The following is a 56,397-nucleotide window of genomic DNA, read 5'->3' as shown; positions in this document are numbered from 1 at the left end:
CACTGAAGGACGCGGAGACCTTGACCCAGAAGCAATAGGCTATGGAGCCCGCGCAAGTGCAGATCACTCAGCGACGGGCGGAGGGTGCCCCATAGCAATAGCCATGCGACGCTGAGTGGATGTAAGCGCCTTCCATATCGCGTGAACTTGACTCGCCGGCATGGCTTTCAGGTCTTCCTTGTACTTCGACTTCTTCAGGCTGACCTTGAAGAACGAGGGGCTGTGGTCAATTCCATTTTTTTGCAGGCGCCACATCACGACGAAGGCGAACTTCGGAGTTAGATACTTGTTCTTCCGATAGTAGGCTAGTGCATTCCGGAGGATGCTGTTGTCCTCAGCGGCTGCCAGTCGCTCGAGTGCTTTGATGCACGATTCAAGTCGCATCTGCTGCATCAGGCGATCAAGCTTCTTCTTCGCCCCGGCTGGCGACAGGCGCAGTCCACTTTCGAAGACTGACAATCCAAACTTGAGAATGCACTGCGAGCCGACCCATAAGGTCTTTCCCGTCAGCGCATTCCTGATTTCAAAGTGGTAGCGCAAATCCTCTTGCTCGCAGAGCTGGCAAGTCTCGACTGGCTCTTCGTGATCCTCAGTCCGCTCAGTGAACGACCATTCTTCAAATGCCTCTGGCAATGTTGAGCCAACTGACAACGGGAGAATGTTGTCGCGCACTCTCTGTGGGTAGCTCTTCATGCGCCAACCTCAAGTACCAACGCCTCGGCTGCGGCAAGCACCATTAACTGCGCTGTGATCGCACAGCATCGAAACAGGTACTCCGCGTAGCTAAGCGTTCGGACCGCACCATCACCCCCTTCGCGGTATGTAATTACCGAACGATCGTGACTGAGGCGCAACCATCTATGATGCGATGCATTTCTAAGACGATTGTCATATTCCGCCACAAGCCATGCCAGCTCAGGATTTGCGCCTAGAGTCTCGTTGCGCCGACCCTTATCGCTACCACGGTAGTCCCGCAAAGAAATTCGACTTAGTTGGTCAAATTGCCTCCCGGAAACAATATTGTTCGCGGCAGCTAGCAGATCGATGTGAGACCCAAGAACTTCAAACGCCTCACCGTAGTACATGCGAGTTCGCTCAAAGTCAGTTGATGGCGCGTACGGGTCATCTGGCAGATTGGTAGCGCGCCTAACGTACATGAAAGTTTGATTGAACTCGTCATAAGCGCGAAAGAAGTGATCGAATACGTCAACGTACTCATCCATTCGATCCCAGCGAGACTGCCGGAACTCAGCCTGAAATCGCTCAAACTCTTGCTCGTTTAACTCGCGTGCCCGTGCAAACTCTGTCGTCAACCTGTGTAAGCCTCCTTCCCCGTACGGCTCTAGTACTCGCACAAAGAAGCCAACCAAGGCTCGTTCGATAGTCAGCTCGTCGTCTGGAACTTCATCGCCAGCCAACTGACGCAGATGCGCACGCATAAGATCTTGCTGCCCGGTTCGGCTAAAGCGGTACGCATTTCTTAGCAGGCGCCAGTACTCCGTCGCATTTGGTAAACCTCCCAACAAAACTGTGAGGTCAACCATGATTGGACCGTCGACGCCCTCGGGACGCGAGTTCTGGATAGCCCGCAGCGTGGCTTCATCAGGCTCAGGCAGGTCATGGACAGGGAAGTACTGGTCCTCATGCACGCGCGCACGGGGAATAACAAAACCAGCACTAATGTTTAGCACTCGCCCCTCTTCATCCGTGCGTTCACAGTTCTCGTCGAACTCGACCCCAACATTTGGCGGATGGTCAAGGATCAGCCGAAGTCGAAAGGGGGTGTGGCACTCAGGGCAGACAGAAGCAACTCGTTGAACGCTTTCATGTCCAACTTGTACGCGCGCAGTTACTGCACACTGGCACGCAAGGCAACGAAGACGAAGCCGAGTGATCATGAAGAATACGCCTCAATACGAGGGCATTCACATGCCCCAGATTGCCCCTAACTACCCGTCCGAAATCACAGAAACTTCCGTGAGCCGCACGACCCGTTCTCTCTTCTCGCACTGCAACTTCTGACTCCACTTCCGGTAGATCGAGTACACAAGCGCCGGATAGAAGGGCTTGCCCCGAGGACTCAACTGTCCCGACGAGTTCAGCTCGTCCGCGATCCGGGCAAACTCCAAGCCCCCTTGGTCACGGAGCCGCTGGACTTGCTCCGCGAGCGCCCGATGCCCCTCAGAGTGGCTAGGCTGCCACAGCTGAGGGGTGGTCACTATGACCGTATAGTTCAGGCTACCCCCGTTGGAAACTATTCCACCGTCACGCTCTTGGCCAGGTTGCGCGGCTTGTCCACGTCGGTGCCGCGCGCCAGCGCGGTGTGGTAGGCCAGCAGCTGCACCGGGATGGTGTGCACGATCGGGCTGAGCACGCCCGCATGACGCGGCGTGCGGATCACATGTACGCCTTCGGACTCATTGAAGTTGCTGTCCTGGTCGGCGAACACGAACAGCTCGCCACCACGCGCACGCACTTCCTGCATGTTCGACTTCACCTTCTCCAGCAGGCTGTCGTTCGGCGCGATCACCACCACCGGCATGTCCTCGTCCACCAGCGCCAGCGGACCATGCTTCAGCTCACCGGCCGGGTAGGCCTCGGCGTGGATGTAGGAGATTTCCTTGAGCTTGAGCGCGCCCTCCAGCGCGATCGGGTAATGCAGGCCGCGGCCCAGGAACAATGCGCTGCTCTTGCGCGCGAAACGCTCGGCCCAGGCGGCGATCTGTGGCTCCATGTTCAGGGCGTGCTGCACGCTGCCCGGCAGGAAGCGCAGCTGTTCCAGGTAGTCCGCTTCCTGCGCCGCGTCGATGCGGCCATGCAGCTTGCCCAGCACCACGGTCAGCTGGAACAGTGCGGCCAGCTGGGTGGTGAAGGCCTTGGTCGAGGCCACGCCGATCTCGGCACCGGCGCGGGTGTAGCAGACCAGTTCGCTGGCACGCGGAATCGCACTTTCCGGCACGTTGCAGATCGACAGCGTGTGCTGGTGGCCCAACGATTTGGCGTACTTCAGCGCTTCCATCGTATCCAGCGTTTCGCCGGACTGCGAGATGGTCACGATCAGATGCTTGGGGTTCGCGTAGGCCGCGCGATAGCGGTACTCGCTGGCAATCTCCACGCTGCACGGCAGGCCGGCGATGGCCTCGATCCAGTAGCGCGCGGTCAGGCCGGCGTAGTAGCTGGTGCCGCAGGCGATGATCTGCACGCCTTCGATGCCCGACAGCACCGCCTCGGCGTTCTTGCCGAACAGCTCGGCCGGGAAGCCACCGGCGTCGATCGCCGCTTCGATGGTGTCGCCCAGCGCACGCGGCTGTTCGTGGATTTCCTTCTGCATGAAATGGCGGTACGGACCCAGCTCCAGCGAGGCCAGCGACACGTCGGACAGGTGCACATCGCGCTCGACCGGCTGGTCATGCTCGTCGAAGATGCGCACGCCATCGCGACGGATCTCGGCGGTGTCGCCCTCTTCCAGGAAGATCACCTTGCGGGTGGCCGAGATCACCGCCGAGACGTCGGAGGCGACGAAATTCTCGCCCTCGCCCAGGCCGACCAGCAGCGGGCAGCCCATGCGCGCGCAGACGAAGCGCTCCGGCTCGGCGCGGCTGACCACGGCCAGCGCATAGGCACCGGTCAGTTCCTTCACCGTGTGCTGCAGTGCCACCAGCAGATCGTCGCCATCCTTCAGATGATGATGGATCAGGTGCGCGATGACTTCGGTATCGGTCTGCGATTCAAACGTGTAGCCCAGCGCGCGCAGCTTCTCGCGCTGCTCTTCGTGGTTCTCGATGATGCCGTTGTGCACCAGGGCCACACCGTGGCTGATGTGCGGATGTGCATTGGCCTCGGTGACACCGCCGTGGGTGGCCCAGCGGGTGTGGCCGATGCCCAGCACCGCATTGAAGCCCTCGGCCTCGGCCGCCATGGCCATTTCCGACACGCGGCCGGTACGACGCACCCGGCGGACTTCCGGACGCTCGCTCTGGTCGATCACGGCGATGCCCGAGGAATCGTAGCCACGGTATTCAAGGCGCTTCAGACCCTCGATCAGTACCGGTACTACGTCGCGATCGGCGATCGCACCCACGATTCCACACATGTCACGCGTTTCCTTGAAGACGATTGCCGCATTCTAGCCTGCGTGTCCGGCTTCCCCCTCCTGTCCGCTTAATGAAAGTGTCCGGAAAGGTGTCCGCGGACACCCGGACACTTCCCCGAAACTCCCAACCCATTGACCTGAAAGGAAATAAAGTTGGCACGCTACGTGCTTGGTACTGGCTACCACCGTCAGGCACGCACCCGATGATCCGCGACACTTCCGCACAGGACCAGATCGTTTCCTCCGCCCCGGCCGGCACCACCCGCGCAAGCTGGCACCGCTACCGCTGGCCGGCACTGGGCGCCATCGTGCTACTCGCCGGCATCGGCTGGGCCGTGCACGCCTGGTCCAACGCCAGTCGCTCCTTCGACAGCAGCCGCGTGCGCATCGCCGAGGTGAAGCGGGGCGACCTGGTCCGTGACATCGCTGCCGACGGCCGCGTGATCGCCGCCAACAGCCCGATCCTGTACGCGATCTCGGCCGGTACCGTGGACCTGAAGGTCGTCGCCGGTGACGTGGTCAAGAAGGGCCAGGAGCTTGCGATCATCGACAGCCCGGAACTGCGCAGCAAGCTGGCCCAGGAACAGGCAACGCTGGCCGGCCTGGAAGCCGAGGCCAGCCGCGCCGCGCTGGACGCGACCCTGGCCCGTGCCAAGTCACGCAAGGAAACCGACCAGGCCACCATCGAGCGGCAGGCCGCCGACCGTGACCTGCAGCGCTACCAGCGCGGCTACGACGGCGGCGCGGTACCGCAGATCGACCTGGCCAAGGCCAAGGATTCGCTGAAGAAAGCCGACATCGCCCTGGCCAATGCCACCACCGATGCGCGCCTGCAGAGCCAGGGCGCCGACCTGGATGCCCGCAACAAGCGCCTGCTGGCCGACCGCCAGAAAGCGGTGGTGGCCGAAGTGCAGCGCCAGGTCGATGCGCTGACCCTGCGCGCGCCCTTCGATGGCCAGGTCGGCCAGGTGCAGGCCGTGCAGTCCACCAACCTGGCCGCCAACGCGCCGGTGCTGGGCGTAGTCGACCTGTCCAAGTTCGAGGTCGAGATCAAGGTGCCGGAGAGCTTCGCCCGCGACCTGGCGATCGGCATGCCCGCCCAGCTGACCGGTGGCAACGGCCAGCCGTTCCCGGGCGAGATCAGCGCGGTGTCGCCGGAAGTGGTCAATGGCGAGGTCAATGCCCGCGTGCGCTTCGCCAGCGCGCAGCCGGAAGGCCTGCGCCAGAGCCAGCGGATGTCGGTACGCGTGCTGCTCGATACCCGCAAGAACGTGCTGAAGGTCGAGCGCGGTCCGTTTGTCGAACAGGGCAACGGCGTGGCCTACGTGATGGATGGCCGCACCGCCGTGCGCCGCCCGGTGGAACTGGGCGTCAGCAGCCTGGGCGAAGTGGAAATCAAGTCGGGTGTGCAACCGGGCGACCGCATCGTGGTCTCCGGCAGCGACCTGTTCAAGGACGCCGAACGCGTCTCCGTCAACTGATACCTGAATCCTGGAGAGAGGACACCCCATGTACATGCTCGAAATGCGTTCGGTCGCCAAGGTCTTCCGCACCGAACAGGTGGAAACCCACGCGTTGCGCTCACTGGAACTGCAGGTCAAGGAAGGCGAGTTCGTCGCGGTCACCGGCCCGTCAGGCTCCGGCAAGACCACCTTCCTCAACATCGCCGGCCTGCTGGAAACCTTCACCAGCGGTACCTACATGCTGGACGGGCAGGATGTGAGCACGCTGGGCGATGACGCCCGCAGCCGCCTGCGCAACCAGAAGATCGGCTTCATCTTCCAGGGCTTCAACCTGATCCCCGACCTGAACCTGTTCGACAATGTCGACGTGCCGCTGCGCTACCGCAAGATGAGCGCCAATGAGCGCCGCGAACGCATCGAGAAGGCGCTGACCCAGGTCGGCCTCGGCTCGCGCATGAAGCACTACCCGAACGAGCTGTCCGGCGGCCAGCAGCAGCGCGCGGCGATCGCACGTGCCCTGGCAGGCAGCCCGCGCCTGCTGCTGGCCGACGAACCGACCGGCAACCTGGACACGCAGATGGCCCGCGGCGTGATGGAGCTGCTGGAGGAGATCAACGCTGCCGGCACCACCATCGTGATGGTCACCCACGATCCGGAACTGGCCGCGCGCGCGCAGCGCAACGTGCATATCGTCGATGGCCAGGTGACCGACCTGGTGCGCGAGCCGGTGCTGGCCACGCCGCCGCGCCACATCGTCGCCGTCAACGAGTGAGGGCCCCACCATGTTCGCCTACTACGCCCGACTGGCGGTGCGCAGCTTCCGCCGCAACAAGGTCCTGACCGCGCTGATGGTGGTTGCCATCGCGCTCGGCATCGGCGCCTCGATGACCACCCTGACCGTGTTCCACGTGCTGTCCGGTGACCCGATTCCCGGCAAGAGCGACCGCCTGTTCTACGTCCAGCTCGACGCCGCGACCGGCGCCTACGTCGCCGGCGAGGAACCGGAAACCCAGCTGACCCGCTTCGACGGTGAAGCCCTGCTGCGCGAAGCCAAGGGCGAGCGCCAGGCGCTGATGAGCGGCGGCGGCGGCACCATCGAACCGGACAACAGCACCCTCAAGCCCTTCAGCATCGACACCCGCTGGACCTCGGCCGACTTCTTTCCGATGTTCGAGGTGCCCATGCAGTACGGCCGCCCTTGGACGCGCGAGGACGATGAAGGCCGTGCGCGCGTGGTGGTCATCTCCAAGGCGCTCAATGACAAGCTGTACCAGGGCGCCAACAGCGTGGGCCGCGACCTGCGCATGGAAGGCCAGAGCTACCGCATCGTCGGCGTGATGAAGGAATGGAGCCCGGAGCCGCACTTCTACGACCTGACCACTGGCAGCTACGGCAAGAACGAAGACCTGCTGCTGCCGATCTCCACCTCCTTCGACCTGAAGCTGGGCAACAACGGCAACATGAACTGCTTCGGCGAGAATCCGGACGGCAACAGCTACTCGCTCAACGCACCGTGCGCGTGGCTGCAGTACTGGGTGGAGATGGACCCGGCCAAGGCTGGCGACTACCGTCGTTACCTGGAGAACTACTCGACCCAGCAGCGCGAGGCCGGCCGCTTCAAGCATCCGCCGAACGTGCGCCTGCGCACCGTGATGGAATGGCTGGACTTCAACGGCGCGGTGCCCAGCGACGTGCGCCTGCAGCTGTGGCTGGCGTTGGGCTTCCTGGGTGTCTGCCTGGTCAACACGGTGGGCCTGCTGCTGGCCAAGTTCCTGCGTCGCAGCGGTGAGATCGGTGTGCGCCGCGCGCTCGGTGCCAGCCGCGGCCAGATCTTCCTGCAATGCCTGGTGGAAGCAGGTGCGGTCGGCGTGGTCGGTGGCGTGCTGGGTATCGGCCTGGCCCTGCTCGGCCTGTTCGCGGTGCGCCAGCAACCGGTGGAGTACGCAAAGCTGGCCCACCTGGACGGCAACATGCTGCTGCTTGCGCTGGGCTTGACCCTGTTCGCCAGCCTTGCCGCCGGTTTCCTGCCTGCCTGGCGCGCCATGCAGGTCACTCCGGCCATCCAGCTCAAGTCGCAGTAAGCACCCGAACGAGGACTCCCATGGACATCCGCCCCATCATCAGCACGCTGCGCCGGCACAAGACTGCCGCTGCCCTGATCGTGCTGGAAGTCGCACTGACCTGCGCCATCGTCTGCAACGCGCTGTTCCTGGTCAGCCAGCGCGTGGAGAAGATCAGCATGCCCAGCGGCATCGCCGAGAACGAACTGGTGATGCTCCGCGTCAGCGGCATCGGCAAGCAGACCGATGCCATGGCCCGCACCCGCGAGGACCTGGCATCGCTGCGCGCAATTCCTGGCGTCAGCAACGTCACCATCATCAACCAGGTTCCCTTCCGCAACGGCTCGTCCAGCAGCAGCATCTCGCGCGAGGTCGACCAGGAACGGCCGACCACCAACGCCTCGATGTACACCCTGTCCGAGAACGGGCTGGCCACGATGGGCATCAACCTGATCGCAGGCCGCGATTTCCTGCCCGACGAATACCAGAACTTCGAAGACGCCAGCAAGGGCGGCGCCAAGGAAAAGGCGATTCCGGTGATCTTCACCCAGGCCACCGCCGCCAAGATGGAACCCAGCGGCAGTGCGCTGGGCAAGACCTACTACATGGGCAAGCAGCCGCTGCATGTGGTCGGCATCGTCGACACGCTCAGCACACCCAATGGCTGGAATGACAACTGGACCAACTCGATGCTGCTGCCCATGCGGCGCACCTTCGATGAAGGTGGCACCTATGTGCTGCGCACTTCGCCAGAGCGCCGCCAGGAGGTCCTCGATGCCGGTGCCGCCGCGCTGGAACGCAACGATCCCAACCGGCTGATGCGCGACAAGCTGACCTATGAAGACCAGCGCAAGGACTTCTTCAAGAACGACCGCGCGATGGTCGGCCTGCTGATCACCGTCAGCATCTCGCTGCTGGTGGTCACTGCGCTGGGCATCATCGGCCTGGCCAGCTTCTGGGTGCAGCAGCGCAGCAAGCAGATCGGCATCCGCCGCGCACTCGGTGCCACCCGCGGGCAGATCCTGCGCTACTTCCAGACCGAGAACTTCCTGCTGGCCTCGCTGGGGATCGTGCTGGGCATGCTGGCAGCCTACGCGATCAATCTGGCACTGATGAACCTGTACGAGCTGCCGCGCATGCCGCTGTACTACCTGCCGCTGGGTGCGCTGCTGCTGTGGGTGCTGGGCCAGATCGCGGTGTTCGGGCCGGCCCGGCGCGCGGCAGCGGTCCCACCCGCAGTTGCCACGCGGGGCGCGTAAGATGCGTGCCTGCCGGGTGCTGTTGATGGCACTGCTGCCACTGCCGGCGCTGGCCGGCGGTGGCAGCTCGCAGACGCTGGAATGGCGCCAGGATGATGCCCGCCTGGCGCTGCGCTCGACCGAGGGCCAGGTACGGGTGGAAGCCGCGCGTCCGGAAGCCCGCTTCGGCGTGCGCAGCGGCGACCGCATCCTGCGCCTGGACGATACGGCTGTGCGGCGGATCGAGCATCTTGCCGATGCGCTGCGGCATTCCAGTGCCCCGACTGCGTACCTGTTGCTGCGCCGCGACAAACGCGAGCTCACCGTCCCGGTGGACGCCGCCTCATGGCGGCTGGCGCTGGTCGCTCCGCCACCGCCGGCACCACCGCCTCCACCAGCGCGGCGCTGAAACCAGCCCGCCCTCGTCGCCACGGCTTTGGCTATGCTTGATGGGTGGCGCCGGGCTCTCCCGGCGTATGGATACGAACACGGCTCCATCGGCGCCGCCCATCCCTTTCTGCAGAACTGCTTGATGCCTTCGATCCTGATCATCGACGACAACGCCAGCGTGGGCACCGCGCTGGACGTGCTGTTCTCCCTGCATGACATCGACACCCTGCAGGCGCAGAGCCCGGCCGAAGGGCTGGCCCTGCTCGAGTCGCAGCCGGTCGACCTGGTGATCCAGGACATGAATTTCAGCGAGGACACCACCTCCGGCGAAGAAGGCGAAGACCTGTTCGCACAGATCCGCGCGCGCCACCCGGACCTGCCGGTGATCCTGCTCACCGCCTGGACCCACCTGAGCAGTGCGGTGGACCTGGTCAAGGCCGGCGCCGCCGACTACCTGGCCAAGCCCTGGGACGACCGCAAGCTGCTGACCACGGTCAACAACCTGCTCGAGCTGTCCGAGGCGCGGCGCGAGCTGGACCGCCGCCGCAGCCGTGAGCTGCGCCAGCGCAATGCGCTGGAAGAAAAGTACGAGCTGTGTGGTGCGGTCTTCGCCGATCCGGCCAGCGAGCGCATCATCGCGCTGGCCTGCCAGGTCGCGCGCTCCGAACTGCCGGTGCTGATCACCGGCCCCAACGGGGCTGGCAAGGAGAAGATCGCGCAGATCATCCAGGCCAATTCACTGGTGGCCAAGGGCCCGTTCATCACGGTCAACTGCGGCGCCCTGCCCTCGGAACTGATCGAGGCCGAACTGTTCGGTGCCGAGGCCGGCGCATATACCGGCGCCAACAAGGCACGCGAGGGCAAGTTCGAAGCCGCCGACGGCGGAACGCTGTTCCTGGACGAGATCGGCAACCTGTCGCTGGGCGGCCAGATGAAGCTCCTGCGCGTGCTGGAAACCGGCCGCTTCGAGCGCCTGGGCTCCAACCGCGAGCGCCAGGTCAAAGTCCGCGTGGTCAGCGCGACCAATGCCGACCTGCCGGCGATGATCCGCGACGGCACCTTCCGCGAAGACCTGTACTACCGCCTCAATACGGTGGAACTGGTACTGCCACCATTGGCCGAGCGCCCGGGCGACATCGTGCCCCTGGCCGAGCGCTTCCTGACCGCCGGCAAGCCACTTTCCAGCGCCGCCACCGCGGCCCTGCAACGGCACCCCTGGCCCGGCAACGTGCGCGAACTGCGCAACGTGATCCAGCGGGCCGAGCTGCTGGCGACCGGCAACCGCATCGAAGTGGCCGACCTGAACCTGCCGCGTGCCGCACCTGCGCCGCGACCGGCAGCCAGTGCCGGCACTGATCCTGACCGTGCGCGCATCGAGGATGTGCTGGCGCGCAACCACGGCGTCATCGCCCAGGCCGCCGCCGAACTCGGCCTGAGCCGCCAGGCACTGTACCGGCGCATGGACCGGCACGGCATCCCACGCGAATGAAACGGCGCTCGTTCACCTTCCGCCTGTTCCTGCGCCTGCTGCCGGTGCTGGCGCTGGCCGCCGCGTTGCCGTGGCTGCTGGCCTACTGGATGGACCACGGCTGGGTGGTGACCACGGTGTCGGCGCTGATCCTGCTGTCGCTGATGTGGTGGACCCTGCGCCGTGCCACCGCGCCGGTACGTTCATTGATGCGCGCCTTGGCCGGCACCACCAGCAGCTACCGCGACGGTGAGTACAACTTCGGTGTGTACTGGCCGGGCAACGACGAACTGGGTGACCTGGTGCAGGCGCACCGCGAACTGGGCGACGTGCTGCGCGAGCAGCGGCAGGGCCTGGTGCAGCGCGAACTGCTGCTGGACACCATGGTGCAGAACACCCCGGTGGCGATGTTGCTGATTGCTTCCGGCGGCGATGGCATCGCCCGCGTGGTGTTCTCCAACCTGGCCGCGCGCAAGCTGCTGCATGGCGGCTGGAAGCTGGAAGGCCAGCGCCTGGAAGAGGTGCTGGAACAGGTGCCGGTGGAGCTGCGCGATGCCATCGCCCGTGGCGGCGACAGCCTGTTCGCGGTGCATGCGGAAGGCGAAGACGGCGATGAGGACGACGAACAGGTCTATCACCTCTCACGCCGATCTTTCCAGCTCAACGGCCGCCCGCACGACCTGCTGCTGGTACGCCTGCTCACCGCCGAACTGCGCCGCCAGGAAGTGCAGACGTGGAAGAAGGTGATCCGGGTGATCAGCCACGAGCTCAACAACTCACTGGCACCGATCGCCTCGCTGGCCCACTCCGGTGGCGTGCTGGTGCAGCGCGAGCGCTTCGATCGGCTGCCGGAGATCTTCACCACCATCGAAGACCGCGCGCGCCACCTGGAAGGATTCATCCGTGGCTATGCGCGCTTCGCCAAGCTGCCGCAACCGCAACTGCAGACCGTGCACTGGGCGCCCTTCCTGTCCAGCCTGCGCCAGCAGATTCCGTTCAGCATGGAACGTGAACCGGAGGAGGAACTGAGCAGCCGGATCGACATCGCGCAGTTCGGGCAGGCGCTGTTGAACCTGCTGAAGAACGCGCATGAAGCCTGTGCCGAAGCCGATCCGCCCAATGATGACGTGCAGGTGCAGCTGACGCGGTTGCCGCAATGGCTGCGCCTGGATGTGCTGGACCGTGGCAAGGGCATGAACGAGCAGGTGCTGCAGAACGCACTGATGCCGTTCTATTCGACCAAGCGCAACGGTACCGGGTTGGGACTGGCACTGACCCGCGAGATCGTGGAGGCGCACGGTGGGCGGGTGTCGCTGCAGAACCGCGGTGATGGCGGGCTGTGCGTGTCGATCCTGTTGCCGGTGGGGTGAGCGGGCCGATCGGGTAGATCCACGCCATGCGTGGATGTGCCGACCAGGGTCGGCACCTACCAGACCCGCCGCATCGCCACCCGCAGGTGCATCGGAAACCCGAGCGCAGCCTCTTCGGCCATGACGGCGCGCAGGCCATCATTCCACTCCGCCTCCGGCACTTCAACGAATCCTTCGCTGGCATAGAAGGCTGCATTCCACGGCACATCGCTCAAGGTGGTCAGCACCGCTGCAGCAAAGCCGGTGGCCCTGGCCTGCGCCAAGGCATGCCGCAGCAATGCACGGCCATGGCCACGACGCGCGTGCGCTGGATCCACATCCATCTGCAGGACATGGAACTCGCCTGCCAGGTCGCCGGCCAGCAGGTAGCCGGCAATGCCGCCGCCGGCGCCATCCACCACCCAGAGCTGTCCACGCTCACGACCTTCCTGCAGCGTCGGCAGGTCCAGGCCGTGGCCGGCAAACACCGGATAGGCCTCGTGGCCCCTCAGCAGTTCACCGGCACGCTGTTCGATCGCCGGCAGCACACCCAGCTCATCGGTGCGCGGCACCCGTGGCTCAGGACTTCTTGACCGGGCGCTTCCAGCCATCGATGGTTTCCTGTCGTGCACGTGCCAGCGTCAGCTTGCCGTCCGGTGCGGTGCGGGTGATGACCGACCCGGCAGCGATGGTCGCGCCCTCGCCGATGGTGATCGGCGCCACCAGCGAGCTGTTGGAGCCGATGAAAGCGTTGTCGCCGATGGTGGTGGTCGACTTGTTCACGCCATCGTAGTTGCACGTGATGGTGCCGGCACCGATGTTCACCCTGCTGCCGATCACCGCGTCACCCAGGTAGGTGAGATGGTTCGCCTTGCTGCCGACGCCGAGGGTGACCTTCTTGGTTTCGACGAAGTTGCCGACGTGTACGCCATCGGCCAGCACGGTACCCGGCCGCAAGCGTGCGAACGGGCCGACCTGCGCGGCACCGTCGGTGACCACGCCTTCCAGGTCGCAATGCGCGCGCACTTCGGTGCCGGGCCCCAGGTTGACGTCCTTCAGCCGGTTGAACGGGCCTACGGTAACGCCGTCACCGAGCACGACGTTGCCTTCAAGAACAACGTCGACATCGATCAGCACGTCGCTGCCCACGGTGACGGTGCCACGGATATCCAGGCGTGCCGGGTCGCGCACGCGCGCGCCCTGAGCGCACAGCGCACGCACCGCACGGCGCTGCCAGGCGCGTTCCAGCTGCGACAGCTGCCACGGATCATTCGCGCCCTCAGCCTCCTGTGCATCGGCGACCAGGGCCATCTCGGCCGGGGTGTACTCATGCGCGGCAAACGCGAACACATCGGTAAGGTAGTACTCGCCCTGCGCATTGCTGTTGGACAGCTGCGACAACCAGCGGCGCAGCGCGGTCGACTCTGCGGCGATGATGCCGGTGTTGATCGTGCGCACGCGCAGCTGGTCGTCGGTGGCGTCCTTCTGCTCGACGATGGCGCCCACCTTGCCCTCTGCATCGCGCAGCACCCGGCCGTAACCGCTCGGGTCATCGACATCGGCCACCAGCACTGCCAGCCGGCCCGGCTGCGCCAGCAGGTCGCGCAGGGTCTGCGCGCGGATCAGCGGCACATCGCCGTACAACACCAGCACCTGCGCAGCGTCGGGAACCTGCGGCATTGCCTGCGTTACTGCGTGGCCGGTACCGAGCTGCTGGGCCTGTTCGGCCCACTGCAGGTCGGGCTGGCCGGCGAAGTACTGACGCACCGCCTCGCCACCATGGCCGTAAACCACGTGGATGGCCGCCGGCTGCAGCTCGCGGGCCGTATCGATCACGTGCGCCAGCATCGGCTGGCCGGCGATCGGCTGCAGCACCTTCGGCAGCACCGACTTCATGCGCTTGCCGGCGCCGGCGGCGAGGATGATGACGTGCAGGGCTTGGGTCATGGGAGCAGCAGTCCGTAGTTCGTTGCCGGTGATTCTAGAGCGTGGGCCGTTAACATGGGCATCCCTCCTCCTTCATCATGCCGATGAGCCTGCTCCGCCAGGGAAGCACCTACCTCGTGATCGGGCTCGTGCAGCTGCTGGTCGATTGGCTGGTGTTCGTGGTCGCCACCGCGCTGGGCATGCCGGTTGCGCCGGCCAACATCGCCGGTCGCCTGGCCGGCATGCTGCTGGGCTTCTGGCTCAACGGCCGCTACACCTTTGCCGAGGCCGGCACCCGCAAGCTGGGATGGAAGCGCTTTGCACGCTTCTTCGGGCTGTGGCTGCTGCTGACGGCAGCGAGCACGCTGCTGGTCAGCCTGGTCGACCAGGCGCTGGGCCTGCAGTACACGTGGCTGGCCAAGCCGCTGGTGGAAGGCGGGCTGGCGTGCGTGTCGTTCCTGTTGATGCGCCATGTGGTGTATCGCTGATACCACCGACACACGCCCCGGCGCTGCCAGCAGAAACAAAAACGCCGGCACAGGGCCGGCGTTCTCGTGGGTGCAGCGCGAACCTCAGTGCTTGAGATTCTTGCGCAGGCGTTCCAGTGCCTGCAGCTGGACGACGGCTTCAGCCAGCTTCTGCTGGGCTTCGGCCACTTCCATCGCTTCGCCGCGGTTGGCCAGGATGCGCTCGGCTTCTTCCTTGGCCTTGCGGACCGAGGCTTCGTCGATGTCCTGCGCGCGGATCGCGGTGTCGGCCAGCACGGTCACCACCTGCGGCTGCACTTCCAGGATGCCGCCGGAAATGGCGAAATCCAGCTGCTCGCCGTTCGGCGTGGTCACCACCACCTTGCCCGGCTTCAGGCGGGTGATCAGCGGCGCGTGCTTGGGCGCGATGCCCAGTTCGCCCAGCTCACCGGTGGCCACGACCAGGGTCGCTTCGCCACGGAAGATTTCCTGCTCGGCGCTGACGATGTCGCAACGGATCGTGCTCATGCAAATCTCTTCGCTGTTCGCGGCGGCGCAATGCCACCGTGGGGGTCCACCGGCGCGGGCGGTTGCCCGGCGCCGGCGTCAGGTCGGCCAGGATCGCTCCTGCCCGTCCCGGATCAGGCCTTCTCGGCCATCTTCTTGGCCTTCTCGACCGCTTCTTCGATGCCGCCGACCATGTAGAACGCCTGCTCCGGCAGGTGGTCGTACTCGCCATCGACGATGGCCTTGAAGCCACGGATGGTGTCCTTCAGCGGCACGTACTTGCCCGGCGAACCGGTGAACACTTCGGCCACGTGGAACGGCTGGCTGAAGAAGCGCTCGATCTTGCGGGCGCGCGACACGGCCTGCTTGTCCTCTTCGGACAGTTCGTCCATGCCCAGGATCGCGATGATGTCCTTCAGTTCCTTGTACTTCTGCAGGGTCTGCTGGACGCGCTGGGCGGTGTCGTAGTGCTCGTGGCCGATGACCAGCGGGTCCATCTGGCGGCTGGTGGAGTCCAGCGGATCGACGGCCGGGTAGATACCCAGCGAGGCGATCGAACGCGACAGGGTGACGGTCGAGTCCAGGTGGGCGAAGGTGGTCGCCGGCGACGGGTCGGTCAGGTCGTCCGCGGGAACGTAGACGGCCTGGATCGAGGTGATCGAGCCGTTCTTGGTCGAGGTGATGCGCTCCTGCAGGACGCCCATTTCCTCGGCCAGGGTCGGCTGGTAACCCACTGCGGACGGCATACGGCCCAGCAGTGCCGACACTTCGGTACCGGCCAGGGTGTAGCGGTAGATGTTGTCGACGAACAACAGGACGTCCTTGCCCTTGCCGTTTTCGTCCTTCTCGTCGCGGAAGTACTCGGCCATGGTCAGGCCGGTCAGCGCGACGCGCAGGCGGTTGCCCGGCGGCTCGTTCATCTGGCCGTACACCATCGCCACCTTGTCCAGGACGTTGGAGTCCTTCATTTCGTGGTAGAAGTCGTTGCCCTCACGGGTACGCTCACCCACGCCGGCGAACACGGACAGGCCGCTGTGCGCCTTGGCGATGTTGTTGATCAGCTCCATCATGTTGACGGTCTTGCCGACGCCGGCGCCGCCGAACAGGCCGACCTTGCCGCCCTTGGCGAACGGGCACATCAGGTCGATGACCTTGATGCCGGTTTCCAGCAGCTCGGTGGCCGGGGACTGGTCTTCATACGACGGCGCAGCGCGGTGGATTTCCCAGTTGTCGCTGGCAGCGACCGGGCCGGCTTCGTCGATCGGACGGCCCAGCACGTCCATGATGCGGCCCAGGGTGCCGGCGCCGACCGGCACCGAAATGCCGCGGCCGGTGTTGACGGCAACCAGGTTGCGCTTCAGGCCGTCGGTGGAACCGAGGGCGATGGTACGCACCACGCCGTCGCCCAGCTGCTGCTGGACTTCGAGGGTGATCTCGGTGTTTTCGACCTTCAGTGCGTCGTACACCTTCGGCACCGATTCACGCGGGAATTCGACGTCGACGACCGCGCCGATGATCTGAACGATCTTGCCCTGACTCATTGCTGCATCCTCTAATGTGTGCTTTGAACGAACGCGGTCAGACTGCTGCCGCGCCGCCGACGATTTCGGAGATTTCCTGGGTGATCGCTGCCTGGCGCGCCTTGTTGTAGACGAGCTGCAGGGTGCCGATCAGCTTGTTGGCGTTGTCGCTCGCCGCCTTCATCGCAACCATGCGTGCGGCATGCTCGGAGGCGACGTTTTCCAGCAGTGCCTGGTACACCAGCGACTCGATGTAACGCGTCATCACGTGCTCCAGCACGGTCGCGGCATCGGGTTCGTACAGGTAGTCCCAGTCGTGGTGAGCGACCTGCTTCTCGGCCGGCGGCAGCGGCAGCAGCTGATCGAAGCTGGCCTTCTGCACCATGGTGTTCACGAAGCGGTTGTAGACCAGGTACACGCGGTCGATCTTGCCTTCGGTGAAGGCGTCGAGCATGACCTTGATCACACCGATCAGCGATTCCAGCTTCGGCACGTCGCCGATGTGGGTCACGCTGCCGACCATGTTGACCTTCACGCGGCGGAAGAAGGTCGATGCCTTCTGGCCGATGGTCACCAGGTCCACTTCGGCACCCTTGTCCTGCCATGCCTTGGCTTCGCCCAGCATCTTGCGGAACAGGTTGTTGTTCAGGCCGCCGGCCAGACCGCGATCGGAGGAGATCACGATGAAACCGACCCGCTTTACCTGCTCACGCTCGACCAGGAACGGATGCTGGTAGTCGGTGCTGGCCTGGGCCAGGTGACCGATCACCTGCTTCATCGCCTGCGCGTACGGACGCGAGGTCTTCATCCGATCCTGCGCCTTGCGGATCTTGGAGGCCGAGACCATTTCCAGGGCGCGCGTCACCTTGCGGGTGTTCTGCACGCTCTTGATCTTGGTTTTGATTTCGCGTCCGCTTGCCATCTCTTGTTTCCCGTGGCGCGGGGCTGATGCCCCGCGTTGTTCAACCGTTTGTCATCTGGTCCAGCGGAGCCGCTGGCTCCGCTCTACAGGACCGCGATTACCAGCTGCCGGTGGTCTTGAACTCGGCGATGCCCTTCTTGAAGGCACCTTCGATGTCGTTGTCCCAACCGCCGGTAGCGTTGACCTTGCTGATCAGCTCGCCCTGGGTATTGGCGAAGTGGGCGTGCAGGCCTTCTTCGAACGCCAGCAGCTTGTTGACCGGCACGTCGTCGAGGTACCCCTCGTTGACGGCGTAGATCGACAGCGCCTGGTTGGCGATCGACATCGGCGCGTACTGCTTCTGCTTCATCAGCTCGGTGACGCGCTGGCCACGCTCCAGCTGCTTGCGGGTCGCTTCGTCCAGGTCCGAGGCGAACTGCGCGAAGGCAGCCAGTTCACGGTACTGGGCCAGCGAGATACGGATGCCGCCCGACAGCTTCTTGATGATCTTGGTCTGGGCCGAGCCACCGACGCGCGACACCGAGATACCGGCGTTCACGGCCGGGCGGATGCCGGCGTTGAACAGGTCGGTTTCCAGGAAGATCTGGCCGTCGGTGATCGAGATCACGTTGGTCGGAACGAACGCGGACACGTCGCCAGCCTGGGTTTCGATGATCGGCAGCGCGGTCAGCGAACCGGTCTTGCCGGTGACCTTGCCTTCGGTGAACTTCTCGACATATTCCTCGGACACGCGGGCAGCGCGTTCCAGCAGGCGAGAGTGCAGGTAGAACACGTCACCCGGGTAGGCTTCGCGGCCCGGCGGGCGCTTCAGCAGCAGCGAGATCTGGCGGTAGGCGACAGCCTGCTTGGACAGATCGTCGTACACGATCAGCGCGTCTTCGCCGCGGTCCATGAAGTACTCACCCATGGTGCAGCCCGAGTAGGCGCTGATGTACTGCATGGCAGCCGATTCGGAAGCGGTCGCGGCCACCACGATGGTGTGGGCCAGCGCGCCGTTCTCTTCCAGCTTGCGCACGATGTTGGCGATGGTCGAAGCCTTCTGGCCGATCGCAACGTACACGCACTTGATGCCGGTGCCCTTCTGGTTGATCACCGCATCGATCGCCATGGCGGTCTTGCCGGTCTGGCGGTCACCGATGATCAGCTCGCGCTGGCCACGGCCGATCGGGATCATCGAGTCGACCGACTTGTAACCGGTCTGCACCGGCTGGTCGACCGACTTGCGCCAGATCACGCCCGGAGCAACGCGCTCCACCGGAGCGGTCAGGTCGGTGCCCAGCGGGCCCTTGCCGTCGATCGGCTCGCCCAGCGCGTTCACGACGCGACCCAGCAGTTCCGGACCGACCGGCACTTCCAGGATGCGGCCGGTGGTCTTGGCGACATCGCCTTCGCGCAGGTGCTCGTAGTCACCCAGGACCACGGCGCCGACCGAGTCGCGCTCCAGGTTCAGGGCCAGTGCGAAGGTGTTGTTCGGCAGTTCGATCATTTCGCCCTGCATCACGTCGGCCAGACCGAAGATGCGCACGATGCCGTCGGACACGCTGGTCACGGTGCCTTCGTTGCGCGATTCCGCGGCCAGCTTGACCTTCTCGATGCGGTTCTTGATCAGTTCGCTGATTTCGGAGGGGTTGAGCGTGGTTGCCATCGTCAAGTCCTAGTGCCGGCAGCGGGGCCGGACGTTAAATGAATTCAGTTAGCGAGCGCGGTCTGCAGACGGGCCAGCTTGCCCTTCAGCGAACCATCGATGACCACGTCGCCGGCGTCGATCACGGCGCCGCCGATCAGCGAGGCATCGACCGCGGTGGTCACGTCGACCTCGCGGTTGAAGCGCTTGCGCAGCGCGACCTTGATCGCGTCCAGTTCACCGGCCGACAGTTCGGCAGCCGAGGTGACGGTGGCCTTGACCACGTGCTCGGCTTCGGCGCGCAGGGCGTCGAACATGCCGGAGATTTCCGGCAGCAGCGGCAGGCGATGCGATTCGGCCAGGATGGCCAGGAAGCGCGAGTAGGTCTCGCCGTGGGACACCGGCGCCAGCAGGGCGACGGCGTCGTCACGACCCAGCTCCGGGTTGGCGAGCAGGGCCGCCACGCGCGGATCGGCGGCGACGTGGGCGGAGAACGCCAGGGCGTCCGACCACGGCGCGAACGCGCCTTCGTCGCGCGCGGTCGCGAACGCGGCGCGGGCGTACGGGCGGGCAAGCGTGAGGGCCTGGCTCATCCTTAGATCTCCGAGGCCAGCTCGTCGAGCAGCGCCTTGTGGGCGTTGGCGTCGATTTCGCGCTTGAGCAGCTTTTCGGCACCGGTCACGGCCAGCGCGGACACCTGCTTGCGCAGATCTTCACGGGCACGGTTGGCGGCGGCGTCGATTTCAGCCTGGGCCAGTTCCTTCTGACGGGTGGCTTCGGTGATCGCTTCGTTGCGGGCAGCATCAACGATCTGGTTGGCACGCGCATGGGCCTGATCGATGATCTCGTTGGCCTTGGTGCGGGCTTCCTTCAGCGCTTCGTTGACCTTCTCCTGCGCCTGGGCCAGATCTTTCTGGCTGCGGTCGGCAGCAGCGAGGCCTTCAGCAATCTTCTGCTGGCGCTCTTCGATCGCGTTCATCAGCGGCGGCCAGATCTTGGTCGCGATGATCCAGATCAGACCAGCGAAGGCCAGCGCCTGCGCAAGAAGGGTGAAATTGATATTCATGGTTAGCTCGATCGCTGGTTTCGGGGTGGACGCGCCGCCGAAGCGGCACATCCGGCCTTCATCCGAAACCGGGTGCATCAGCACCCGGTCGTCTCAAACCGCTGTATCAGCCGGCCAGAGCCTTGGTGACGGCGCCAGCGAAGGCAGCCGACAGCGGGTTGGCGAAGGCCAGCAGCAGGCCAACGGCGACCGAGATGATGAACGCGGCGTCGATCAGGCCGGCGGTGATGAACATGCGGACCTGCAGGACCGGGATCAGTTCCGGCTGGCGGGCGGCCGACTCCAGGAACTTACCAGCCATGATGGCCAGACCCAGACCGGCGCCCAGCGCGGCCAGGCCGATCATGATGCCGACGGCAAGGGCGGTGGAGCTCTGAATCTGCGCGAAGTTGGTCAGGACGGCGAAGTACATGGTTATCTCCAGGAACTTAAGTTGCTAAGGGTGATGAAACGGATGAAGGTTGAAACGCGTTGAAGCTTGAAACTCAGTGAGCGTCTTCCGACAGGCTCAGGTACACGATCGACAGCATCATGAAGATGAAGGCCTGCAGCGGGATCACCAGCAGGTGGAACAGCATCCAGCCGAGGCCGAACACACCACCGGCAATGGCACCGAAGAAACCGGCACCACCCAGCACCCAGATCAGCAGGAACACGATTTCGCCGCCGAACATGTTGCCGAACAGTCGCATCGCCAGCGAGATCGGCTTGCTCAGCCACTCGACGATGTTGAGGATCAGGTTGAACGGCATCATCCACTTGCCGAACGGCGCCGTCAGGAATTCCTTGATGAAGCCGCCCAGGCCCTTGGACTTGAGCGCGAAGAACAGCATCAGGAAGAACACGCTGATGGCCATGCCCAGGGTGGCGTTGACGTCAGCGGTCGGGACCGGCTTCCAGTAGTGCACGCCCGCCCATTCCAGCGGCTTGGCGATGAAATCGGCCGGGATCATCTTCAGCAGATTCATCAGCAGAATCCAGAAGAAGATGGTGATGGCGATCGGCGTGACCAGCTTGCTCTTGCCGTGGTAGGTGTCCTTGGCCTGGCGGTCGACGAACTCCAGGCAGATCTCGACGAAGGCCTGCCACTTGCCCGGCACGCCGGCGGTGGCCTTGCGGGTGCCCAGCCAGAACGCGACAACGATCACCAGGCCCATCAGGACCGCAGTGAGGAAGGTATCGACGTGGATATGCCAGAACATACCCTCACCCTTGCCGACCGGCGCGGTCAGGTTGTGCAGGTGATGCTGGATGTAGCTGGTAGGGGTTAGAGCCTCGCCCGCCATGTGTCCGGAACCTTCAGTTAATTGAATTCTGTCAACGCCTGGCCATGGCCAGGACCTGGAACATCAAGCCGACGGCGATACCGGCCAACAGCGCCAATGCAGGCAGCTTGAAGACCAGGAACCCCACCAGCAGGACGCCGAAAACCACGACCCACTTGGCCACGATCGCAATGATCAGGCGAGCCATCGCCGATCCTGCGGCCACCGCACCGCCCCCCAGCGCCATCCTTGCCGCCACCCAGCCACCGGCCGAAATGGCCACACCGGACGCCAGCGCGCCGAGGGCGTATTTCGGACCGACCAGCAGGAAGGCCAGGGCCAGGACAGCGACCGCGGCCAGCGGGTAGACCGCGGCGCGCAGCATCAGTCGCCGACCCGCATCAACGGAGTTCAGCACAGGACGTCCCGCGTGGTTGCAAGTGGAAGGCTGAGGCGGCTACAGCAGGGGGGCCTCATCGAGCCGCCAAATTATAGCAATGGGACAATTTGCGAGACAACCGCTGCCTGTTCATCCCTGGAAGCCGCAAGTTGCGGTAACGGTTACATTTTTGCGTACCACCCGGGGGACAATGACGTCCGCATGATGCTGCACCGCAGTATTGAACTTTGGTCGCAGGCGAGGAACTTTCGCCGGATGCGCAGGTCCGATCTTTCGACCTGCCTGCAGCATCCTCGTCGGCTCCACCCCGCAGGTCCCACGATGGCCCCGAAGCCCGTCTCCGGGGCCATCTTTTTGCATCGTCGCGACAGCACTGAACCGTGCACATGCCGTGGACCATACGTTCACGGATGGTGGACGGGCCTGTCCGGCACAGTGGTCTTCATTCTGATGAACCACTGCAAGGACTCTTCGATGCGCCCCGTACCCACCCTGCTCGCTCTCTCCCTGCTCGCCGTCGGCGCCTCGTTCGCCACCGCCGCCCACGCCGCCGAAGGCGACGACCGCTTTGCCCTGCGCCTGGGTGCGATGAACATCGACTCGGACAACACGCTCCGCGGCAAGACCAATGTCGCCGGCCAGGACATCGGCTTCTCCGAGGACTTCAAGCTGGGTGGCAAGGAGTGGGAGCCGCGCATTGACGGCATGTTCCGCATCAGCAACCGCCAGCGCCTGCTGTTCAACTATTTCAAGTACGACAAGGATCGCCGCGAGACCCTCGGCCAGGACATCTCCTTCGGTGACGTCAACGTGCCGTCCGGCAGCTTCGTCAAGGGCGAACTGAAGTACCAGGTGGCCAGCCTGGTCTATGACTACTCGGTGGTGGACACCGATACGTTCGACCTGGGCCTGCAGCTGGGTGCCGAGTACGCCAAGGTCAGCACCAAGGCCTACGCCGATCTGGGCACCGTGTACGAAGGCCAGTTCCTCAACGAGAAGACCGACGGCGTGGCGCCGGTGGTCGGTGCGCGATTGAGCTTCACCCCGTCCGAGAAGTGGATGATCACCCTGCAGGGCCAGTACCTCAACACGCGCTGGGGCAGCTTCGATGACTACAAGGGCGATCTGAGCCGCGCCAACGCCATCGTCGATTACCGCTTCACCAGGAACTTCGGTGTGTTCGCCGGCTACGACTGGTTCAAGCTCGATGCGGACAAGAAGGGCAGCGACGGCACCATCGGCCTGAAGCAGGAATTCAAGGGCCCGGTGGCCGGCGTCAGCTTCGTGTTCTGACACCCGCCCCTTCCACGGCATTCTCTCTCCTGGCGCGGCCTCCGGAACATCGGGGCCGCGCTTTTTTGTTTGCACGGTCAAGCAGAAGCGGGTTGGTCGAGCGCGGGGGGAGAGGGGCTTGCGTGCGAATGTCCTCCGGCGCCGGCCTGCGGCCGACGCCTCCTCCTTTACTTCGCACACAAGCCCCTCTCCCCCCGCGTATCAGGCATCCACGCGGCCTTTGCAGTGGCAGTGGCTCTACTTTCAGCAAGCCGAACCGCTGCGAGCGGTGGCAGTTGCCGCAGATGCAAGCTGGGTCGAGCGCTGGAGGGAGCGGGGGCTGCGTGCGAATGTCCCCCGGCGCCGGCCTGAGGCCGACGCCTCCTCCTTTACTTCGCACACAGCCCCCGCTCCCTCCGCGTGTCATGCATCCAGGCGGCCTGAGCACCGACTCTCGACTTTCCGCAAGCCGAGCCGCTGCGCGGGTGGCAGGCATTTGGACAAAGTAAAGGAGGAGGCGACCGCCGCAGGCGGGCGACGGGGGACATTTGTCCAAATGCCTGCCACCCGCGCAGCGGCCCGAACGCTCGCAACGGCGTCGAACGAAGAAACAAAAAGCCCCGGCAACTGCCAGGGCTTTTCGTTCGGAACGGCGCGGGCGCCTTACTTCTTCTTCGGCATATACAGATCGGTGATCGTGCCGTCGTAGATTTCCGAGGCCATCGCCACCGACTCGCTCAGTGTCGGGTGCGCATGAATGGTGTGGCCGATGTCCTCGGCTTCCGCGCCCATCTCGATGGCCAGGCCGATCTCGGCCAGCAGGTCACCGGCATGCACGCCGACGATCGCGCCGCCGATGATGCGGTGGGTCTCTTCGTCGAAGATCAGCTTGGTGAAGCCCTCGGTGCGACCGATGCCGATCGCGCGGCCGCTGGCGGCCCACGGGAACTTGGCCACGCCGACCTTCAGGCCCTTGGCCTTGGCTTCGGTCTCGGTGACGCCGACCCAGGCGATTTCCGGGTTGGTGTAGGCCACCGACGGAATCACCCGCGCCACCCACTCCTTCTTGTGGCCAGCGGCCACTTCAGCCGCCAGCTTGCCCTCGTGCGTGGCCTTGTGGGCCAGCATCGGGTTGCCAACGATGTCGCCGATGGCAAAGATGTGCGGCACGTTGGTGCGCATCTGGCGATCGACCGGGATGAAGCCACGGTCGGTGACCTGCACGCCGGCCTTCTCGGCATCGATCTTCTTGCCGTTCGGCGAGCGGCCCACGGCCACCAGCACGCGGTCGAACGTGCCCTGCGCCAGCGCCGGCGCCTGGCCTTCCTCGGCCGCCTCGAAGGTCACGGTGATGCCCTTGGCATCGGCAGTGACGCCCGAGGCCTTGGTCTTCAGGTGCACTTCGATGCCCTGCTTCTTCAGGCGGTCGGCCAGCGGCTTGACCAGGTCCTTGTCGGCGCCCGGCATCAGCTGGTCCATGAACTCGACCACGGTGACCTTGCTGCCCAGTGCGCTGTACACAGTGGCCATTTCCAGGCCGATGATGCCGCCGCCGACGACCAGCAGCGAGCCCGGCACTTCGGCCAGCTCCAGCGCGTCGGTGGAATCCATCACGCGCTTGTCGTCCCACGGGAAGTTCGGCAGCTTCACCGCCTGCGAACCCGCGGCGATGATGCACTTCTGGAAGCGCAGCAGCTGGGTGCTGCCGTCTGCGGCGGTGATCTCCAGTTCGTTGGCCGAGATGAACCTGCCGACGCCCTGCACGTTGCGGACCTTGCGCTGCTTGGCCATGCCGGCCAGGCCCTTGGTCAGCTGGTTGACGACCTTTTCCTTGTACTGGCGCAGCTTGTCCAGGGTGATGGTCGGCTTGCCGAACTCGACGCCGAAATCGCCGGCGTGGGCCACTTCGTCGATCACCGCGGCGGCGTGCAGCAGCGCCTTGGACGGAATGCAACCGACGTTGAGGCAGACGCCGCCGAGGCTGGCGTAGCGCTCGACCAGCACCGTATCCAGGCCAACGTCGGCGGCGCGGAAGGCGGCGGTGTAGCCGCCCGGGCCGGAGCCCAGCACGACCATTTCGCATTCGATGTCGGCCGGCTTGCCACTGGACAGCGCCGGCTTCGGTGCCACCGGCTCGGCCGGGGCGCGGTGCGAGGGGGTCACCGGCGGCTTGCTGGCCGGAGCGGCCGCAGCCGGAGCCGGCGCAGCGGCCTTGGCCGGGGCATCGGCGGCGCCTTCAGCGTCCAGCACCACGACCACGGCGCCTTCGGACAAGGTGTCGCCCAGCTTGACCTTGATCTCCTTGACCACGCCGGCCGCCGAGGACGGCACTTCCAGGGTGGCCTTGTCCGACTCCAGGGTCACCAGGCCCTGGTCCTTCTTCACCGTGTCGCCGACGGCGACCAACACTTCGATCACCGGAACATCGCTGTAATCGCCGATGTCGGGAACCTTGACTTCAATCGTGGCCATGGTGGTTTTCCTTGTGCCCGGCCGGCAGGGCCGGCGGGCTGTCACTGCATCTGTTCACGCGGCCGCGCCAGGGGCAGCGGCCGCACGGTGGGGGCGAAGCGATGCCTTACAGCAGCACGCGGCGCATGTCGGCCAGCACCTGCGACAGGTACGTGGTGAAGCGTGCGGCCAGGGCGCCGTCGATGACGCGGTGGTCGTAGCTCAGCGACAGCGGCAGCATCAGCTTCGGCGCGAACTCCTTGCCATTCCAGACCGGCTGGATGGAGGACTTGGACACGCCCAGGATGGCCACTTCCGGTGCATTGACGATCGGAGTGAACGCGGTGCCGCCAATGCCGCCCAGCGAGCTGATCGAGAAGCAGCCGCCGCTCATGTCGGCCGGGCCCAGCTTGCCGTCGCGCGCCTTCTTGGCCAGCTCGCCGGTTTCCTGCGCGATCTGCACCACGCCCTTCTTGTCCACGTCGCGGATGACCGGCACGACCAGGCCGTTCGGCGTATCGGCGGCAAAGCCGATGTGGAAGTACTTCTTCAGGGTCAGGTTTTCGCCGCTGGCATCGAGCGAGGCGTTGAATTCCGGGAACTTCTTCAGCGCCGCGGCGCTGGCCTTGATCAGGAAGGCGAGCATGGTCAGCTTGATGCCGGCCTTCTCGTTCTCCTTGTTCAGCGCCACGCGCAGGGCTTCCAGGTCGGTGATGTCGGCCTGTTCGAACTGGGTGACGTGCGGGATCATCGCCCAGTTGCGGGCCAGGTTCGCGCCGGAGATCTTCTTGATGCGCGACAGCGGCTGGACTTCGGTCTCGCCGAACTTGCTGAAGTCGACCTTCGGCCACGGCAGCAGGTTCAGGCCACCGCCGGCAGCGCCGGCAGCACCGCCGGCAGCCGGCACACCACCGCTGAGCGCGGCCTTGACGAACTTCTGCACGTCACCCTTGGTGATGCGGCCGCCCTTCTCGGTGCCGTTGATCTGCAGCAGGTCCACGCCCAGCTCGCGGGCGAACACGCGCACCGCCGGGGTGGCGTACGGCACCTTGGCCGGCAGCACGCCATCGGCGTTGAACTGCACCGGCGGGCTGGACGGGGTGCCGGCCGAGGCGATCTCGCGCGCCGCCAGCTTGTCCGGCTGTGCCGGCACAGCGACCGGCTCGACCTTGGTGGCGGTTTCGGCGGCGGCCGGGGCAGCGGCAGCCGCCGCCTTGGTCGGTGCCGGCGCGGCAGCGCCTTCGGCCTCGATGATGGCAACCACGTCGCCCTGCGACAGGTTGTCGCCCACCTTGACCTTGATCTCCTTGACCACACCGGCCACAGACGACGGCACCTCCATCGTGGCCTTGTCGCTTTCCAACGTGACCAGGCCCTGGTCCTTCTTGACCGTGTCGCCGACGGCGACCAGCACTTCGATGACCGGGATGCCGGCGTAGTCGCCGATGTCCGGCACCAGCGCTTCCACTGCGCCACCGCTGGTGGCCGGAGTGGCCGGAGCGGCCGGCGCAGCAGCGGCCGGGGCCGGCGCGCTCTGGGTGGCGGCAGCCGGGGCAGCGGACTTGGCCGGTGCCGGTGCGGCGGCGGCCGGCGCGGCGGCTTCGCCTTCGGCCACTTCGATCAGCGCCACGACCTTGCCTTCGGACAGGCTGTCGCCCACCTTGACCTTCAGTTCCTTGACCACGCCTGCCACCGAGGACGGCACTTCCATGGTCGCCTTGTCGCTTTCCAGCGTCACCAGGCCCTGGTCCTTCTTGACCGTGTCGCCGACGGCGACAAGCACCTCGATTACCGGGATATCGCTGTAGTCACCGATATCGGGGACAAGTGCTTCCTTGATTTCGGCCATGGGGATAACTCCGGCAATCTGGTGTAGGGAAACGTCTATTGTGCGGCCAGCGGGGTCCAGCGCCAACCGTTACAGGTGTTTTCAGTACGCACGCAGCCGGGACAGGCTGTTGCCCACGGGTCCCGGCCGCGACCAGTCGGTAGCGTATTGTCCGGACGATGTCCGCTTCATGTCGCCAGTGCGTCTGCAACCGGCTGCCAGGCCTGGCGCAGGCGCGACAACGACCACGCCGCATTGGCCGGGCTGGTCGAGGGCAACGCAACCACCTGTGGCGGGGCCTCCAGCTGCGGCAGCACCCAGCGCTGGAACGCCTGCCATGATGCACCGCCATTGCAGCCGATCAGCGTCAGCTCAGGCAACGTGGCGATCAGTTCCGGCAGTGCATTGGCCACTTCCGTGCCACGCACGATGTCCGCATCCAGGCTGCCTCGGCGCTCGCAGCGACCGATCACATCCCACAGACCGATGCCCGCGGCATTCAATGCCTGCAGCCGCGCGGCGTAGGCCAGATCCGCGTCGAAACCACAGATGTCGGCCATCAGCGGCCAGAAGCGGTTGCGCGGATGGGCGTAATAGCGCTGCTCCTGCAGGGACGCCACGCCCGGCATCGAACCCAGCAGCAGCACCCTGCACTCCACGTTCACCTGCGCTTGCAGGCCGATGCACAACGTTGCTGTGCTCACATCTTCTCCAACTGCATGAATGTCATCGAGCGCCTAAAACCCCATGGATACAGGCGTTCCGTACCCGTCGCTGAACAAGGAAAACTATTTTTTAACGTGCGTCGGATTCGATTCATGTTGGGGCGACTACGGTGTGCTCGCCCCGCAACCGGGGGCCCAAAACAAGAAACATTAGGAGATACCCCCATGCGCTCCATCCGTATCCTGAGTCTCGCCCTGCTGACCTCCGCCGCCTTCGCGCCGGCCGCTTTCGCCCAGGACAGCAGCAGCACCGACACCGCGTCGGGCAAGCATTTTGCCGTTGTTGGCGGCATCTCGCTGCTGGAACCGAAGAACGACCCGATCTCCGGCGTGAAGAAGACCGATGGTGGCCCGGCGCCGACCGTCAGCTTCAGCTACTACATCAACGACAACTGGGCCGTTGAACTGTGGGGCGCCGCTGACAAGTTCGACAACAAGTTCAAGGGCCCGAACAACGCGCGCCTGGGCTCGGTCGAGCAGCAGCCGGTCGCGCTGAGCGGCCAGTACCACTTCGGCCAGGCTGACAACGTGTTCCGTCCGTTCGTGGGCGTCGGCTACTACCAGTCGAGCTTCAGCAACGAGAAGCTGGGCAACGGCGCTGACACCGACATCCGCTTCAAGGATGCCAAGGGCGTGATCGGCACCGTCGGCGTCGACATGAACATCAACTCCACCTGGTTCGCCCGTGCTGACGCCCGCTACATGCGCGCCCGCCCGGACATCAAGGTTGGCGGCGAGAAGATCGGCGAAGCCAAGATGGATCCGTGGACCGTCGGCTTCGGCATCGGCGCCCGCTTCTGATCCAGGCTGCACCTGCTTCACTGATGCAACGCGACGGGCCCTTCGGGGCCCGTCGTCGTTTCCGTCACCGGCGTTCTGTAGAGTCGAGCCCATGCTCGACTGCCTTTTTTGTAGAGTCGAGCCAAGCCCCCTATCCCGAGTCGAGCGGCGGGCTCCGCGCGCATTGCGATGCGTTACGTTCAATGGCGCCCACGGTCAATGGTGGCGCGGCTCAGCTCTACACAAACAGGGTGCGGAGACACGATGGACGACGTCGACCTGCTGGTGATCGGTGGCGGCATCAACGGTGCCGGCATCGCCCGTGACGCCAGCGGCCGCGGCCTGCGCGTGCTGCTGTGCGAGCAGCACGACCTGGCCGCGCATACCTCCAGCGCCAGCAGCAAGCTGATCCACGGCGGCCTGCGCTACCTGGAACAGGGCGAGCTCGGGCTGGTGCGCAAGGCGCTGGGCGAACGCGAGGTGGTACGCCGGCAGGCGCCCCATCTGGTCCATCCATTGCGCTTTGTGCTGCCGTGGGAACCCCATCTGCGCCCACGCTGGATGCTACGCGCGGGACTGTGGCTGTATGACCACCTGGGCCGTCGCAGCCCGGCATTTCCCGCCTCGCGCGCCCTGGACCTTCAGCGCGATCCGCTCGGCCCCTGGCTTTCCCCGGATCTGCGGCAGGCCTTCAGCTACGCCGACGCGCAGGTCGATGACGCGCGACTGGTGCTGCTCAACGCCCTGGATGCCGCGCAGCGGGGCGCACAGGTGCGTGTGCGCACCCGCTGCATCGACCTGCAGCCCTTGCAGGGCCGGTGGCAGGCCGTGCTGGAATCCGCTGATGGCCAGCAGCAGGTGACCGCGCGCGCCGTCGCCAATGCGGCGGGGCCGTGGGCCGGCGACCTGCTGGAACGGATGGAGGCACGCAGCGGCGGCTCCGCGCTGCGGCTGGTACAAGGCAGCCACATCGTCCTGCGCCGGCCCTGGCCCGATGACAGCGCGTGCCTGCTGCAGCAACCCGATGGACGCGTGGTGTTCCTGTTGCCCTTCGCCCACGACCACCTGCTGGTTGGCACCACCGACACCGACTATCGCGGCGACCCGGCGCGCTGCAGCGTGCTGCCTTCAGAGGTGGCGTACCTGTGCGAAGCGGCCAATCGCTACCTGCATGAACCCATCGCGCCGGAAGATGTGGTCTGGCAGTTCGCCGGCGTCCGTCCGCTGCTGGCTGATCCCGATCCGCGCGCGGCAAGACTCAGCCGCGATTACCGCCTGCAGCTGCAGGTGGACCCGGCACCGGCACTGCATGTGCTGGGCGGCAAGCTGACCACCTACCGGGTGCTGGCCGAGGAAGCGCTGGAGCTGCTGCGGCCCGCCCTGCCGCAGATGGGAGCGGCGTGGACAGCAAACGGAGACCCGCTGCCAGGCAGCGACTGGGGCGACGCCGCGCAGGCGGGCGCGCATCTGCAGGTATCGGCACCCTGGTTGCCCGCAGGTATCGCGCGACGCTGGGCCGGGGCCTATGGCAGTCGCAGTGCGGAACTGCTGCAGGGGGTACGGGGCCTGCGCGATCTTGGCGAGGGGTTTGGCGGCGGTCTGCATGCCCGGGAAGTGGCCTTTCTGCGCGAGCATGAGTGGGCGCGCACTGCCGAGGACGTGCTGTGGCGAAGGAGCAAGCTGGGGTTGCGGCTGGACGCTGCGCAGGTGACACGGCTGCAGGCGTGGATCGAACACTCCACTCTGTAGGGCCGAGCCATGCTCGGCTGCGTTGTGCAAATGCAGCCGAGCATGGCTCGGCTCTACAGAGAGAAAGGTAAGTTACCCTGACCGTTCTACCGGAGACGCTGCATGACGCCCCGCTACGTGCTGGCCATCGACCAGGGCACCACCAGTTCGCGCGCGATCCTGTTCGACCGTGCCGGCGACATCATCGGCAGCGCGCAGCGCGAGTTCGCGCAGATCTTCCCGCAACCCGGCTGGGTCGAGCATGACCCGCGCGAGATCCTTACCAGCGTCTATGCCACGCTGACCGAACTGCTCAGCCGCGGGCAGATCGACCCGCGTCATATTGCCGCACTGGGCATCACCAACCAGCGCGAAACCACCGTGGTCTGGGACCGTGCCACCGGCCAGCCGATCCACAACGCCATCGTCTGGCAATCGCGGCAGAGCCACGCCATCTGTGAACGCCTGAAGTCCGAAGGCCATGAAGCGCTGATCCGCGAGCGGACCGGCCTGCTGATCGATGCCTATTTCTCTGCGACCAAGGTGCGCTGGATCCTTGACCACGTGGAAGGTGCGCAGCAGCGCGCCGAACGTGGCGAGCTGCTGTTTGGCACCGTCGACAGCTGGCTGGTGTGGAACCTCAGCGGTGGGCAGGCGCATGTGACCGACTACAGCAACGCGGCGCGCACGCTGTTGTTCAACATCCACACGCTGGACTGGGATGACGATCTGCTGGCCCTGCTCGACATCCCGCGCGCGATGCTGCCGCAGGTGCGCGACTCCAGTGCGGTGTACGCACACACCCGGCCGCAGTTCTTCTTCGACCACCCGATCCCGATCGCCGGCATCGCCGGTGACCAGCAGGCCGCACTGTTCGGCCAGGCCTGTTTCCAGCCGGGCATGGTCAAGAACACCTATGGCACCGGTTGCTTCATGTTGATGCATACCGGCGCGCAGGCGGTGCGGTCGCGCAACGGCCTGCTGACCACCATTGCCTGGGGCCTGGACGGGCGCGTGGAGTATGCGCTGGAAGGGTCGATCTTCATCGCCGGCTCGGTGGTGCAGTGGCTGCGCGACGGACTGCGCATGATCGAACGCGCCAGCGACAGCCAGGCACTGGCCGCGCAGGTGCCCGACAGCGGCGGCGCCTATCTGGTGCCGGCGTTTGTCGGCCTGGGTGCGCCCTATTGGCGCAGTGATGTGCGCGGTGCGATGTTTGGATTGACCCGTGGCACGCGCAAGGCGCACTTCGTGCGCGCCGCGCTGGAAGCGATGGCCTACCAGACCCGCGACGTGCTCGATGCCATGCAGTCCGATGCCGCTATCGCACTGACTGAGCTGCGCGCTGATGGCGGTGCGATCGGCAACGACTTCCTGGCCGGCTTCCAGGCAGACATCCTCGGTGTGCCGCTGCTGCGGCCGCGGTTGACCGAAACCACCGCGCTCGGTGCGGCCTATCTGGCCGGCCTGGCCGTCGGGTTCTGGTCCAGCCGCGAACAGATCGCTGCACAGTGGGGCCTGGACCGGCGCTTCGAGCCACAGATGGAGGTGTCGCGGCGCGAGAAGCTGTATGCGGGATGGCAGCAGGCCGTGGCGGCTACCCTCGCCTTCCACGTCGATTGAAACCGCGCCCCCCGTCCTGCTGCGACATCTGGGTTGACCCTGTAGAGCCGAGCCATGCTCGGCTGCCGTTGTTGGGGCGCCGCAAAAAAGCAAAGCCGAGCATGGGCTCGGCTCTACAGGGAAGGCAGTGTCGACCAAGGTCGACACTCACCATTCAAATCAACAGATCAGCCGCAATCAGAACGCCGGCAGCACCGCGCCCTTGTACTTGGTCTCGATGAAGGTCTTTACCTGCGGGCTGGTCAGGGCCTTGGCCAGCTTCTGCACACGGGCGTCGTCCTTGTTGTCCGGGCGCGCGACCAGGAAGTTCACGTACGGCGAATCCTTGCTCTCGATCGCCAGCGCATCCTTGGTCGGGTTGAGGCCGGCGTCCAGCGCATAGTTGGTGTTGATCAGGGCCAGATCGACCTGGTCCAGCACGCGCGGCAGCATCGCCGAGTCCAGCTCGCGGAATTTCAGGTTCTTCGGGTTGGCGGTGATGTCACGCTGGGTCGACAGCGCGTTGGCCGGGTCCTTCAGTTCGATCACGCCGGCCTTGTGCAGCAGGATCAGCGCGCGGCTGTTGTTGCTCGGATCGTTCGGGATCACCACGTCGGCACCGTCGCGCAGCTCGGCCAGCGACTTGACCTTGCGCGAGTACGCACCGAACGGCTCGATGTGCACGCCGATCACCTTCACCAGGTCGGTCTTGCGGTCGCGGTTGTAGGCATCCAGGTACGGCTCGGTCTGGAAGTAGTTGGCGTCCACCTGCTTCTGCACCAGTTGGTCGTTGGGCTGCACGTAGTCGTTGAATACGCGCACGTCCAGGTCCACGCCTTCCTGCTTGAGGATCGGCTTGACCACCTCGAGGATCTCGGCATGCGGCACGGCCGTGGCGGCCACCACCAGCTTCTGCGAGGGCTCGCCGGACTTGCCGCAGGCGGTCAGGGCCAGCGCAGCGGCGAGCAGGGACAGCAACAGGGTCTTCTTCATGGGGGACGGGGTTCTCGGGGGGAGTGTCAGGATTTTTCGTAGTTGCTCAGGGCCAGCTCAAGCAGCGCCTTGGCCTGCTCGCGCAGCATGATCGGCTCGATGATCTCGGCATCCGAACCATAGTGCAGCACGTCCATCAGCAACTCTCGCGAGACGCTGTACGGCACCTTCAGTTCGTAGCGGCCATCGGCCAGGAAACGACCCTGCTGCTTGGAATGCCAGTGCTCGTCGGCCACCCAGCGCGCAGCCTTGGCGCTGAACAGGATGGTCGCCCAGCCCTTCGGGGCACCCGAAAAAATGCCATAGCTGGCGCCGAGCTGCTCGTCCAGCTCGCTGTCGGCGACATCGCGGGCGGCATTGTCGATTACCCGTGCCTTGTGGATGCGGTCCACCGCGAAACTGCGCAGCGCCTCGCGGTCATGGTCCCAGGCATCCAGGTACCAGTTGTCGCGATAATGGGTCAGGCGCTGCGGCGAGACGGTGCGCTTGGTCGGCTCGTCGGTGGAGCGGGCGCGGTACTCGAACGCCAGCTGGCGGCGCTCCAGCACCGCCGAGGCCACGCTGCGGAAGCTGCCTTCGTCGAACTTGCGGCCACGGTGCGGAATCACCCGCACGCGGTCGACCGGCCAACTGGAAACACCGGCCTGCGCCGCCAGCAGGCTCTCGATGCGCTGCTGCAGCGGCGCCAGCACCGACGACAGCACGCCGCCGCCGGTACGCGCCAGCAGGTGCTGCGAGGCCAGCAGGGCATGCAGCTCCTCCGAGCTGAGCCACAGGCCGGGCAGCTCGAAGCGGTCGCTCTCGTCGGCCTGGTAGCGGAAGCCGGCCTCGCCGTCGCCCTCGATCGGTGCCATCAGCGCATCGCGCAGGAAGGCCAGGTCGCGATAGACGGTGGCACGGGAACAACCGAGCTTGTCCTGCAGGGTCGCCACCGTCACCGGATAGCGCGCGGACTTGAGCAGACGATGCAGGGCGGTGATGCGTTCGTATCGGTCCATACCCCCGATTATGTCCGAGTCGCGGGTCTTGTGTGGAACGTTTGGGCTATCGTGGTCGCCCCCACCCCATGGAATGCCCGATGCGCCGGTTGCCTGCCCTGTCCCTGCTGGCCTGCCTGCTGCTGGCCGCCTGCGATCGCGCGCCGGCGCCGGCGGGCACCGCGGCCCCGCTACCCTCCGCCGATCCGGCACAGGCGGTGCTGGGCGCCAGCCAGCGTTTCGCCGCCCTGCGCAGCTTCCACGCCGAACTGGAGGTGCTGGGCGCGCCGCAGCGGGTACGCAGCGCCATGGACTTCGTTGCACCCGACCGTTTCCGGGTGGAGACCCCGGCCGGGCCGCAGACCATCATCGGCGACACCCTGTTCCTGCAGGCCGACGGTGCGATCCGCCAGGTGCCGGCCCCGCCCGGCCTGCTCGAGCAGTGGCGCAACCCGCTGCCCGCCGACGCCCTGCCCGCCGACCTGAAGGCCGAAGACCTCGGCAGCCAGGCGCTGGACGGGGTCGAGACCCGTCACTACCGGCTGCGCGGCAGCCAGCCCGGCGAACGCCTGGAGTACTGGGTGGATGCCCAGGGCCTGCCACGCCAGATCGTGCGCAGCGGCAGCAGCAATGGCCGCAGCTTCCAGCTGCGCCTGCGCTATTCGCGCTTCAACGACCCCGCATTGCGTGTCGATCTGCCCTGAATAGGCGATCGCGGCAACGTTCGCTGAAGCACGCTTTGGATCGATTCGGACCGCCATCACGCTTCCAGTATCATCACCGGCTGTTAACCGTTCCGGAGAAGCCTCGATGTCCCTGCGCGTGTCCCTGCTGATCCCCCTGCTGCTGTGTGCGCCGCTCGCATACGCGCAGGATGCCTCCGAACTGGCGGCGATGTCCTCGCCGTGGAGTGGCAGCGGCGGCGAGCTCGGCTTTGCCTCGGCACGCGGCAACAGCAGCACCGAGAGCTTCAACGGCCGCCTGCGCCTGCGCTACACCGACGGCGACTGGGTGCACAGCATGGACCTGTTCGGCCTGCGCTCCAGCTCCAAGGTGACCGAGACCAATGACGACGGCACCACCACCCGCCGCAGCAACACCACCGCCAACCGCTACACCGGCAGTGCGGGCAGCGCGCTGCAGCTGGGCGAGCACCGCCAGCTGACGGCCACGGTGCGTACCGAGCGCGACGACTTCGCCACCTACGACCGCCAGAGCTCGTTCGGTCTGGGTTACGGCACCCGCCTGTGGAACACCGAGCGCTTTTCGTTCGACGCGCAGATCGGCCCCGGCGTGCGCCGTACCCACAGCACCGAGGATGACCGCACCCGTACCGGCATGATCGGCCGTGGCCTGTTCGACCTGAAGTACTCGCTGACCGACAACACCGACCTGGTGAACACGCTGCTGGTCGAGTCCGGTTCGTACAACACCTTCGGCCAGAACGACTTCGGTGTCTCGGTGAGCATGAACGAGCACCTGGCGCTGAAGGCCGGCTGGCAGGCGCGTTACAACAGCGACGTCGCTGTCGACAAGCGCAAGACCGATACGCTGACCACGATGAACGTGGTCTACAAGTTCAAATAAGCAGAACGGGCGCCCAGGGCGCCCGTTTCGTATTTGTAGAGTCGAGCCGTGCTCGACTTGAGCGCGAAGCCCGGGATTTTCCCGGCGAAGAGCAGCCGAGCATGGCTCGGCTCTACAGACATCGGGGCTCAGACGTTCAGCAGTTCGCCAGCACCATCGTCCAGCAGCAGCTTCGCCACCTGCTGGCCCAGCGCTTCCGGATCGCGGGCCGGGCCCACCGCTTCGGCACGCACGGCGCGGCCATCACTGGCGCTGCCGACCAGGCCCTGCAGGTGCAGGTCGTCGCCCTGCCACTGCGCGATCGCCGCCACCGGCACGTGGCAGCTGCCATGCAGCGCGCGGTTCATGGCCCGCTCGGCTTCCACGCAAGCGCGCGTGGCGGCGTCATCAAGCGTGGCGAACAGCGCCATCAGGCGCGTGTTGCCTCCGTCGCACTCTACCGCCACCGCGCCCTGCGCCGGCGCCGGCAGCCACTGCGGCGGTTGCAGGCGCGCGACGATGCGCTCGCCCAGGCCCAGGCGCTCGAGGCCGGCCACCGCCAGCACGATGGCGTCGTAGCCACCGTTGTCGAGCTTGGCCAGGCGAGTATTGACGTTGCCGCGCAGGTCCAGCAGTTCCAGGTCCGGGCGCAGCGCGCGCAGCTGGGCCTGGCGGCGCAGCGACGAGGTGCCGACCCGCGCGCCGATCGGCAGCGCGTCCAGCGAGGCGTACAGGTTGGAGACGAAACCATCGGCCGGGTCGTGCCGGGTCAGCATCGCCGGCAGCGCGAAGGGCGCGTCCAGTTCCATCGGCACATCCTTCAGCGAGTGCACGGCGCAGTCGGCCTCGCCCCGCAGCATGGCCAGCTCCAGTTCCTTCAGGAACAGGCCCTTGCCACCGATGGCGGCCAGCGAGCGGTCCAGCACCTCGTCACCGCGGGTGCTCATCGGCACCAGTTCCACGTGCAGGCCGGGGTGGGCCTGGCGCAGGCGGTCGGCGACGTGTTCGCTCTGCCAGAGGGCGAGCGGGCTCTTGCGGGTAGCGATGCGGACAGTTTCCATCCGGTCATTATCGCGCCTTCGGCGCGGATACGGCCAACGGCGGAGCCCCTCGTGGCTGGCTGGGGGGCGTGAAAGCAACAGCCGTGCTTGGCCGGGCGGGATGGACTGCGCAGGGGCCGCTGCAAGTACGTCCATGTAAGCTCGGTCGCCGCATCCATGCGGCTCACGCCCCTGCGCAGCCCATCCCGCCCGGCCTCTGACAGTTTCCGTGTGCGCCAGCCACGGAAGATCAAAAGAAAGGAGCAGAAGCAAAAGCAACAGCCGGCGGCTTCCGGGGTCAGATCCCTTTTCCGCAGGAAAAGGGATCTGACCCCTCTTTCCAAGCCAACAACACCAAAGGTCTTGCTGTCCGACGACGTAGACAACGCGTGGGTTGGGCCGGGGTGGGGGCGCGGGACCGTTGGCGCCATGGATGGCGCCATCGAGCCCCCATGGAAGGGTTTACGGCGTGTCCCGCGCCCCCACCCCGGCCCGACCCAGCACGTAGCAACACCGAGCCATGAAACGCTGTTGCTGTTGCTGTTGCTTTCGATGTTGCTCGCAAGCAGTCGCGGCCGCAGGCCGCGCGGGACTCTCACAAGTGCCGCAGTTCCTGCTTCAGCGTCGCCACGCACCGGCGGCTGACTTCCAGCGGCTGCTTGCCATGCCGCAATACCGCCTGCACCTGCCCGCCCGAGCCCCGACGCAGCTCCACCAGCTCGTGGCGTGCCACCAGGCAGTTGCGATGGATGCGGATGAAACGACTGGCGAACTCTTCTTCCAGCGACTTCAGCGATTCCTCGATCAGGTCCTCGCCGCGCGCGTGGTGCACCACCACGTACTTCTCCTCGGCCTGCAGGTAGTGGATATCGTCCAGCGGAATCAGGCGCAGGCTACCGCGCAGGCGTGCGCACAGCACGCTGCGTGCCTGCTGCCCGCTGTGCTCCTGTGGCCGGCCACCGCGGCCGGCCAGGAACGTGCGCGCACGCGCGATCGCCGCCGCCAACCGTTCGGCACGCACTGGCTTCATCAGGTAGTCGATCGCTGCGGCCTCGAACGCCGACAGCGCATGCGCATCGTAGGCGGTGCAGAACACCACCGCTGGCCGGGGTTCGAAGCTGGCCAGGTGGCGGGCCGCTTCCAGGCCATCCAGCCCGGGCATCGCGATATCCAGCAGGACCAGGTCCGGCTGCAGCTCCGCGCACGCGTGCAGGGCCTGCTCACCGTTGCCGGCCTCGGCCACCACGTCCACGCCGTCCTGTGCCGCCAACAGGCTGCGCAGGCGCTCGCGCGCCAGCGGTTCGTCGTCGGCGATGACTACCCTCACGATCGTTCCCTCACTGGATCGGCACTGTCACCTGGCAGGCATAGTAGCCCTCGCTCCAGCCAGCCGTCATCCGCGCGGCGCTGCCGAAGCGCCAGGCCAGCCGATGGCCGATGCTGTGCTGGGCATGGCCGGCGCCGCGTGCCAGCGCCAGCCCCGGCGCCTGCGGATCGGGTGCCGGGTTGCGTACGCGGATCTGCAGCTCATTGCCCTCGCGCGCCAGCTGCAGTTCGATGGTGCCGCCGTCGGGCAGGCGCGAGATGCCATGCAGCACGGCATTTTCCACCAGCGGCTGCAGTACCAGCCTTGGCAAGGGCAGGTCCCATGGCAGCGGCTCGTCGCGCTGCCAACGCACCTGCAGGCGTTCGCCCAGGCGCAGCGATTCGATCGACAGGTAGCGCTCGGCCAGCTCGCATTCGTCGCGCAGGGTGGAATCGCCCTCGCCCGCCCCCAGCGCGGCACGGAACAGATCGGACAGGTCCAGCACCGCGCGCTCGGCGACTGCCGGGTCACGATGCAGCAGGCTGGCGATCAGGTTCATGCTGTTGAACAGGAAATGCGGGCGGATACGCGCCTGCAGCGCGTCGGCCTGCGCGCGCGCGTTGGCCTGGACCTGCGCGGCCCAGCGATCGCTTACGTAGAAGTAGCGCAGCGCCAGCGCGGCGATCAGCGCCGTGGTTGCCGCGCTGCCGAGGGTGAAACGCCAGAAGCTGATGCCACTGGCGAAGTTGTCGCCCAGCACCGCGTACAGCGCGTGCACGATGCCGGCGCAGACCACCGCGATCAGGGTGGCCAGCACGGTCGCCGCAATGGCGCCCATCACCGGCGGCAGCCGCGACAGGGTCGGCCGCAGCAGGCACAGGCTGGCGGTCACCGCCAGCGCCAGCCACAGCGCGAATCCGCTGGCCGACAGCAGTTCGCCGAAGGTCCAGTGACGGCTGCCGTCCGGCGCCAGCGCCAGTACCACCACCACCAGCTCGGCCAGGCCGAGCATCGCCGCCAGCCGTGGCAGGCGGCACAGTTCCGGCATCCACGGCGGTGTGCTGGCCGGCGACATGGCTCAGGCGGCGCCCAGGCGTTCCTGCAGCCAGTCACCCAGTGCCTGGATCTCCTCGGCGCAGACCTGGTGGGCCATCGGGTAACTGTGCCACGCCACATCCAGGCCCAGCGTACGCAGCGCCTGCGCGCTGTGCGCGGCGACGGCCTGCGGGATCACCGGGTCGCCACTGCCATGGGCCATGAACACCGGCACCTGCACCGCGCCGTCAACACGCGTGGCGCTGTCGGCTTCGGGCAGATAGGTCGACAGCGCGATCAGGCCGGCCAGTGGCGCGGTACGCGAGAGCGCGGCCGTCAGGATGATCGCCCCACCCTGCGAGAAGCCTGCCAGGAAGATCTTCTCCGGCGCGATGCCGCGCTCGATCTCGCGCGCGATCAGTGCGTCCAGCTGCACCACCGATTCCTGCACGCCGGCCATGTCGGCGCGCGAACGGAAGTCCATGCCGACGATGTCGTACCAGCCGCGCATCGGCACGCCGTTGTTGATCGTGATCGGCCGCACGGGTGCGTGCGGGAACACGAAGCGCAGCGCCGGCCAGTGCGGCCGCACCAGTTCCGGCACGATCGGCGCGAAATCATGGCCGTCGGCGCCGAGGCCGTGCAGCCAGATCACCGACCACTGCGGCGAGGCGCCGGTTTCCTGTTCCACCGTTTGCAGCATGATGCGGCTCCTTCAAGTTCGAGCCGCATTATGCCGCTGGCGCGGGGCAATCAGTACAGCGGCGGTTGCTCGGCCGCTTCCCGCCGCAGCTGCGCGGCGCGTACCAGCACCGGTGGCGGAATGTTCTCTTCGGGAATATCGAGCAGGCCGAGGCGATGCAGGAAAGCACCGGGGCCGCGCGAGGAGGTCAGCGCCACCACCGGAACGGCCAGAACCATGCCGATCACCACCGGCGCCATCCAGGCCGCCAGCGACGGCGATACCGCCCAGGCCAGCACGCCCATGAAGGCGCCGAACACCCCCAGGCCACCGTAGCCACGGATCAATGCCATCCACGAAATGCCGCCGTCGTCACGCTGCTGCGCGTCCCAGCCGGAATCGCGCCCGGACAACACTTCGGCCACGCCGCGTGACTGCACGTACATCACCACCGGCGCCATCAGCGCGGCGAGCACGGTTTCCACCAGCATCGATACGAAGGCACGGATCGGACCGCCACAACCGCGGCGGTCGACCGGGTCCAGCAGCATTGCCAGGTAGCCGAGCACCTTGGGCAGCAGCAGCACCGCCATGGTGGCGGCGAACAGGCGCACCACCTGCTCTTCATCCTGTGCGCGCCAGTACACGCTGGGCGACAGGTGCAGCAGGGCGTTGAAATCGATGCCTTCCTGGAACAGCGGGATGGCGATGCCGATCAGCATCAGCATGGCCCACATCGGTGCGGTGAAATAGTGGCCGATGCCGATCAGCATGTGCGTGCGGCTGATCCAGTGCAGCCCGCGGCTGCCGACCACCTTGCCGTGCTGCAGGTTGCCCTGGCACCAGCGGCGGTCGCGCACCAGCAGGTCGGTCAGCGTCGGCGGGCCTTCCTCGTAACTGCCACCGAGGTAGGGCACCATGTGCGCGGCCCAGCCGCCACGACGCATCAGCGCCGCTTCGACGAAATCGTGGCTGAGCACGTGGCCGCCGAACGGCTTGCGCCCGGGCAGCGCCGGCAGGCCGGCGTGGTCGGCGAAGGCACGGGTACGGATGATGGCGTTGTGGCCCCAGTAGTTGCTCTCGGCACCGTGCCACCAGGCCACGCCGCGGGCGATCACCGGCCCGTACACGCGGCCACCGAACTGCTGCATGCGCGCGAACAGGGTGCGGCCGCCGATCACCGACGGCAGGGTCTGGATCAGTCCGACGTCGGCGTTGTGTTCCATGCCGGCCACCAGGCGCACGATGCTGTCGCCGGTCATCAGGCTGTCGGCATCAAGGATCAGCATCTGCGGATAGGCACCGCCGAAGCGGCGGACCCAGTCGGCGATGTTGCCGGCCTTGCGCCCGCTGTTGTCACCACGTCGACGATAGAACAGGCGCGTCTGCCCCTCCGGGACACGCTCGCGCAGCTCGGCGAACACCTGTTCCTCGGCAGCGGCGATGTCCTCGCGGCGGGTGTCGCTGAGCACGAAGAAGTCGAAGCGGTCGAGCTGGCCGGTGGCCGCCACCGACTCGTAGATCGCCTGCAGGCCCGCCAGCAGGCGGCGCGGGTCTTCGTTGTAGGTCGGCATCAACAGCGCAGTACGGCTGTGCACGGCCGGCAACGGCTTGTCCGGGTCGATGCCGAGCCGATAGCCCCGGTCGAACACAGCGGTCAGGAAGCCGGCCAGGGCGCTGGCAAACGAGAGCGCGATCCAGGCAAACAGGCCGACGAACAGCACCAGCAGGCAGGCTTCGAGCACGCTGATGCCATTGGCCGACAGCACCCGCCACATCATCCGCGTAGCCACGGCGGTCATGCCGAGCGTGCCACCAAACAGGTACAGCCGGCGCAGGCCGATCAAGCGCGGCGAGGTGCGATGCCGCCGGACCTTCAGCGCGCCTTCGCGCAGGGTCTGTTCGGGCATCGGCAACGGCGATTCAGCGGGCAGCAGCGCCCAGCCGGCATCGAGCCGGGGCGTTCCTGCTTCCGCATGGATGGTCTGCACCCCCATCGTCGCTTACTCCGCGCCGTCGGCACGGCCGGCCATCCCGGCCGGGCTGCATGCACCAAGGTTCCCGGCACGCTTTCCCGGCGCCCGCACTTGTCCTGGCTGTGTCGGCCTCACGCCGCACAGTCGATGTCTGTCACTACCGGAACCCACACGATCTCCAACGGGGCGGAATCGAAAATGCGGCCCAGTCTAGGGCGCAGAATGTAAGCCGGGTGCGAAGGTCTACACCGGGATTTGTCCCCATTCAGCAAATAGCAGGCGATCACGCCAGGGCATGGCCAGATGTCATTGCATCGCCCCCGGTACTGGATCGTAACAAACGCGAACGGTTATCATTTAATCAACCAGGCAGGTCACCGTCCTCCGCACGGCCGCGACCCACCCAGCTGCGCCGGTCCTGACCGCGCACCCGACGACCCACGGAAGGGGGGCTGCCTGCTGTCTGCCTGCGCCTGCTGCTTCCACCGGGTCACCCCACCTCCCATGGAAGCCGTCATGTCCCTGTCGTCCCGTTCCCGTTCCGCGCGCCTGCCGCGCACCCGCCTGGCCACCGCCTGCCTGCTGGCCCTGCCCGGCCTGGCCGCCGCAGAGGCCGCCGCCGATGCATCCACCAAGGACCTGGATACCGTAGTGGTCACGGCTTCAGGCAGCCAGCAGTGGATCAAGGATGCCCCGGCCAGCATCAGCGTGATCAGTCGTGAGGACATCGAGCGCCAGCCGGTACCGGACCTGGCCGCCCTGCTCAGCCGCGTACCGGGCGTGACCGGCGGCCTCAGCGCCGTCGGCGAGCAGTCCAAGATCAAGCTGCGTGGCATGCCGTCCAACTACACGCTGGTGCTGGTGGACGGCAAGCGCATGGGCAGCTCGGCCTCGACCCACTATCGCCCCGACCTCGGTCGCCAGGACCTGAACTGGATCTCGCCGGACCAGATCGAGCGCATCGAAGTGGTGCGCGGGCCGATGTCGTCGCTGTATGGCTCCGATGCGATGGGCGGGGTGATCAACATCATCACCCGGCGCATCGGCGACGAATGGAACGGCAGCGCCACCCACAGCTACACCCGCCCGGCTGACGGCAAGCGCGGCGATACCCAGCAGATCGGCGCCACGTTCTCCGGACCGCTGGGCGAACGCTTCGGCCTGCGCATCGGCGCCAACAGCATGCGCCGCGATTCGGACCGCTCCAACGGCGGTGTCTACGGCAACGCCTATGCCGGCGAGAAGGACCGCAACGTCGATGCGCTGCTGCAGTGGAAGCTGAGCGACGCACAGGAACTGTCGCTGGAAGCCGGGCACGGCGTGCAGCAGGCCTTCATCGATGCGTCGCTGGAAAAGCAGGACGAAGGTGCCTGGGGTGCCAGTGAGCTCAAGCGCAGCTCGCTGGCGCTCAACCACGATGGCAAGTGGCGCTTCGGCAATTCGAAGATCAGTGCGTACTGGACCGAGTACAGGAACGACATCGGTGCTGCCGGCCGTTCCGAAGCGACCGATACGATCATCGAGGGCAGCCTGACCACGCCGTTCACCCTCGGCGTTGAACACCAGTTCGCCGCAGGCGGCCAATGGAAGCGGCAGGAGCTGACCAACACCGACACCATCGGCCGCGCGCCGATCGACTATGCCGGCAACGCGGTCAGCGGCTCCACTCTGGACGTGGACACCTGGGCGCTGTTTGCCGAGGACGAGCTGAAACTGCACCGCACCCTGGCCCTGACCGTGGGCGCGCGCCTGGACCATCACGAGCAGTTCGGCGGCCACGTCAGCCCGCGTGGGTACCTGGTGTGGCACCCGGCCGAACAGTGGACGATCCGCGGTGGCGTCTCCAAGGGCTTCCGTGCGCCCAGCCTGACCGAGAACTCGGCCAGTGCCGCTACCCAGTCCGGGGGCCGCGGCTGCACCTCGCTGATCCCGCTGGGCTACACCCGCGGCGGGTGCTACATGGCCGGCAACCCGGACCTGGATCCGGAGACCAGCACCAACCGCGAGATCGGCATCAGTTTCGACAATGACCTGATCGATGTCGGCGTGACCTATTTCCACACCGACTTCCGGAACAAGATCGAGTACGCACCACTGGGCCGGTTCAACGGCATCTGGTGGACGCGCATGAGCAACGTACAGCGCGCGCGCACCCGAGGCATGGAAGGCAACCTCAACGTCCGCTTCGGCGAGCAGTGGCGCTGGCGCACCTCGGCGACCTGGATGAAGGAAGCCAGGAACCTGACCACCGGCCGCAACCTGATCGATACACCGGAGTTCTCCGGCTATTCGTCGCTGGACTGGGCGCCCAGCACGGTGTTTTCCGGCAGCCTGTCGGCGCAGTACACCGGCAGGCAGACCGGCACCGCCACGACCTTCCTCAAGGCCTATACGCTGTATGACCTGACCGCGGCCTGGAACGTCAACGAAGTGCTGACCCTGCGCGGTGGCGTCAGCAACCTGGCCGACAAGAAGCTGTATGCGGAAGGCTCCACCGACTACTTCGTCGCCGGGCGCAGCTACTTCCTGAGCATGACCGCGCGGTTCTGACCGGCGGCACGCGCCGTGATCGCGCTGGCGACATGCCAGCGCGATCGACGGTGTTGCGGGTTACTCGCTTTCCAGCGCGGCCGGAGCCGCATCCCGCGTGGCGGCCGTGCGCGCACGGTCCATCGCCACCGCCAGTTGCTGGCGTGCGAGCAGTTGTTGTGCCTGCACCACTTCAGGTGTCGGCAGGAGCACCGGTCCCGGTGCGTTTTCCGGTGTAGCAGGTGTGGTCATGCAACCTCCATGGACATCCCGCCGCCGCACGGGCTCAGCCGGGGCGGCAGCGGAACTGCGCACCCTATCCTAAAAACAAGGCGGGTGGGTGACGGCGCGGCGCTTGGCCGCAGGCGCGGGAACAAGGCAGGCGTCACATTCTTGACGCTAGCGCTTGGATCCTGAATAGGACTTGTCCTATCATGAAAACGTTTTCTCACAGGGATGTTTCCCAATGAATACCACCGACCTGTCCCAGTTCAGCCCGAAGTGGCAGTTCCGCTTCAACTTCTTCCGCCAGCACGGCGCCCCCAAGAACCCCGGCTTCAAGCAGGCCTGGAAGGCGCTGTCCTTTGGTGACCGCCTGAAGATCAACCTGAACTTCTTCGCGTTGTTCTTCGGTGCCATCTACCTGCTGATTCTCGGCATGTGGCGCAAGGCACTGGTGGTGATCGGCATCAACATCGCGCTGGCCATCGTCAGCATGTTCCTGCCGGATGTCGTCGGGCGCATGCTGTTCATCGCCATGAACCTGCTGGTCGCCTCCAGCACCAACTACAGCTACTACCTGGAAAAGGTGGAAGGACGCGCCAGCTGGAATCCGTTTGAAGGAATGTTCTGAGCCATCAGACCTGCGCGGGATGCGCGGCAAGGATGCATCCGACGCCCGGCAGCCGCCGGGCGTCTTCGTTTCCGGCATCAAGCCGCGCGGCGGGCCATGCCCTCCGGCTCGGCCTGCAGGCGGAAGCGCGACACCGCCACTGCCAGCTGCTCGGCCTGCTCCTCCATCGCACGGGCGGCGGCACTGGCTTCCTCCACCAGCGCGGCGTTCTGCTGGGTGGTTTCGTCCATCTGCACCACGGTCTGGTTGACCTGCTCGATGCCGGCCGACTGTTCGCGCGACGCGGCCGAGATCTCGGCCATGATCTCGTTGACCCGGCCGACCTGACCGACGATGTCCTGCATGGTGCGCCCCGCACCGTGCACCAGCTGCGCGCCGGCACCGACCTGGGCCACCGAGGCGTCGATCAGCTCCTTGATCTCCTTGGCAGCACCCGCCGAGCGCTGCGCCAGCGCCCGCACTTCACTGGCCACCACTGCGAAGCCACGGCCCTGTTCACCGGCGCGCGCCGCTTCCACTGCGGCGTTCAGCGCCAGGATGTTGGTCTGGAACGCGATGCCATCGATCACCGAGATGATCTCGGCGATACGCTGCGAAGACGCCTCGATCTGCTCCATGGTGTGCACCACCTGGCTGACCACCTGGCCGCCTTCGCTGGCCACGCCCGCTGCGGAACCGACCAGCGTGTTTGCCTGCAGCGCATGGTCGGCATTCTGGCGCACGGTGGAGGTCAGTTCTTCCATCGACGCGGCGGTTTCTTCCAGGTTGGCGGCCTGCTGCTCGGTGCGGCGCGACAGGTCGCTGTTGCCGGCGGCGATCTCACCGGCGGCCAGGCGGATGCTGGCCGCCGACTGCTGGATCTGGCCGACGATCTGGGTCAGCTGCTGCACGGTGCTGTTGGCATCGTCGCGCATCACCGCAAACACGCCGTGGAAGTCGCCCTGCATGCGCGCACTGAGGTCACCGGCGGCGATCGCGCGCAGCAGCGTCGACAGTGCCGCCAGGTTGTGGTCGCTGACCTGCATCATTGTGTTCAGGGTCTCCACCATGCGGCGGAAATCATGCTCGAAGCGCAGTGCATCACCGCGCACAGCGAAGTCACCGGCGGCGGCGGCGGCGGCCAGTTGCTGGATCTGCTCGTTGATCGCGGCCAGGTTGCGCTTGGTGGTCGCCATTGCGGCAGTGAACACCGCCTTCTCGCCCGGCAGCACTTCCATGTCCACGCTGAGGTCGCCCACGGCATAGCGCTGCATCACTTCAACCAGGCGCTGGGTGACCGCATTGCTGGAGGCCACCAGCTGGTTGCTGTCGGCCACCATGCGGCCGTACTCGCCCGGGAAGGCCGCAGCATCCATGCGATAGCTGAGTTCACCGGCATCGTGCCGGCGCGCCATTTCGGCCTGCGCAGCCATCACCGACTGCAACTGCCCACGCATGCCCTGCATTGCGTCCAGCAGGCGCCCCACTTCGTCGTTGCTGCGCGCCGGCAGCGTGCTGTCCAGCTTGCCGGCGGCGACATCGCCGGCCACGCGTACCGCTTCGGCCAACGGGCGGATCGCCAGGCGGCGCAGCAGCACGTAGACGCCGGCGCTGAGGGTCAGCGCGGCGATCACGCCGACCAGCAGGGTCAGCCACAGCAGCTGGCGTGCCTCAGACACGATCACCGCATGCGGCATCACCACGCCCAGCGCGAAGCGTTGCGGGGCGTCGCCCACGCGCAGCGGCACATACACGCGTACATTGCCGGCTGCGTCGGGGCTGAAGGCATCGAACGGACGGTCGGCGGCGATGTCGGCCAGCATGCTGCGGGTCAGGGCATCGTTGCGCGGCTTGCCGATCTCGGCGGCATTGGCCGAGGCCAGCACCACGCCCTTGGGCGACAGCAGTTCGACGCGGCCAGCCCCCATCGGCTTCAGCGTTGACAGGTGCTTCTGCAGCGCTGCCAGCGAGAAGTCGACAGTGAACACGCCCAGGAATCTGCCGTTCTCGATGATCGGCGTGCTCAGGGTGCTCATGAGCACCTTCTGGCCGGCGATGTCATAGGCGTAAGGTTCGCTGACCTTCGGCAGCTTGTCGCGGCTGGGCACCATGTACCAGTCACCGGAACCGCTGGCAGTCTCGGTGTAGTCGGTCATCACCGACTGCTGCGGTTTGCCGTCTTGCCAGGCCCAGTAGCTCATGTAGCGACCGGTGGCATCGTGTGCTTCGGTATTGACGAACTCCGCATCCTTGCCGTCGAAGGCATCGGCCTCCCACATGGTGCTCTTGCCCAGCCATTGAGGATGAGCACGCAGCTGTTCGCCGAGCACCGCCGCCAGACTGGCGCGGTCGGGTATATCACCACGGGCACGCTGGGCCAGCACAGCCTCGACCATGGCGTCATTGCTGGCGAAAGCGGTGCCCAGATCAGCCGCCACCTGGCGCGCCTCAGCGTTGGCCTCGCTGGTCATGGTCTGGCGCGAGGCGCTGATCAGACTGGCGCTGGCCTGCCGGTAGATCAGGAAGGCGGTCAGGCCGAAGCACAGCAGCGCGATCACGGCGGTGCCCAGCATCAACTTGTGGGCGATGCTGCCCGGGCGTTGGGCAGCGGCAGAGCGGGAAGAAGACATGGGAGGGTCCGCAAGGCAGTTCAGGACGACCGGCACCACGAGGGCACCGCGCAGGCGCGCGATCCGTCGCGCAGGCCACCGGCCGCCGGGGCGCGCCCGGCGCTGGAAGCGCACTGAGTTAGCGGCCGCCCGCCAACGAGGTTGAGGCGGTCGGCCTGCACATTCCTGAATCCGCTCAGGGTCGGCTCAACGCTCCCCCTCTCGCGATGCCCTCACTCGGCCACGCGGTCCTTGATCCACTGTGCCCGCGGCAGTACCTCGATGCTGCCGACGGCATACTGCTGAAGCACGTCGTCCGGCCCGAAGCACGGTTGCCAGCCCAGCTCGCCGCGCAGGCGGGCACTGTCGTAGACACGGTCGATGCTCAATGGCAGCGGCCAACCACGGCGTTCGAACTCGGCCAGCAGCTGCGGCGCGCGACGGGCCAGCACGCTGCGCGGGTGGGTGGCCAGCTCCAGGCAGTCCTCGCGCCGGAACGGCGTCGGGGCACAGGCGAGGTAGCGCGCGAACCGGGCGCCTTCGTCGAGCAGCAGTGCAGCATGTGCGCTGGCCACATCGCGGGCGTCGATACCGCGATGCAGGCGGAACATCGCCATCCGTTCGGGCGGTTCCGGAAAACACCGGCCCATGCGCAGCACGCGAACGCTGAAGCCCGGCGTGGCGGCGGCTTCGGCCAGGGTCTCTGCCTGCAGCTTGGTACGGTGGTAGATCGTGCGCGGCAGCGGCTCGGTGTCTTCGTCGATCCAACGGCAGCCACCGGCCACCACGGCATGGCCATACAACGCAGTGGTGCTGGTCAGCACGAAGCGCCGTGCACCGGCTTCGCGTGCCGCCTGCAGCAGGTGTGCGGTGGCCTCCACGTTGATCTGCTGGAACACCGCATCCGGCACCAGGCCGACATGTGGGGCATGCAGGGCCGCGGTATGGATGACTGCATCCACGCCCTGCACCGCGCGCGCGACGGCCTGCCGATCGCTGACATCGGCAATGATGCGCGTGGTGGCAAACGGACTGCGGTCCAGCCCCACCACTTCGTGGGCAGCCGCCAACGCACCGAAGATCGCGCGCCCGATGCGGCCGGAACTGCCGGTCAACAGAATCTTCATTGAGTCCATTCACTCGAAGCGCCCGGGAACTACCGGGATGCTTCGATTCTAGGCATGCAATCGCGCATCCGCGATAGGACAGCCATGCAATCGTGCGTTCATCTTGACGACTTCGCAGGCGCCAGCAGTTGCCGCGCGATGAACAGCGGATCGTCGCCGCCGGCCACATCAGGCCTCACGCCAGTACGTTCCCAGTTTCCACCGGTGCGCAGATTGATGGGTTGCCTGTCGGGAATACTGATCTGATAGCCATCGGGCAGCAGCACAGGATCACCAAACATATGCGCGGCACCGCCACTGCGCGTGCCGACAATCCGCGCGCGGCCCAGTGCCTGCAGCGAATAGGCGACGAATTCGGCCGCCGAAGCGGTGCGGCGATCGATCAGCACCACCAGCGGTTTCAGGTACGCAGGCAGGCTGGCAGGCGGCAGCGGTGCCGGCGTGCGCCGGCCGCGCTGGTCCAGCTGCTGCACCGCGTCGATCTTCGCGTCCGGCAGCGTGCGTACCAGCAGGTCGGCACTTGCATCGTCGCCGCCCCCGTTCTGGCGCAGATCCAGCACCAGGCCATCGGTGTCGGCCAGCAGGGTGAGGGCCGCAGCGAACTTCGGGCGCGCCAGATCCAGCGGATAGAAGGTACTCAGTCGCAGGTAGCCAATGTTGCCCTCCATCACCCGCACCTCGCGCACGCCGGCACCATTGCTGCGGGCATCGGCGCGCCAGGCCATCAACCAGTCGTCCTGGCCGGCCGCTGCATCCACGCGTTCAACGTGGACGAACCCATCACGCCGGCCTGGGTGAAGGGTGCAGTTCGTCCTAGCCACGCAGGGCGATGCGCGCAGCGGCGTACCTGCGCCGTGAAAAGCAGTACGGTGCGGCGTGAAGGCAGCCGCACCGGTGCGGACACTCCGTTAGCCGGGAACCGGCAAGGATGAGCTTCCCTTCCATGCAACGGGAGCCTTCCCATGGCCGACCAGCACCACGGCACTTCCCATCGTGGCTTCGCCTCGATGGACCAGGACAAGCAGCGCGCGATCGCCGCAAAGGGAGGACGCGCCGCGCATGCGTCCGGCAATGCACATGAGTTCAGCCCGGCCGAGGCACGCGTGGCCGGCCGCAAGGGCGGCGAGGCGATCAGCCGCAACCGACAGCACATGGCAGCGATCGGCCGCGAAGGCGGGCACGCTCGCCACGCCAATGCACGGCAGCAGCGGCAAGCGGCCGAAGCGACGCCAACGGGGGACGGTCCACAACGCCAGCAGGGCTGACCGCGGCGCGTTCAGGCGCGCCTGTGCTGCCGGAGCAGCCCGGATGCCGCGAGCAGGGCCAGCACGCCGGTAGACGGTCATCGTCCCGCGCGCACCGTCAGGCGTGGGCGAGGATGTTCAACAGCCGACCGAACGGATCGCGGACGAAGAAGCGCCGAACGCCCCAGGGTTCGTCGGCCGGGCCATATTCCAGCGCGATGCCGGTCGCGCGCATGCGCTGGAGCACGTCCTGCAGATTGTCCACTTCGATCGACAGGTCCGGCACCGGCGTGCCTGAGCCTCCTTCACTGGCGAAGCTGACCTGCGCCAGCGCACTGCCCTGCCCGCCGTGGGTGACGATCCAGCCATGGTCCATCACCACCGGCATGCCGAGCAGCTCGCCATAGAACGCCGCGGCACGTGAGGGATCGGGCGTGGCGATGTTGGCGACGACACGCTTGACGGCCATGTTCCACTCCGCCAGGAAGAATGTGTCGAGACTGCCCGACCTTGCGCACGAACAGAAGAGCCCCGTCACGGACGGGGCCCGTCTTCAGCCGAGCATGGCTGGGCTTACACCGCGCCGCAGCGCTCCATGACACATCGATCGTATTCGTACTGGCATTCCATGGCATCACCACCACCGGACACACATGCCTGGTAACCCTTCCAGCAGGGTAGATCGCAGGGCTGGACCGGTCCGGCCACGGCCACCGAGCCGCTGCAGGCCAACGCGAACACAACACCGGCGATCACTTTCCCGAAAGTACGCATCGACATCGCTCCTTGATAAACCTGGTGAGCCCAGGCCGGGCCACCTTAGCGCTGCACACGGGACGCTGGGTGAAGGCCGATGCCGCTCGACTCAGCGGTGCAGCAACCCCAGCACACGCAGCTGCCCGGCCAGCTCATCAATGTTGCGCCACGGCAGGATCGGCGAATTGCCGCGCTCGTCCGGCGGGTTGTCCGGCAGCGCATCGGACCCGCCACCGGCCCCGGCAAGACGGCTCCAGCACCTCGAAAGAGAGTCACGGTGCGCTGCCCGGCGGAGCCGCCGCAGATGCCCGTCACAGAAAATTAACGCGTTCATAAAATTTTCTTCACATCACTGGGGGATGTCGCCTTGCCTTGCCGTTAACGGCCTTGTTGTCCGTCAACCAAGGAAGTTGTCCGATGAATCACCCGCTGTACGGCCGTTCGTCCCGCTCCCTGTCGCACCGCCCGCTGGCGCTTGCCGTCGCCAGCTCGCTGCTGCTGGCCACCACACTGCCAGCCATGGCCAGCGAATCACTCGAGGCCTGGCAGCAGCAGCGCCAGATGCAGGCTGCATGGGCGCAGCCTGCTGCCAACGCTGCACCCGCAGCGACGGCCGCTGCACCTGCCGCCAGCAGCACCGCCGTTCTTGGCAACCCGGGCGATCCGGCCAGCTGGCGCAGCGATGAATTCAACGCCGATTGGGGCCTGGCTGCGATGGGCGCGGACTACGCCTATGCACGCGGCCTGACCGGCAAGGGCGTACGCCTGGCGCTGTTCGATTCGGGCTCCGCGCTGGCGCATCCGGAGTTTGCAGGACGCAATACCTCCAGCATCACCATCGGTGCCGACTGCGCGACGCCGGGTGTGGTCGCGGGGACCGGTGCCTGCGGGCAGACACGCGGCGAACAGCCCGGCTACAACTACTACGGCCTCGGTGCCGGCGTTCCGGCCGCACTCGCGGCACGCCTCATCGCGGCCGGCCAGCCCTATGGCTTCAGCTACGCCGACCACGGAACGCATGTGCTTGGCACCATCGGCGCCAACCGCAATGGCACCGGCATGCATGGCGTGGCCTTTGGTGCGGATCTCACCGCCGCCCGCGTGTTCGGCGACACCTACTATGAGTGGCGCCTGGATCCGGACAACTACTATCGCCCGCGCGCGGTGTACCGCACCGATCCGGATGACGCCGCCACGCTGGATATGTATGCACAGATCCAGGCGCAGGGCGTGCGTGCCATCAACCACAGCTGGGGCATCTCCACGCGCAACATGACCGCCGCCGCGCTGGACCAGCAGTACGCCAACATCGGTGCCGACTACGGCGTGTACGGCAGCATCTACGCCAGCAATGGCGATACCCCGGGCTCCACCCTCATCCAGGTGTGGTCGGCTGGCAACGGCAGCGGCGCCGTCGCCGGAATCACGGCCGCCATGCCGCGCTGGAAGCCCGAACTGGAACCGTACTGGCTCGCGGTCGCCAACGTCCGCCGACCCAACGCCGCTGCGGGCGAAACCGACTATGTGATCGATGGCAGTTCCAGCATCTGCGGCGTTGCCGCCAACTGGTGCATCTCGGCACCCGGCACCGACATCGTCAGCACCATCGTGTCCGGCGATATCCAGGGCCGCGTCGAGAACACCTCCGCCTATGTGCGGCTGATCATCGACAGCGAGAACACCCAGTACGTCTATGGCACCAAGACCGGCACGTCGATGGCGGCGCCACACATCACCGGCGCGCTCGGCCTGCTGATGGAGCGCTTCCCCTATCTGGACAACGCGCAGGTGCGCGACGTGCTGCTGACCACCGCACGCGACCTCGGTGCAGCAGGCATCGATCCGATCTACGGCTGGGGCATGGTGGACCTGAAGAAGGCCATCGAGGGCTACGGCTCGCTGCGCGTGGACACCAACGTGGTGATGAACCAGAAGGCCGGCGGCCTGAAAGTCTGGGAAGGCGATGCCTGGGACAACTGGACCAACGACATCGGTGGCCCTGGCAAGCTGACCAAATCCGGTATCGGCTGGCTGCGCCTGAGCGGCAACAACAGCTTCAACGGCGCGGTACTGCAGGACGGTACGCTGGAATTGAACGGCGCCAACACGCTTGCCTCGGCGGTCGAAGTAAAGGGCGGCCAGTTGCTGCTCAACGGCAGCCTGGTCTCCACCGCACTGACCACTACCGGTGGCGTGAGCACGGTCAGCGCCAGCGGCGTGTTGAACAACAGCAACCTGGTGATCAACGGCGGCGTGGTGTCCTTCAACGGCACGCAGACCGGCGGCACCACCACGGTCGGCGCCAACGGCCTGCTGAAGGGCGTCGGCACGCTCGGCAATACCCGCGTGGACGGCATCATCGCGCCGGGCAACTCGATCGGCACGCTGACCATCAACGGCAACTACGTGCAGGGTGCCACCGGCGTCTATGCCGCCGAGCTGGCCCCGGGTGGCCGCAGTGACCAGTTGCACGTGACCGGCACCGCCACCCTTGGCGGCACGCTGGTCGCGCTGCCGGAGCCGGGCGTGTACTACCTCGGCGAGCAGTTCAACTTCCTGCGTGCCGACGGAGGCGTCAACGGCCAGTTCGCCAAGACCGACTTCAGCGCGTTCTCCCCGTTCCTGCAGTTCAGCCTGGCCTACGGCACCAACGGCACGCGCATCGACGTCGCCCGTGGCGCTTCACTGACCACCGCCGCGCACACGCCCAACCAGCGTGCCGTGGCGGCCGCCGCCGACCTGCTGCCGATCGCCCAGGGCCTGCCCAAACCACTGACCCAGCTGTTCCCGCAGCAGGTTGGAGGCGTGCTCGATGGCCTCAGCGGCGAGCTGCATCCGGCCACGGCCATCGCCCTGGTCGAGGGCAGCCGCTACGTGCGCGATGCCGCGTTGTCACGCCGTGCCGGCGCCGCCGCGCCCGGTAGCGACGTGGGTGACGCGACGGGTGCATGGGTGCAGGCCATCGGTGGCAACAGCAAGCTGGACGGTGACGTCAACACTGCCCGCACCGAAGCCAACAGCAACGGCCTGCTGGTCGGCATCGACCGCGAGTTCTCCGGCTGGCAGGTCGGCGTGCTGGCCGGTACGGGCCGCACCGACGTGAAGCAGCAGGAGCGTCGTGCCAAGTCGAAGATCGACAACACGCACTTCGGTGCCTACGCCAGCCACAACTGGGGCGGTTTCGGCCTGCGCGGTGGTGTGGCGTGGAGCAGGCACGAGGTGAAGAGCACGCGTGATGTCGCCTTCGCAGGCTTCAGCGACAGCCTGAGCGCGCGCTACGACGCCCGCACCCGCCAAGCCTTCATCGAAGCCGGCTACCGCTTCGGTGGCCCGGAAGCCGGGCTGGAGCCCTACCTGCAGGTCGCACGCGTGGAAGTGGACCTCAAGCGCGTCAACGAACGCGGTGGAGCAGCGGCACTGCAGGGCAAGGTGGACGATACCGGAACCACGATTGCCACTGCCGGCCTGCGCTTCGACAAGGGACTGAAGGCTTCGTTCCAGCAGGACAGCTGGCTGCACCTGCGCGGTGGCGTCGGCTATCGCCGCGCTTCCGGTGATCGCAGCCAGGTCGCCAACCTGGCCTTCGCCAACGGAAGCACGACGTTTGCGGTCAACGGCGCGCCGATCGCCGACAACGCGGTGGTGGCCGAACTGGGTCTGTCGGCCTGGCTGACCGAGCGCCAGCAGCTGGAACTGGGCTACAGCGGCCAGTACGGCAGTGAAAGCCGCGACCACAGTGCGAATGTGCGCTGGTCGGTGCGGTTCTGATTCCGAAAATGTGCGCTTGAAGCATCGGGGCGGCCTGATGGCCGCCCCCTTCTAGCAGCACACCGGCAAGGGTGGCCGGGGCAGCGGTGCCGCCCCGGCCGCGGCGTCCCTGGGGAGTGGGACGCCGCTGATCGTCAGGCCGCCTTCATCGCATGCTTGCGCGCGCGCATCACGTTGTGGCACTCCTGCACTTCCGGCAACAGCTGGGTGACTTCCTGGCGTACCGCCGGCGGCAGCTCGTTGTCCTTCAGCACGTCCTTGAACGCGCCCAGCAGGCGGTCCTCCGATTCTTCCAGCTCGGCCACATAGCCATAGTTGGTGTCACCGAAGGCTGCACGCACCTTCCCATAGAACTGCTGCATCGAACCCACCACGGTGCCATGCTCGGCCGGCTTGCCGCCGCTGGCAGCCACCGAACCACTCAGCGCCGCGACGATGCGGCCCTTGACGCCGGCGATGCGGGTGAACAGGGCCGACAGCTCGGCATCCTTCACCTTGGTCGCCGCTTCTTCATAGAACGACTTGCCGTCACGGGCGATCTCGATCAGGTCGTTGAGACGATGTTCGATGGTGGACTGGGTGCTCATGGCGTTGCTCCTGTATCGTCGTTTCGGGGGAGAAAAGCAGCCTCGACCGCGCTGCCTGTGGATCCACTCTGGACACACTTGTGTGGTTCGCAGGTGAGCAACGATTGATACGTACATCACTTCACCCAACCCGCACTGACTTTTTCACGCGGCGGTGGCGCGTGGATCACATCGAGCGATCCTGGGCAGGGTCACCAAGGAACAAAGAGGATGATCAGCACGATCACCAGGACCGCAACGAGTGCTCCCATCAGCACGTTTCTCTGGCGCCAACTGGGCTTCGGTTTTCCGGGGGTATTCATGCCTGTTACCTGTCTCTGCGGATGACCCCGGCAGACTGATGTATCCAGGACAGTGCGTGCGTGCAGAACACGTGCAGGCAACGTGCAGGGCACCGCCCGCATGTCGATTTACGGCGCACTCGCTCGTCAGATCATCAAAGCCATCCTTGACCGCGGACTGCTCCCATGCCTCCCATCCTCACCGCCTTCGCCACCTCCCCCGACCGCGGCCAGGGCCTGGCCCGTGACATGCGCGTGCGCTGGGCACTGGAGGAACTGGCCGTAGCCTATGACGTACAACTGCTCACCTTCACCGAAATGAAGCAGCCCGCGCACCTGGCACGGAATCCGTTCGGGCAGATTCCCACCTGGCAGGAGGGCGACCGGACCCTGTTCGAATCCGGCGCCATCGTCCTGCACCTGGCCGAACAGCACCCCGGCCTGCTGCTGCGCGATCCGGACGCCCGCATGCGCGCGATCATGTGGGTGTTCGCTGCGCTGAACACGGTGGAACCACCCATCGTCGAGCGCTCCATGGCCTGGGTGCTGAAGCGCGAGCGGCCGTGGTACGCACAGCGGCTGCCGATGCTGGATGAGCGGGTTCGGGCGCGACTGGCGCAACTGTCGACATGGCTGACCAAGGCGCCGTGGCTGGACGGCGATTTCAGCGTGGGCGACCTGATGATGGTCTCGGTGCTGCTGCGCCTGAAGAGCAGCGGGCTGCTCGACGAGTATCCGACGGTGGCCGCCTATGTGGCCCGCGCGACGCAGCGGCCCGCCTACCAGCGCGCCTTCGCCGCGCAGCTGGCGGTATTCCAGAACGGGTAGTTCCACGCCATGCGTGGAAACACTCAGCGCAAGCTGCGCCGGCAGGCGGCCTGCACCAGCATCAGCTGCGCCACCAGGATCAGCATCGCGCAGCCCGACAACAGCCAAGGGTCGATG

Annotated in this window: 51 protein-coding genes and 2 pseudogenes (2 of these 53 running past the window's edge); 20 read left to right on the top strand and 33 right to left on the bottom strand. The window is 66.1% G+C overall.

The window, feature by feature from the left end:
• Window positions 1-38, top strand: partial view of a helix-turn-helix transcriptional regulator gene (locus RCF13_RS17500; RefSeq protein ID WP_134968211.1) — the 3' end only. 199 nt of this gene lie to the left of the window's left edge; only the last 38 of its 237 coding nucleotides appear in the window; its start codon lies beyond the left edge, outside the window; the stop codon is at window positions 36-38.
• Window positions 39-63: 25 nt separating this feature from the next.
• On the opposite strand, the gene RCF13_RS17495 is transcribed toward RCF13_RS17500, so the two are convergent.
• The 3 genes from RCF13_RS17495 to glmS all read right to left on the bottom strand — a co-directional run bounded on the left by RCF13_RS17495 (window position 64) and on the right by glmS (window position 4,093).
• On the bottom strand, window positions 64-693 hold the full coding sequence (locus RCF13_RS17495) for a hypothetical protein (RefSeq protein WP_134968210.1): 630 nt from the start codon (window positions 691-693) through the stop codon (window positions 64-66).
• Window positions 690-1,691, bottom strand: a complete 1,002-nt coding sequence (locus tag RCF13_RS17490; RefSeq protein ID WP_134968209.1) for a hypothetical protein — start codon at window positions 1,689-1,691, stop codon at window positions 690-692. Before RCF13_RS17490 ends, RCF13_RS17495 begins: the two co-directional genes overlap by 4 nt.
• Before the next feature lie 563 nt (window positions 1,692-2,254).
• Window positions 2,255-4,093 (bottom strand): glutamine--fructose-6-phosphate transaminase (isomerizing), encoded by a 1,839-nt coding sequence (gene glmS, locus RCF13_RS17485; RefSeq protein ID WP_134968208.1) that lies wholly within the window; start codon window positions 4,091-4,093, stop codon window positions 2,255-2,257.
• Between the two features lie 203 nt (window positions 4,094-4,296).
• On the opposite strand from glmS, the gene RCF13_RS17480 reads away from it, so the two are divergent.
• The 7 genes and pseudogenes from RCF13_RS17480 to RCF13_RS17450 all read left to right on the top strand — a co-directional run.
• A complete protein-coding gene (locus RCF13_RS17480) occupies window positions 4,297-5,574 on the top strand; it encodes an efflux RND transporter periplasmic adaptor subunit (protein ID WP_134968207.1) in 1,278 nt (425 codons plus the stop codon).
• 28 nt (window positions 5,575-5,602) lie between these two features.
• Window positions 5,603-6,328 carry an ABC transporter ATP-binding protein gene (locus RCF13_RS17475; protein WP_014038558.1) on the top strand — a complete coding sequence of 242 codons (726 nt, stop codon included), beginning with the start codon at window positions 5,603-5,605 and terminating at the stop codon, window positions 6,326-6,328.
• Window positions 6,329-6,338: 10 nt separating this feature from the next.
• Complete coding sequence (locus RCF13_RS17470; protein ID WP_049435876.1) at window positions 6,339-7,637, top strand: ABC transporter permease; 1,299 nt, start codon at window positions 6,339-6,341, stop codon at window positions 7,635-7,637.
• 20 nt (window positions 7,638-7,657) lie between these two features.
• Entirely contained in the window at window positions 7,658-8,875 is a 1,218-nt protein-coding gene (locus RCF13_RS17465; RefSeq protein WP_231352301.1) for an FtsX-like permease family protein, read from the top strand.
• A gap of 1 nt (window position 8,876) precedes the next feature.
• Entirely contained in the window at window positions 8,877-9,263 is a 387-nt protein-coding gene (locus RCF13_RS17460) for a PDZ domain-containing protein (RefSeq protein ID WP_134968206.1), read from the top strand.
• A 123-nt stretch (window positions 9,264-9,386) separates the two neighbouring features.
• Window positions 9,387-10,733, top strand: a complete 1,347-nt coding sequence (locus RCF13_RS17455; RefSeq protein WP_061479882.1) for a sigma-54 dependent transcriptional regulator — start codon at window positions 9,387-9,389, stop codon at window positions 10,731-10,733.
• A pseudogene (locus RCF13_RS17450) lies at window positions 10,658-12,082 on the top strand (HAMP domain-containing sensor histidine kinase); the annotation flags it as partial. The gene RCF13_RS17455 and the pseudogene RCF13_RS17450, both read left to right, overlap by 76 nt.
• 56 nt (window positions 12,083-12,138) lie before the next feature.
• On the opposite strand, the gene RCF13_RS17445 reads toward RCF13_RS17450, so the two are convergent.
• Window positions 12,139-12,672: a GNAT family N-acetyltransferase gene (locus tag RCF13_RS17445; protein WP_134968205.1), complete on the bottom strand. Its 534-nt coding sequence runs from the start codon at window positions 12,670-12,672 to the stop codon at window positions 12,139-12,141.
• On the bottom strand, window positions 12,641-14,008 hold the full coding sequence (gene glmU / locus RCF13_RS17440; RefSeq protein WP_134968204.1) for a bifunctional UDP-N-acetylglucosamine diphosphorylase/glucosamine-1-phosphate N-acetyltransferase GlmU: 1,368 nt from the start codon (window positions 14,006-14,008) through the stop codon (window positions 12,641-12,643). Before glmU ends, RCF13_RS17445 begins: the two co-directional genes overlap by 32 nt.
• An 83-nt stretch (window positions 14,009-14,091) precedes the next feature.
• Between glmU and RCF13_RS17435 the strand changes: the two genes are divergently transcribed.
• On the top strand, window positions 14,092-14,475 hold the full coding sequence (locus tag RCF13_RS17435) for a GtrA family protein (protein WP_134968203.1): 384 nt from the start codon (window positions 14,092-14,094) through the stop codon (window positions 14,473-14,475).
• An 84-nt stretch (window positions 14,476-14,559) separates the two neighbouring features.
• Here RCF13_RS17435 and RCF13_RS17430 read toward each other — a convergent pair whose 3' ends face one another.
• From RCF13_RS17430 to RCF13_RS17390, 9 genes are all read right to left on the bottom strand, one after another.
• On the bottom strand, window positions 14,560-14,982 hold the full coding sequence (locus RCF13_RS17430; RefSeq protein WP_005419509.1) for a F0F1 ATP synthase subunit epsilon: 423 nt from the start codon (window positions 14,980-14,982) through the stop codon (window positions 14,560-14,562).
• A 113-nt stretch (window positions 14,983-15,095) separates the two neighbouring features.
• The gene (gene atpD, locus RCF13_RS17425; RefSeq protein WP_005419510.1) at window positions 15,096-16,502 is read right to left on the bottom strand and encodes a F0F1 ATP synthase subunit beta; all 1,407 of its coding nucleotides are present in this window, start codon (window positions 16,500-16,502) and stop codon (window positions 15,096-15,098) included.
• A gap of 37 nt (window positions 16,503-16,539) precedes the next feature.
• Complete coding sequence (gene atpG, locus RCF13_RS17420) at window positions 16,540-17,403, bottom strand: F0F1 ATP synthase subunit gamma (protein ID WP_005411129.1); 864 nt, start codon at window positions 17,401-17,403, stop codon at window positions 16,540-16,542.
• Between the two features lie 97 nt (window positions 17,404-17,500).
• Window positions 17,501-19,048 carry a F0F1 ATP synthase subunit alpha gene (gene atpA / locus RCF13_RS17415; protein ID WP_005419511.1) on the bottom strand — a complete coding sequence of 516 codons (1,548 nt, stop codon included), beginning with the start codon at window positions 19,046-19,048 and terminating at the stop codon, window positions 17,501-17,503.
• 44 nt (window positions 19,049-19,092) lie between these two features.
• Window positions 19,093-19,620, bottom strand: coding sequence for a F0F1 ATP synthase subunit delta (locus RCF13_RS17410; protein WP_005411131.1), 528 nt, complete (start codon window positions 19,618-19,620; stop codon window positions 19,093-19,095).
• A 2-nt stretch (window positions 19,621-19,622) separates the two neighbouring features.
• A complete protein-coding gene (locus RCF13_RS17405; RefSeq protein ID WP_005419512.1) occupies window positions 19,623-20,093 on the bottom strand; it encodes a F0F1 ATP synthase subunit B in 471 nt (156 codons plus the stop codon).
• A gap of 106 nt (window positions 20,094-20,199) precedes the next feature.
• Complete coding sequence (atpE, locus tag RCF13_RS17400) at window positions 20,200-20,505, bottom strand: F0F1 ATP synthase subunit C (protein ID WP_005411133.1); 306 nt, start codon at window positions 20,503-20,505, stop codon at window positions 20,200-20,202.
• Between the two features lie 73 nt (window positions 20,506-20,578).
• Window positions 20,579-21,379 carry a F0F1 ATP synthase subunit A gene (gene atpB, locus RCF13_RS17395; protein ID WP_005411134.1) on the bottom strand — a complete coding sequence of 267 codons (801 nt, stop codon included), beginning with the start codon at window positions 21,377-21,379 and terminating at the stop codon, window positions 20,579-20,581.
• Between the two features lie 31 nt (window positions 21,380-21,410).
• On the bottom strand, window positions 21,411-21,776 hold the full coding sequence (locus RCF13_RS17390) for a hypothetical protein (protein ID WP_014648497.1): 366 nt from the start codon (window positions 21,774-21,776) through the stop codon (window positions 21,411-21,413).
• Between the two features lie 456 nt (window positions 21,777-22,232).
• Between RCF13_RS17390 and RCF13_RS17385 the strand changes: the two genes are divergently transcribed.
• Window positions 22,233-23,051 (top strand): hypothetical protein, encoded by an 819-nt coding sequence (locus RCF13_RS17385; protein WP_134969343.1) that lies wholly within the window; start codon window positions 22,233-22,235, stop codon window positions 23,049-23,051.
• Window positions 23,052-23,693: 642 nt separating this feature from the next.
• Here RCF13_RS17385 and lpdA read toward each other — a convergent pair.
• From lpdA to RCF13_RS17370, 3 genes are all read right to left on the bottom strand, one after another.
• Window positions 23,694-25,502 carry a dihydrolipoyl dehydrogenase gene (gene lpdA / locus RCF13_RS17380; protein WP_154351455.1) on the bottom strand — a complete coding sequence of 603 codons (1,809 nt, stop codon included), beginning with the start codon at window positions 25,500-25,502 and terminating at the stop codon, window positions 23,694-23,696.
• Between the two features lie 106 nt (window positions 25,503-25,608).
• Window positions 25,609-27,330 (bottom strand): dihydrolipoyllysine-residue acetyltransferase, encoded by a 1,722-nt coding sequence (gene aceF / locus RCF13_RS17375; protein WP_231352302.1) that lies wholly within the window; start codon window positions 27,328-27,330, stop codon window positions 25,609-25,611.
• A gap of 167 nt (window positions 27,331-27,497) precedes the next feature.
• Window positions 27,498-28,013 carry a DNA-deoxyinosine glycosylase gene (locus RCF13_RS17370; RefSeq protein ID WP_134969276.1) on the bottom strand — a complete coding sequence of 172 codons (516 nt, stop codon included), beginning with the start codon at window positions 28,011-28,013 and terminating at the stop codon, window positions 27,498-27,500.
• A 186-nt stretch (window positions 28,014-28,199) separates the two neighbouring features.
• Between RCF13_RS17370 and RCF13_RS17365 the strand changes: the two genes are divergently transcribed.
• The 3 genes from RCF13_RS17365 to glpK all read left to right on the top strand — a co-directional run bounded on the left by RCF13_RS17365 (window position 28,200) and on the right by glpK (window position 32,165).
• Complete coding sequence (locus tag RCF13_RS17365) at window positions 28,200-28,835, top strand: OmpW family outer membrane protein (protein WP_005419535.1); 636 nt, start codon at window positions 28,200-28,202, stop codon at window positions 28,833-28,835.
• A gap of 243 nt (window positions 28,836-29,078) precedes the next feature.
• Window positions 29,079-30,563 carry a glycerol-3-phosphate dehydrogenase gene (gene glpD, locus RCF13_RS17360; RefSeq protein WP_134969275.1) on the top strand — a complete coding sequence of 495 codons (1,485 nt, stop codon included), beginning with the start codon at window positions 29,079-29,081 and terminating at the stop codon, window positions 30,561-30,563.
• Between the two features lie 102 nt (window positions 30,564-30,665).
• The gene (gene glpK, locus RCF13_RS17355; protein ID WP_134969274.1) at window positions 30,666-32,165 is read left to right on the top strand and encodes a glycerol kinase GlpK; all 1,500 of its coding nucleotides are present in this window, start codon (window positions 30,666-30,668) and stop codon (window positions 32,163-32,165) included.
• 177 nt (window positions 32,166-32,342) lie between these two features.
• On the opposite strand, the gene RCF13_RS17350 is transcribed toward glpK, so the two are convergent.
• Both RCF13_RS17350 and RCF13_RS17345 read right to left on the bottom strand, forming a co-directional pair.
• Window positions 32,343-33,137 (bottom strand): MetQ/NlpA family ABC transporter substrate-binding protein, encoded by a 795-nt coding sequence (locus RCF13_RS17350; protein WP_134969273.1) that lies wholly within the window; start codon window positions 33,135-33,137, stop codon window positions 32,343-32,345.
• 26 nt (window positions 33,138-33,163) lie between these two features.
• On the bottom strand, window positions 33,164-34,135 hold the full coding sequence (locus RCF13_RS17345; protein ID WP_061479894.1) for a YafY family protein: 972 nt from the start codon (window positions 34,133-34,135) through the stop codon (window positions 33,164-33,166).
• Between the two features lie 80 nt (window positions 34,136-34,215).
• On the opposite strand from RCF13_RS17345, the gene RCF13_RS17340 reads away from it, so the two are divergent.
• Together RCF13_RS17340 and RCF13_RS17335 are read left to right on the top strand one after the other, a co-directional pair.
• Entirely contained in the window at window positions 34,216-34,818 is a 603-nt protein-coding gene (locus RCF13_RS17340) for a DUF2092 domain-containing protein (RefSeq protein ID WP_231352303.1), read from the top strand.
• Window positions 34,819-34,924: 106 nt separating this feature from the next.
• A complete protein-coding gene (locus RCF13_RS17335) occupies window positions 34,925-35,701 on the top strand; it encodes a DUF481 domain-containing protein (protein WP_049413237.1) in 777 nt (258 codons plus the stop codon).
• A gap of 128 nt (window positions 35,702-35,829) precedes the next feature.
• Here RCF13_RS17335 and hemC read toward each other — a convergent pair whose 3' ends face one another.
• From hemC to mdoH, 5 genes are all read right to left on the bottom strand, one after another.
• Complete coding sequence (hemC, locus tag RCF13_RS17330; protein WP_061479896.1) at window positions 35,830-36,741, bottom strand: hydroxymethylbilane synthase; 912 nt, start codon at window positions 36,739-36,741, stop codon at window positions 35,830-35,832.
• Window positions 36,742-37,315: 574 nt separating this feature from the next.
• Window positions 37,316-38,047, bottom strand: coding sequence for a LytTR family DNA-binding domain-containing protein (locus tag RCF13_RS17325; RefSeq protein WP_061478104.1), 732 nt, complete (start codon window positions 38,045-38,047; stop codon window positions 37,316-37,318).
• A gap of 10 nt (window positions 38,048-38,057) precedes the next feature.
• Window positions 38,058-39,101 (bottom strand): sensor histidine kinase, encoded by a 1,044-nt coding sequence (locus tag RCF13_RS17320; protein WP_061478105.1) that lies wholly within the window; start codon window positions 39,099-39,101, stop codon window positions 38,058-38,060.
• Between the two features lie 3 nt (window positions 39,102-39,104).
• Window positions 39,105-39,764: an alpha/beta hydrolase gene (locus RCF13_RS17315; protein WP_005419549.1), complete on the bottom strand. Its 660-nt coding sequence runs from the start codon at window positions 39,762-39,764 to the stop codon at window positions 39,105-39,107.
• A 50-nt stretch (window positions 39,765-39,814) separates the two neighbouring features.
• Entirely contained in the window at window positions 39,815-41,740 is a 1,926-nt protein-coding gene (mdoH, locus tag RCF13_RS17310; RefSeq protein ID WP_005419550.1) for a glucans biosynthesis glucosyltransferase MdoH, read from the bottom strand.
• Window positions 41,741-42,235: 495 nt separating this feature from the next.
• Here mdoH and RCF13_RS17305 point away from each other — a divergent pair, with 495 nt between their 5' ends.
• Complete coding sequence (locus RCF13_RS17305) at window positions 42,236-44,269, top strand: TonB-dependent receptor (RefSeq protein WP_134969043.1); 2,034 nt, start codon at window positions 42,236-42,238, stop codon at window positions 44,267-44,269.
• Between the two features lie 60 nt (window positions 44,270-44,329).
• Here RCF13_RS17305 and RCF13_RS17300 read toward each other — a convergent pair whose 3' ends face one another.
• Window positions 44,330-44,500, bottom strand: a complete 171-nt coding sequence (locus RCF13_RS17300) for a hypothetical protein (protein ID WP_005419553.1) — start codon at window positions 44,498-44,500, stop codon at window positions 44,330-44,332.
• A gap of 214 nt (window positions 44,501-44,714) precedes the next feature.
• Here RCF13_RS17300 and RCF13_RS17295 point away from each other — a divergent pair, with 214 nt between their 5' ends.
• A complete protein-coding gene (locus tag RCF13_RS17295) occupies window positions 44,715-45,101 on the top strand; it encodes a DUF2628 domain-containing protein (RefSeq protein ID WP_014648516.1) in 387 nt (128 codons plus the stop codon).
• Window positions 45,102-45,178: 77 nt separating this feature from the next.
• On the opposite strand, the gene RCF13_RS17290 is transcribed toward RCF13_RS17295, so the two are convergent.
• The 3 genes and pseudogenes from RCF13_RS17290 to RCF13_RS17280 all read right to left on the bottom strand — a co-directional run.
• A complete protein-coding gene (locus RCF13_RS17290; RefSeq protein ID WP_134969044.1) occupies window positions 45,179-47,710 on the bottom strand; it encodes a methyl-accepting chemotaxis protein in 2,532 nt (843 codons plus the stop codon).
• A gap of 212 nt (window positions 47,711-47,922) precedes the next feature.
• Window positions 47,923-48,816 (bottom strand): NAD(P)-dependent oxidoreductase, encoded by an 894-nt coding sequence (locus tag RCF13_RS17285; RefSeq protein WP_061478110.1) that lies wholly within the window; start codon window positions 48,814-48,816, stop codon window positions 47,923-47,925.
• A 98-nt stretch (window positions 48,817-48,914) separates the two neighbouring features.
• Window positions 48,915-49,586: pseudogene (locus RCF13_RS17280) on the bottom strand (S41 family peptidase); the annotation flags it as partial.
• Between the two features lie 192 nt (window positions 49,587-49,778).
• On the opposite strand from RCF13_RS17280, the gene RCF13_RS17275 reads away from it, so the two are divergent.
• Window positions 49,779-50,081, top strand: a complete 303-nt coding sequence (locus RCF13_RS17275) for a KGG domain-containing protein (protein WP_134968116.1) — start codon at window positions 49,779-49,781, stop codon at window positions 50,079-50,081.
• Window positions 50,082-50,178: 97 nt separating this feature from the next.
• Here the strand turns inward: RCF13_RS17275 and RCF13_RS17270 are convergent, their stop codons facing one another.
• From RCF13_RS17270 to RCF13_RS17260, 3 genes are all read right to left on the bottom strand, one after another.
• Window positions 50,179-50,529, bottom strand: coding sequence for a VOC family protein (locus tag RCF13_RS17270; protein ID WP_308141400.1), 351 nt, complete (start codon window positions 50,527-50,529; stop codon window positions 50,179-50,181).
• Window positions 50,530-50,633: 104 nt separating this feature from the next.
• Window positions 50,634-50,834 carry a hypothetical protein gene (locus tag RCF13_RS17265; RefSeq protein WP_134968115.1) on the bottom strand — a complete coding sequence of 67 codons (201 nt, stop codon included), beginning with the start codon at window positions 50,832-50,834 and terminating at the stop codon, window positions 50,634-50,636.
• Between the two features lie 91 nt (window positions 50,835-50,925).
• Window positions 50,926-51,150 (bottom strand): hypothetical protein, encoded by a 225-nt coding sequence (locus RCF13_RS17260; protein WP_231352307.1) that lies wholly within the window; start codon window positions 51,148-51,150, stop codon window positions 50,926-50,928.
• 83 nt (window positions 51,151-51,233) lie between these two features.
• On the opposite strand from RCF13_RS17260, the gene RCF13_RS17255 reads away from it, so the two are divergent.
• Entirely contained in the window at window positions 51,234-54,584 is a 3,351-nt protein-coding gene (locus tag RCF13_RS17255; protein ID WP_134968114.1) for an autotransporter serine protease, read from the top strand.
• A gap of 134 nt (window positions 54,585-54,718) precedes the next feature.
• Here RCF13_RS17255 and RCF13_RS17250 read toward each other — a convergent pair whose 3' ends face one another.
• Window positions 54,719-55,171 carry a PA2169 family four-helix-bundle protein gene (locus RCF13_RS17250; protein ID WP_005419568.1) on the bottom strand — a complete coding sequence of 151 codons (453 nt, stop codon included), beginning with the start codon at window positions 55,169-55,171 and terminating at the stop codon, window positions 54,719-54,721.
• 467 nt (window positions 55,172-55,638) lie between these two features.
• On the opposite strand from RCF13_RS17250, the gene RCF13_RS17245 reads away from it, so the two are divergent.
• Window positions 55,639-56,280 (top strand): glutathione S-transferase family protein, encoded by a 642-nt coding sequence (locus tag RCF13_RS17245; RefSeq protein ID WP_134968113.1) that lies wholly within the window; start codon window positions 55,639-55,641, stop codon window positions 56,278-56,280.
• A 23-nt stretch (window positions 56,281-56,303) separates the two neighbouring features.
• Here RCF13_RS17245 and RCF13_RS17240 read toward each other — a convergent pair whose 3' ends face one another.
• Window positions 56,304-56,397: the 3' end of a hypothetical protein gene (locus RCF13_RS17240; protein ID WP_134968112.1), read on the bottom strand. The gene runs 314 nt beyond the window's last position; only the last 94 of its 408 coding nucleotides appear in the window; its start codon lies beyond the right edge, outside the window; its stop codon occupies window positions 56,304-56,306.

The sequence above is a fragment of the Stenotrophomonas maltophilia group sp. RNC7 genome, assembly GCF_030910085.1.
GTDB lineage: Bacteria > Pseudomonadota > Gammaproteobacteria > Xanthomonadales > Xanthomonadaceae > Stenotrophomonas > Stenotrophomonas sepilia.
Note: the sequence above shows the minus strand (reverse complement) of the source record. Positions and strands in the feature narration are given on the sequence as shown.

Coding starts and splice junctions, on each gene's coding strand:
- RCF13_RS17410 (WP_005411131.1), bottom strand. CDS start 19,620: ATGAGCCAGGCCCTCACGCTTGCCCGCCCGTACGCCCGCGCCGCGTTC.
- RCF13_RS17405 (WP_005419512.1), bottom strand. CDS start 20,093: ATGAATATCAATTTCACCCTTCTTGCGCAGGCGCTGGCCTTCGCTGGT.
- RCF13_RS17365 (WP_005419535.1), top strand. CDS start 28,200: ATGCGCTCCATCCGTATCCTGAGTCTCGCCCTGCTGACCTCCGCCGCC.
- atpD (WP_005419510.1), bottom strand. CDS start 16,502: ATGAGTCAGGGCAAGATCGTTCAGATCATCGGCGCGGTCGTCGACGTC.
- lpdA (WP_154351455.1), bottom strand. CDS start 25,502: ATGGCCACGATTGAAGTCAAGGTTCCCGACATCGGCGATTACAGCGAT.
- RCF13_RS17315 (WP_005419549.1), bottom strand. CDS start 39,764: ATGCTGCAAACGGTGGAACAGGAAACCGGCGCCTCGCCGCAGTGGTCG.
- RCF13_RS17340 (WP_231352303.1), top strand. CDS start 34,216: ATGCGCCGGTTGCCTGCCCTGTCCCTGCTGGCCTGCCTGCTGCTGGCC.
- RCF13_RS17455 (WP_061479882.1), top strand. CDS start 9,387: ATGCCTTCGATCCTGATCATCGACGACAACGCCAGCGTGGGCACCGCG.
- hemC (WP_061479896.1), bottom strand. CDS start 36,741: ATGGAAACTGTCCGCATCGCTACCCGCAAGAGCCCGCTCGCCCTCTGG.
- mdoH (WP_005419550.1), bottom strand. CDS start 41,740: ATGGGGGTGCAGACCATCCATGCGGAAGCAGGAACGCCCCGGCTCGAT.
- RCF13_RS17495 (WP_134968210.1), bottom strand. CDS start 693: ATGAAGAGCTACCCACAGAGAGTGCGCGACAACATTCTCCCGTTGTCA.
- RCF13_RS17320 (WP_061478105.1), bottom strand. CDS start 39,101: ATGTCGCCGGCCAGCACACCGCCGTGGATGCCGGAACTGTGCCGCCTG.
- glpK (WP_134969274.1), top strand. CDS start 30,666: ATGACGCCCCGCTACGTGCTGGCCATCGACCAGGGCACCACCAGTTCG.
- RCF13_RS17345 (WP_061479894.1), bottom strand. CDS start 34,135: ATGGACCGATACGAACGCATCACCGCCCTGCATCGTCTGCTCAAGTCC.
- glmS (WP_134968208.1), bottom strand. CDS start 4,093: ATGTGTGGAATCGTGGGTGCGATCGCCGATCGCGACGTAGTACCGGTA.
- RCF13_RS17470 (WP_049435876.1), top strand. CDS start 6,339: ATGTTCGCCTACTACGCCCGACTGGCGGTGCGCAGCTTCCGCCGCAAC.
- RCF13_RS17250 (WP_005419568.1), bottom strand. CDS start 55,171: ATGAGCACCCAGTCCACCATCGAACATCGTCTCAACGACCTGATCGAG.
- glmU (WP_134968204.1), bottom strand. CDS start 14,008: ATGACCCAAGCCCTGCACGTCATCATCCTCGCCGCCGGCGCCGGCAAG.
- RCF13_RS17335 (WP_049413237.1), top strand. CDS start 34,925: ATGTCCCTGCGCGTGTCCCTGCTGATCCCCCTGCTGCTGTGTGCGCCG.
- RCF13_RS17385 (WP_134969343.1), top strand. CDS start 22,233: ATGCGCCCCGTACCCACCCTGCTCGCTCTCTCCCTGCTCGCCGTCGGC.
- RCF13_RS17430 (WP_005419509.1), bottom strand. CDS start 14,982: ATGAGCACGATCCGTTGCGACATCGTCAGCGCCGAGCAGGAAATCTTC.
- RCF13_RS17460 (WP_134968206.1), top strand. CDS start 8,877: ATGCGTGCCTGCCGGGTGCTGTTGATGGCACTGCTGCCACTGCCGGCG.
- RCF13_RS17435 (WP_134968203.1), top strand. CDS start 14,092: ATGAGCCTGCTCCGCCAGGGAAGCACCTACCTCGTGATCGGGCTCGTG.
- RCF13_RS17305 (WP_134969043.1), top strand. CDS start 42,236: ATGTCCCTGTCGTCCCGTTCCCGTTCCGCGCGCCTGCCGCGCACCCGC.
- atpG (WP_005411129.1), bottom strand. CDS start 17,403: ATGGCAAGCGGACGCGAAATCAAAACCAAGATCAAGAGCGTGCAGAAC.
- RCF13_RS17275 (WP_134968116.1), top strand. CDS start 49,779: ATGGCCGACCAGCACCACGGCACTTCCCATCGTGGCTTCGCCTCGATG.
- RCF13_RS17295 (WP_014648516.1), top strand. CDS start 44,715: ATGAATACCACCGACCTGTCCCAGTTCAGCCCGAAGTGGCAGTTCCGC.
- RCF13_RS17465 (WP_231352301.1), top strand. CDS start 7,658: ATGGACATCCGCCCCATCATCAGCACGCTGCGCCGGCACAAGACTGCC.
- RCF13_RS17270 (WP_308141400.1), bottom strand. CDS start 50,529: ATGGCCGTCAAGCGTGTCGTCGCCAACATCGCCACGCCCGATCCCTCA.
- RCF13_RS17350 (WP_134969273.1), bottom strand. CDS start 33,137: ATGAAGAAGACCCTGTTGCTGTCCCTGCTCGCCGCTGCGCTGGCCCTG.
- RCF13_RS17475 (WP_014038558.1), top strand. CDS start 5,603: ATGTACATGCTCGAAATGCGTTCGGTCGCCAAGGTCTTCCGCACCGAA.
- RCF13_RS17260 (WP_231352307.1), bottom strand. CDS start 51,150: ATGAACGCGTTAATTTTCTGTGACGGGCATCTGCGGCGGCTCCGCCGG.
- RCF13_RS17265 (WP_134968115.1), bottom strand. CDS start 50,834: ATGCGTACTTTCGGGAAAGTGATCGCCGGTGTTGTGTTCGCGTTGGCC.
- RCF13_RS17300 (WP_005419553.1), bottom strand. CDS start 44,500: ATGACCACACCTGCTACACCGGAAAACGCACCGGGACCGGTGCTCCTG.
- RCF13_RS17290 (WP_134969044.1), bottom strand. CDS start 47,710: ATGTCTTCTTCCCGCTCTGCCGCTGCCCAACGCCCGGGCAGCATCGCC.
- aceF (WP_231352302.1), bottom strand. CDS start 27,330: ATGGCCGAAATCAAGGAAGCACTTGTCCCCGATATCGGTGACTACAGC.
- atpE (WP_005411133.1), bottom strand. CDS start 20,505: ATGTACTTCGCCGTCCTGACCAACTTCGCGCAGATTCAGAGCTCCACC.
- atpB (WP_005411134.1), bottom strand. CDS start 21,379: ATGGCGGGCGAGGCTCTAACCCCTACCAGCTACATCCAGCATCACCTG.
- glpD (WP_134969275.1), top strand. CDS start 29,079: ATGGACGACGTCGACCTGCTGGTGATCGGTGGCGGCATCAACGGTGCC.
- RCF13_RS17245 (WP_134968113.1), top strand. CDS start 55,639: ATGCCTCCCATCCTCACCGCCTTCGCCACCTCCCCCGACCGCGGCCAG.
- atpA (WP_005419511.1), bottom strand. CDS start 19,048: ATGGCAACCACGCTCAACCCCTCCGAAATCAGCGAACTGATCAAGAAC.
- RCF13_RS17480 (WP_134968207.1), top strand. CDS start 4,297: ATGATCCGCGACACTTCCGCACAGGACCAGATCGTTTCCTCCGCCCCG.
- RCF13_RS17445 (WP_134968205.1), bottom strand. CDS start 12,672: ATGGCTGGAAGCGCCCGGTCAAGAAGTCCTGAGCCACGGGTGCCGCGC.
- RCF13_RS17285 (WP_061478110.1), bottom strand. CDS start 48,816: ATGAAGATTCTGTTGACCGGCAGTTCCGGCCGCATCGGGCGCGCGATC.
- RCF13_RS17255 (WP_134968114.1), top strand. CDS start 51,234: ATGAATCACCCGCTGTACGGCCGTTCGTCCCGCTCCCTGTCGCACCGC.